Origin of the sequence: Curtobacterium sp. APC 4022 (assembly GCF_030407555.1) — a bacterium.
Classification (GTDB): Bacteria; Actinomycetota; Actinomycetes; order Actinomycetales; family Microbacteriaceae; genus Curtobacterium.
The window spans coordinates 1-55,567 of record NZ_JASDDD010000011.1; the positions used below are offsets into that span (position 1 = coordinate 1).

The 55,567-nt window shown below is 71.8% G+C and carries 60 protein-coding genes and 1 tRNA gene (1 of these 61 cut by a window edge); 28 read left to right on the top strand and 33 right to left on the bottom strand.

Features of this window, described 5'->3' with window-relative positions; translation table 11 throughout:
• Positions 1–296: 296 nt before the first annotated feature.
• The 6 genes from QL987_RS05325 to aceE form a co-directional block, all read right to left on the bottom strand.
• Positions 297–1,541, bottom strand: a complete 1,245-nt coding sequence (locus tag QL987_RS05325; RefSeq protein WP_221850832.1) for a beta-ketoacyl-[acyl-carrier-protein] synthase family protein — start codon at positions 1,539–1,541, stop codon at positions 297–299.
• A gap of 88 nt (positions 1,542–1,629) precedes the next feature.
• A complete protein-coding gene (locus QL987_RS05330; RefSeq protein WP_058741348.1) occupies positions 1,630–1,878 on the bottom strand; it encodes an acyl carrier protein in 249 nt (82 codons plus the stop codon).
• An 83-nt stretch (positions 1,879–1,961) separates the two neighbouring features.
• Positions 1,962–3,080 (bottom strand): beta-ketoacyl-ACP synthase III, encoded by a 1,119-nt coding sequence (locus tag QL987_RS05335; protein ID WP_290156642.1) that lies wholly within the window; start codon positions 3,078–3,080, stop codon positions 1,962–1,964.
• Positions 3,077–4,021, bottom strand: a complete 945-nt coding sequence (locus QL987_RS05340) for an ACP S-malonyltransferase (RefSeq protein ID WP_290156644.1) — start codon at positions 4,019–4,021, stop codon at positions 3,077–3,079. Before QL987_RS05340 ends, QL987_RS05335 begins: the two co-directional genes overlap by 4 nt.
• 79 nt (positions 4,022–4,100) lie before the next feature.
• Positions 4,101–5,327, bottom strand: a complete 1,227-nt coding sequence (locus tag QL987_RS05345) for a helix-turn-helix domain-containing protein (protein WP_181439373.1) — start codon at positions 5,325–5,327, stop codon at positions 4,101–4,103.
• Positions 5,328–5,334: 7 nt separating this feature from the next.
• A complete protein-coding gene (gene aceE, locus QL987_RS05350; RefSeq protein WP_290156646.1) occupies positions 5,335–8,079 on the bottom strand; it encodes a pyruvate dehydrogenase (acetyl-transferring), homodimeric type in 2,745 nt (914 codons plus the stop codon).
• A gap of 243 nt (positions 8,080–8,322) precedes the next feature.
• On the opposite strand from aceE, the gene QL987_RS05355 reads away from it, so the two are divergent.
• A complete protein-coding gene (locus QL987_RS05355; protein ID WP_111076396.1) occupies positions 8,323–8,811 on the top strand; it encodes a peroxiredoxin in 489 nt (162 codons plus the stop codon).
• Positions 8,812–8,901: 90 nt separating this feature from the next.
• Entirely contained in the window at positions 8,902–9,831 is a 930-nt protein-coding gene (locus QL987_RS05360) for an alpha/beta hydrolase (protein ID WP_290156648.1), read from the top strand.
• Here QL987_RS05360 and QL987_RS05365 read toward each other — a convergent pair.
• Positions 9,824–10,369, bottom strand: a complete 546-nt coding sequence (locus QL987_RS05365; RefSeq protein ID WP_290156650.1) for a L,D-transpeptidase — start codon at positions 10,367–10,369, stop codon at positions 9,824–9,826. The genes QL987_RS05360 and QL987_RS05365 overlap by 8 nt on opposite strands.
• Positions 10,370–10,677: 308 nt before the next feature.
• Between QL987_RS05365 and QL987_RS05370 the strand changes: the two genes are divergently transcribed.
• Positions 10,678–11,730 carry a hypothetical protein gene (locus QL987_RS05370; protein WP_290156651.1) on the top strand — a complete coding sequence of 351 codons (1,053 nt, stop codon included), beginning with the start codon at positions 10,678–10,680 and terminating at the stop codon, positions 11,728–11,730.
• A complete protein-coding gene (locus QL987_RS05375) occupies positions 11,727–13,301 on the top strand; it encodes a CoF synthetase (protein ID WP_290156652.1) in 1,575 nt (524 codons plus the stop codon). Before QL987_RS05370 ends, QL987_RS05375 begins: the two co-directional genes overlap by 4 nt.
• Positions 13,302–13,335: 34 nt before the next feature.
• Here the strand turns inward: QL987_RS05375 and QL987_RS05380 are convergent, their stop codons facing one another.
• Complete coding sequence (locus QL987_RS05380) at positions 13,336–13,890, bottom strand: hypothetical protein (RefSeq protein ID WP_290156653.1); 555 nt, start codon at positions 13,888–13,890, stop codon at positions 13,336–13,338.
• A 78-nt stretch (positions 13,891–13,968) separates the two neighbouring features.
• On the opposite strand from QL987_RS05380, the gene QL987_RS05385 reads away from it, so the two are divergent.
• The 3 genes from QL987_RS05385 to QL987_RS05395 all read left to right on the top strand — a co-directional run bounded on the left by QL987_RS05385 (position 13,969) and on the right by QL987_RS05395 (position 15,413).
• Positions 13,969–14,041: transfer RNA gene (locus QL987_RS05385), tRNA-Val, on the top strand.
• Positions 14,042–14,458: 417 nt separating this feature from the next.
• The gene (locus QL987_RS05390; protein ID WP_221850811.1) at positions 14,459–15,046 is read left to right on the top strand and encodes a helix-turn-helix domain-containing protein; all 588 of its coding nucleotides are present in this window, start codon (positions 14,459–14,461) and stop codon (positions 15,044–15,046) included.
• Positions 15,047–15,161: 115 nt separating this feature from the next.
• On the top strand, positions 15,162–15,413 hold the full coding sequence (locus tag QL987_RS05395) for a cell surface protein (protein ID WP_111073219.1): 252 nt from the start codon (positions 15,162–15,164) through the stop codon (positions 15,411–15,413).
• Positions 15,414–16,063: 650 nt separating this feature from the next.
• Here QL987_RS05395 and QL987_RS05400 read toward each other — a convergent pair.
• From QL987_RS05400 to QL987_RS05425, 6 genes are all read right to left on the bottom strand, one after another.
• Positions 16,064–16,267, bottom strand: a complete 204-nt coding sequence (locus QL987_RS05400) for a hypothetical protein (RefSeq protein ID WP_290156654.1) — start codon at positions 16,265–16,267, stop codon at positions 16,064–16,066.
• A gap of 482 nt (positions 16,268–16,749) precedes the next feature.
• Entirely contained in the window at positions 16,750–16,968 is a 219-nt protein-coding gene (locus QL987_RS05405; RefSeq protein WP_290156656.1) for a hypothetical protein, read from the bottom strand.
• A gap of 150 nt (positions 16,969–17,118) precedes the next feature.
• On the bottom strand, positions 17,119–17,937 hold the full coding sequence (locus QL987_RS05410) for a metal ABC transporter permease (RefSeq protein ID WP_290156657.1): 819 nt from the start codon (positions 17,935–17,937) through the stop codon (positions 17,119–17,121).
• Positions 17,937–18,866, bottom strand: a complete 930-nt coding sequence (locus QL987_RS05415) for a metal ABC transporter permease (protein ID WP_290156658.1) — start codon at positions 18,864–18,866, stop codon at positions 17,937–17,939. The genes QL987_RS05410 and QL987_RS05415 overlap by 1 nt, the downstream gene beginning before the upstream one ends.
• Positions 18,863–19,681, bottom strand: coding sequence for a metal ABC transporter ATP-binding protein (locus QL987_RS05420; protein ID WP_290156659.1), 819 nt, complete (start codon positions 19,679–19,681; stop codon positions 18,863–18,865). Before QL987_RS05420 ends, QL987_RS05415 begins: the two co-directional genes overlap by 4 nt.
• Positions 19,678–20,601: a zinc ABC transporter substrate-binding protein gene (locus QL987_RS05425; protein WP_290156660.1), complete on the bottom strand. Its 924-nt coding sequence runs from the start codon at positions 20,599–20,601 to the stop codon at positions 19,678–19,680. Before QL987_RS05425 ends, QL987_RS05420 begins: the two co-directional genes overlap by 4 nt.
• 132 nt (positions 20,602–20,733) lie before the next feature.
• Between QL987_RS05425 and QL987_RS05430 the strand changes: the two genes are divergently transcribed.
• The 4 genes from QL987_RS05430 to QL987_RS05445 all read left to right on the top strand — a co-directional run bounded on the left by QL987_RS05430 (position 20,734) and on the right by QL987_RS05445 (position 24,240).
• Positions 20,734–21,108 (top strand): transcriptional repressor, encoded by a 375-nt coding sequence (locus QL987_RS05430; protein ID WP_111073225.1) that lies wholly within the window; start codon positions 20,734–20,736, stop codon positions 21,106–21,108.
• A gap of 29 nt (positions 21,109–21,137) precedes the next feature.
• A complete protein-coding gene (locus QL987_RS05435; RefSeq protein ID WP_290156661.1) occupies positions 21,138–21,473 on the top strand; it encodes an ASCH domain-containing protein in 336 nt (111 codons plus the stop codon).
• 271 nt (positions 21,474–21,744) lie between these two features.
• Complete coding sequence (locus QL987_RS05440) at positions 21,745–22,686, top strand: GNAT family N-acetyltransferase (RefSeq protein WP_290156662.1); 942 nt, start codon at positions 21,745–21,747, stop codon at positions 22,684–22,686.
• 279 nt (positions 22,687–22,965) lie between these two features.
• On the top strand, positions 22,966–24,240 hold the full coding sequence (locus QL987_RS05445; RefSeq protein ID WP_290156664.1) for an SGNH/GDSL hydrolase family protein: 1,275 nt from the start codon (positions 22,966–22,968) through the stop codon (positions 24,238–24,240).
• A 153-nt stretch (positions 24,241–24,393) separates the two neighbouring features.
• Here QL987_RS05445 and QL987_RS05450 read toward each other — a convergent pair whose 3' ends face one another.
• On the bottom strand, positions 24,394–25,635 hold the full coding sequence (locus QL987_RS05450; protein WP_290156665.1) for a hypothetical protein: 1,242 nt from the start codon (positions 25,633–25,635) through the stop codon (positions 24,394–24,396).
• A 95-nt stretch (positions 25,636–25,730) separates the two neighbouring features.
• Here QL987_RS05450 and QL987_RS05455 point away from each other — a divergent pair, with 95 nt between their 5' ends.
• On the top strand, positions 25,731–26,486 hold the full coding sequence (locus QL987_RS05455; protein ID WP_290156666.1) for an NUDIX domain-containing protein: 756 nt from the start codon (positions 25,731–25,733) through the stop codon (positions 26,484–26,486).
• On the opposite strand, the gene QL987_RS05460 is transcribed toward QL987_RS05455, so the two are convergent.
• The 6 genes from QL987_RS05460 to QL987_RS05485 all read right to left on the bottom strand — a co-directional run bounded on the left by QL987_RS05460 (position 26,428) and on the right by QL987_RS05485 (position 30,984).
• Complete coding sequence (locus tag QL987_RS05460; RefSeq protein WP_290156667.1) at positions 26,428–27,303, bottom strand: hypothetical protein; 876 nt, start codon at positions 27,301–27,303, stop codon at positions 26,428–26,430. The two genes, QL987_RS05455 and QL987_RS05460, sit on opposite strands and share 59 nt — an antisense overlap.
• Positions 27,304–27,539: 236 nt before the next feature.
• The gene (locus QL987_RS05465) at positions 27,540–27,821 is read right to left on the bottom strand and encodes a hypothetical protein (RefSeq protein ID WP_290156668.1); all 282 of its coding nucleotides are present in this window, start codon (positions 27,819–27,821) and stop codon (positions 27,540–27,542) included.
• Between the two features lie 49 nt (positions 27,822–27,870).
• Entirely contained in the window at positions 27,871–28,392 is a 522-nt protein-coding gene (locus tag QL987_RS05470) for a GNAT family protein (protein WP_290156669.1), read from the bottom strand.
• 71 nt (positions 28,393–28,463) lie between these two features.
• A complete protein-coding gene (locus QL987_RS05475; RefSeq protein ID WP_290156670.1) occupies positions 28,464–29,141 on the bottom strand; it encodes a DUF402 domain-containing protein in 678 nt (225 codons plus the stop codon).
• A gap of 51 nt (positions 29,142–29,192) precedes the next feature.
• Positions 29,193–30,218, bottom strand: a complete 1,026-nt coding sequence (locus QL987_RS05480) for an LLM class flavin-dependent oxidoreductase (protein ID WP_290156671.1) — start codon at positions 30,216–30,218, stop codon at positions 29,193–29,195.
• A 49-nt stretch (positions 30,219–30,267) separates the two neighbouring features.
• Positions 30,268–30,984, bottom strand: a complete 717-nt coding sequence (locus tag QL987_RS05485) for an alpha/beta hydrolase family protein (RefSeq protein ID WP_290156672.1) — start codon at positions 30,982–30,984, stop codon at positions 30,268–30,270.
• A 163-nt stretch (positions 30,985–31,147) separates the two neighbouring features.
• Here QL987_RS05485 and QL987_RS05490 point away from each other — a divergent pair, with 163 nt between their 5' ends.
• Genes QL987_RS05490 through QL987_RS05500 form a run of 3 tightly spaced genes read left to right on the top strand, consistent with a single transcriptional unit; the run spans position 31,148 to position 32,970 of the window.
• Positions 31,148–32,254, top strand: a complete 1,107-nt coding sequence (locus QL987_RS05490) for an acyl-CoA desaturase (protein ID WP_290156673.1) — start codon at positions 31,148–31,150, stop codon at positions 32,252–32,254.
• A 43-nt stretch (positions 32,255–32,297) separates the two neighbouring features.
• Complete coding sequence (locus tag QL987_RS05495; protein WP_290156674.1) at positions 32,298–32,780, top strand: GNAT family N-acetyltransferase; 483 nt, start codon at positions 32,298–32,300, stop codon at positions 32,778–32,780.
• Between the two features lie 34 nt (positions 32,781–32,814).
• Positions 32,815–32,970, top strand: coding sequence for a hypothetical protein (locus tag QL987_RS05500; RefSeq protein WP_290156675.1), 156 nt, complete (start codon positions 32,815–32,817; stop codon positions 32,968–32,970).
• A 30-nt stretch (positions 32,971–33,000) separates the two neighbouring features.
• Here QL987_RS05500 and QL987_RS05505 read toward each other — a convergent pair whose 3' ends face one another.
• Complete coding sequence (locus tag QL987_RS05505; protein WP_290156676.1) at positions 33,001–34,110, bottom strand: hypothetical protein; 1,110 nt, start codon at positions 34,108–34,110, stop codon at positions 33,001–33,003.
• Between the two features lie 115 nt (positions 34,111–34,225).
• Here QL987_RS05505 and QL987_RS05510 point away from each other — a divergent pair, with 115 nt between their 5' ends.
• Complete coding sequence (locus tag QL987_RS05510; protein WP_290156677.1) at positions 34,226–34,987, top strand: SDR family NAD(P)-dependent oxidoreductase; 762 nt, start codon at positions 34,226–34,228, stop codon at positions 34,985–34,987.
• A complete protein-coding gene (locus QL987_RS05515; protein WP_290156678.1) occupies positions 34,984–36,150 on the top strand; it encodes a low temperature requirement protein A in 1,167 nt (388 codons plus the stop codon). Before QL987_RS05510 ends, QL987_RS05515 begins: the two co-directional genes overlap by 4 nt.
• Before the next feature lie 44 nt (positions 36,151–36,194).
• Here the strand turns inward: QL987_RS05515 and QL987_RS05520 are convergent, their stop codons facing one another.
• The 3 genes from QL987_RS05520 to QL987_RS05530 all read right to left on the bottom strand — a co-directional run bounded on the left by QL987_RS05520 (position 36,195) and on the right by QL987_RS05530 (position 39,251).
• Positions 36,195–37,460 (bottom strand): APC family permease, encoded by a 1,266-nt coding sequence (locus tag QL987_RS05520; RefSeq protein ID WP_290156679.1) that lies wholly within the window; start codon positions 37,458–37,460, stop codon positions 36,195–36,197.
• A gap of 49 nt (positions 37,461–37,509) precedes the next feature.
• Positions 37,510–37,971 (bottom strand): BLUF domain-containing protein, encoded by a 462-nt coding sequence (locus QL987_RS05525; RefSeq protein ID WP_253462817.1) that lies wholly within the window; start codon positions 37,969–37,971, stop codon positions 37,510–37,512.
• Positions 37,972–38,105: 134 nt separating this feature from the next.
• Positions 38,106–39,251: an AI-2E family transporter gene (locus tag QL987_RS05530; protein ID WP_290156680.1), complete on the bottom strand. Its 1,146-nt coding sequence runs from the start codon at positions 39,249–39,251 to the stop codon at positions 38,106–38,108.
• A 155-nt stretch (positions 39,252–39,406) separates the two neighbouring features.
• On the opposite strand from QL987_RS05530, the gene QL987_RS05535 reads away from it, so the two are divergent.
• From QL987_RS05535 to QL987_RS05545, 3 genes are all read left to right on the top strand, one after another.
• The gene (locus tag QL987_RS05535) at positions 39,407–41,464 is read left to right on the top strand and encodes an acyltransferase family protein (protein ID WP_290156681.1); all 2,058 of its coding nucleotides are present in this window, start codon (positions 39,407–39,409) and stop codon (positions 41,462–41,464) included.
• Positions 41,465–41,525: 61 nt separating this feature from the next.
• Positions 41,526–42,485, top strand: a complete 960-nt coding sequence (locus tag QL987_RS05540) for an SDR family NAD(P)-dependent oxidoreductase (protein WP_290156682.1) — start codon at positions 41,526–41,528, stop codon at positions 42,483–42,485.
• 56 nt (positions 42,486–42,541) lie between these two features.
• On the top strand, positions 42,542–43,543 hold the full coding sequence (locus QL987_RS05545; RefSeq protein ID WP_290156683.1) for a DUF1963 domain-containing protein: 1,002 nt from the start codon (positions 42,542–42,544) through the stop codon (positions 43,541–43,543).
• Here the strand turns inward: QL987_RS05545 and QL987_RS05550 are convergent.
• Positions 43,540–44,163 carry a hypothetical protein gene (locus QL987_RS05550; RefSeq protein ID WP_290156684.1) on the bottom strand — a complete coding sequence of 208 codons (624 nt, stop codon included), beginning with the start codon at positions 44,161–44,163 and terminating at the stop codon, positions 43,540–43,542. The genes QL987_RS05545 and QL987_RS05550 overlap by 4 nt on opposite strands.
• 56 nt (positions 44,164–44,219) lie before the next feature.
• Between QL987_RS05550 and QL987_RS05555 the strand changes: the two genes are divergently transcribed.
• A complete protein-coding gene (locus tag QL987_RS05555) occupies positions 44,220–44,879 on the top strand; it encodes a copper resistance protein CopC (RefSeq protein WP_290156685.1) in 660 nt (219 codons plus the stop codon).
• A 4-nt stretch (positions 44,880–44,883) separates the two neighbouring features.
• Here QL987_RS05555 and QL987_RS05560 read toward each other — a convergent pair whose 3' ends face one another.
• From QL987_RS05560 to QL987_RS05575, 4 genes are all read right to left on the bottom strand, one after another.
• A complete protein-coding gene (locus QL987_RS05560) occupies positions 44,884–45,540 on the bottom strand; it encodes a hypothetical protein (protein ID WP_290156686.1) in 657 nt (218 codons plus the stop codon).
• A gap of 98 nt (positions 45,541–45,638) precedes the next feature.
• Positions 45,639–46,064 carry a Rid family hydrolase gene (locus tag QL987_RS05565; RefSeq protein WP_290156687.1) on the bottom strand — a complete coding sequence of 142 codons (426 nt, stop codon included), beginning with the start codon at positions 46,062–46,064 and terminating at the stop codon, positions 45,639–45,641.
• On the bottom strand, positions 46,061–46,498 hold the full coding sequence (locus tag QL987_RS05570) for an HIT domain-containing protein (RefSeq protein ID WP_290156688.1): 438 nt from the start codon (positions 46,496–46,498) through the stop codon (positions 46,061–46,063). Before QL987_RS05570 ends, QL987_RS05565 begins: the two co-directional genes overlap by 4 nt.
• Positions 46,495–47,007, bottom strand: coding sequence for a heme-degrading domain-containing protein (locus QL987_RS05575; protein ID WP_290156689.1), 513 nt, complete (start codon positions 47,005–47,007; stop codon positions 46,495–46,497). Before QL987_RS05575 ends, QL987_RS05570 begins: the two co-directional genes overlap by 4 nt.
• A gap of 64 nt (positions 47,008–47,071) precedes the next feature.
• Between QL987_RS05575 and QL987_RS05580 the strand changes: the two genes are divergently transcribed.
• Entirely contained in the window at positions 47,072–48,556 is a 1,485-nt protein-coding gene (locus QL987_RS05580) for a reverse transcriptase family protein (RefSeq protein WP_290156690.1), read from the top strand.
• 12 nt (positions 48,557–48,568) lie between these two features.
• Here the strand turns inward: QL987_RS05580 and QL987_RS05585 are convergent, their stop codons facing one another.
• A complete protein-coding gene (locus QL987_RS05585; RefSeq protein WP_290156691.1) occupies positions 48,569–49,537 on the bottom strand; it encodes an acetylxylan esterase in 969 nt (322 codons plus the stop codon).
• 169 nt (positions 49,538–49,706) lie between these two features.
• Between QL987_RS05585 and QL987_RS05590 the strand changes: the two genes are divergently transcribed.
• From QL987_RS05590 to QL987_RS05605, 4 genes are all read left to right on the top strand, one after another.
• Positions 49,707–49,892 carry a zinc transporter permease gene (locus tag QL987_RS05590; RefSeq protein ID WP_111073251.1) on the top strand — a complete coding sequence of 62 codons (186 nt, stop codon included), beginning with the start codon at positions 49,707–49,709 and terminating at the stop codon, positions 49,890–49,892.
• Positions 49,893–50,064: 172 nt separating this feature from the next.
• Positions 50,065–50,616, top strand: a complete 552-nt coding sequence (locus QL987_RS05595; protein WP_221850736.1) for a hypothetical protein — start codon at positions 50,065–50,067, stop codon at positions 50,614–50,616.
• A complete protein-coding gene (locus QL987_RS05600; protein ID WP_290156692.1) occupies positions 50,603–51,283 on the top strand; it encodes an RES family NAD+ phosphorylase in 681 nt (226 codons plus the stop codon). Before QL987_RS05595 ends, QL987_RS05600 begins: the two co-directional genes overlap by 14 nt.
• A 48-nt stretch (positions 51,284–51,331) precedes the next feature.
• On the top strand, positions 51,332–52,312 hold the full coding sequence (locus tag QL987_RS05605; protein WP_290156693.1) for a hypothetical protein: 981 nt from the start codon (positions 51,332–51,334) through the stop codon (positions 52,310–52,312).
• A 167-nt stretch (positions 52,313–52,479) separates the two neighbouring features.
• Here QL987_RS05605 and QL987_RS05610 read toward each other — a convergent pair whose 3' ends face one another.
• Entirely contained in the window at positions 52,480–53,055 is a 576-nt protein-coding gene (locus QL987_RS05610) for a GIY-YIG nuclease family protein (protein WP_290156694.1), read from the bottom strand.
• A 56-nt stretch (positions 53,056–53,111) separates the two neighbouring features.
• On the bottom strand, positions 53,112–53,957 hold the full coding sequence (locus QL987_RS05615) for a siderophore-interacting protein (RefSeq protein ID WP_290156695.1): 846 nt from the start codon (positions 53,955–53,957) through the stop codon (positions 53,112–53,114).
• 76 nt (positions 53,958–54,033) lie between these two features.
• Here QL987_RS05615 and QL987_RS05620 point away from each other — a divergent pair, with 76 nt between their 5' ends.
• Positions 54,034–54,702 carry a biliverdin-producing heme oxygenase gene (locus QL987_RS05620; protein WP_290156696.1) on the top strand — a complete coding sequence of 223 codons (669 nt, stop codon included), beginning with the start codon at positions 54,034–54,036 and terminating at the stop codon, positions 54,700–54,702.
• Positions 54,703–54,857: 155 nt separating this feature from the next.
• On the top strand, positions 54,858–55,567 hold the beginning of the coding sequence (locus QL987_RS05625; protein ID WP_290156697.1) for a phosphoenolpyruvate carboxylase. Its footprint extends 1,948 nt past the window's final position; the window shows 710 of its 2,658 coding nt (coding positions 1–710); its start codon is at positions 54,858–54,860; the stop codon falls past the right edge of the window.

The following is a 55,567-nucleotide window of genomic DNA, read 5'->3' on the forward strand; positions in this document are numbered from 1 at the left end:
TTCGTGACCGGTCGGCGGGAGGTGAGCGGGTTGTCGTGACCAGTCGACGGCTGAGCCCGGCTGGCGGAGCCTCCCGCTCGTCGGCGCGTGCCGGGTGGGCGCGCCCGTCCCGTGTCGCCGAGCGGTCACGTCCTGTCGGTTGCGGGCCTCCAGAGCGACGGTTCGTGACCGGTCGGCGGGAGGTGAGCGGGGTGTCGTGACCGCTCGGCAGGGGCCCGACCGACCGCGCAAACGCCCCCGGACGGACAGGAGGCCCGCCCCGCGACGCGGGACGGGCCTCCTGACCGGCAGGTGGATCAGACGGAACGGAACGCCACCACGGCGTTGTGCCCACCGAAGCCGAACGAGTTGCTCACCGCGAGCAGGTCACCCTGCGGCAGGTCGCGCGGCGCGGTGGCGACGTCCATCACGATCTCCGGGTCCTGCTCGGTGAGGTTGATCGTCGGCGGCGCGACGCGGTTCTCGAGCGCCAGGACGGTGAAGACGGCCTCGATCGCACCGGCACCACCGAGCAGGTGCCCGGTCGAGGCCTTCGTGGCGGAGACGACGACGGAGTCGAGGTGCTCGCCGAAGACCCGACGCATGGCGTGGTACTCGGCGACGTCGCCCACCGGAGTGGAGGTCGCGTGCGCGTTGACGTGCGCGACGTCCTCACGGCTGGCGTCGGCGTGCTCGAGTGCCATCAGGACGGCACGGGCGGCCGCGGAGCCCTCGGGGTCCGGCGCGGTGATGTGGAACGCGTCCGAGGTGATGCCGGAGCCGGCGACCTCGGCGTAGATGTGCGCACCGCGGGCCTCGGCGTGTTCCTTGGTCTCGAGGATCAGCGCGGCGGCACCGTCGGCGAGCACGAAGCCGTCACGGGTCACGTCGTACGGACGCGACGCGGTCTCGGGGGAGTCGTTGCGACGGGACAGCGCCTGCATCGCGGCGAACGAGGCGAGGGGCAGCGGGTGCAGCGCTGCCTCGGCACCACCGGCGATGACGATGTCGGCGTCACCGAAGGCGACGTGGCGGTAGGCCTCGGCCAGGGACTCCGTCGAGGAGGCGCAGGCCGAGAGGTAGGTGCGGGCGCCACCACGGGCGCCGAACTCCATCTCGATGGCGGCGGCGGGGCCGTTCGCCATGAGCATCGGGACCGTCATCGGCATGACGCGACGCGGGCCCTTCTCGCGGAGGGTGTCCCACGCGTCGAGGAGCGTGTTCACGCCACCGATGCCGGTCGCCCAGTCGACGATGAGCCGTTCGGGGACGACGGACTCCGCGTCGATGCCGGCGTCGGCCCAGGCTTCGCGCGCCGCGATGAGCGACAGCTGCGAGGACGGGTCGAGCCGCTTCGACTCGGGACGGGTGAGCTGGTCGGTGACGAAGCGACGCGCCTGGCCGGCGAACTCGACGGGGAGCTCGAGCTCGGCGTAGCGGGGGTCTTCGATGCGGCTGATGCCGGACTCACCGGCGAGCAGAGCCGCCCAGGATTCCTTGGCGGTCGCAGCGAGGGGACTGATCGCACCGATCCCGGTGACGACGACGGTTCTCTTGGTCATGAACGACGGTTCTTTCTGCGAGGGACAAGACGAGCGCCGCGGGCCATGACTCGAGGGTCAGCGGCCCGCGGCGCTCAGGAAGCTCGTTTCAGGCCTGGGCCTTGACGATGAAGTCGACGGCGTCGCCGACGGTCTTGAGGTTCTTGACCTCTTCGTCGGGGATCTTGACGTCGAACTTCTCTTCGGCGTTCACGACGATGGTCATCATCGAGATGGAGTCGATGTCGAGGTCGTCGGTGAACGACTTGTCTGCGGCGACGGTGTCGGTAGCGATACCGGTCTCGTCGTTGATCAGCTCGGCCAGGCCGGCGAGGACTTCTTCGTTGGACAGGGCCATGAGTGTTCTCCTTGAGGGGGGTGTCGTTTGACCGTGGGACAGCCTAGGGCACGGGCAGTGCCCGCGCCCGGAGGCGCGTGGGACTAGGGGAGGACGACCACCTGCGCGCCGAACACGAGTCCGGCGCCGAACCCGATCTGCAGGGCGAGTCCGCCCGACAGTTCCGGGTGCTCGGAGAGCAGGCGGTGCGTGGCGAGCGGGATGCTCGCGGCGGAGGTGTTGCCGGTGGTGGTGATGTCGCGGGCGATGGCCACCGTGTCCGGGATGCCGAGCTGCTTCGCGAACTCGTCGATGATCCGGATGTTCGCCTGGTGTGGCACGAACGCGGCGAGCTGGTCGGCGCGGACGCCGGCCGCCTCGAGTGCCTGACGAGCGACCTTCACCATCTCCCACACGGCCCAGCGGAAGACCGTCTGACCGGCCTGGCGCATGGTCGGGCGCGGTGCGCCGGCCTCCCACTCGTTGTAGGTCGCGGTCATGCCGATCGCGTCCCACTTCGAGCCGTCGGAGCCCCAGATGCTCGGGCCGATGCCGGCGGTGTCGCTCGGACCGACGACCGCGGCACCGGCGCCGTCGCCGAGGAGGAACGAAATCGAGCGGTCGGTCGGGTCGACGACGTCGCTGAGCTTCTCGGCACCGATGACCAGCACGTGGTCGGCGATGCCGGACTTGACGAACGAGTCGGCCTGGGCGATGCCGTACGCGTAGCCGGCACACGCTGCGCTGATGTCGTACGCGGCCGCCGGGGTGGCGCCGAGGCGCTCGGCGAGCAGCGAGGCCAACGACGGCGTGGCGACCGAGTGCGTGACGGTCGCGACGAGCACGACACCGATCTGGTCGGGCGTCAGACCGGCCTTCTCGATCGCTTCGCGCGCAGCCGTCTCGGCGAGGTCCACCGCCTCGACGTCGCGGCCGGCACGCATGCGGGTCACGATGCCGGTGCGCTGGCGGATCCACTCGTCGGACGAGTCGATCGGGCCGATCAGGTCCTCGTTCGGGACCGCGTTCTCGCCGCGTGCGGCGCCGAAGGCCAGGATGCGGGTGAACTCGTGGCCGCGTCGCTGGGACAGGACCGGTCGGGTGCCGGACTGGAGGCCCGTGGCCGCGTCGGCCCCGCCGGTGGCGGTCGCACCGCTGGTGTCGCTGGTGCTGCTGGCGTCGGCGGTGCTGCTCGTGTCGGCGGTGCTGCTCGTGTCGGTCATCGGGTGCCCTCGGTGGTGTCGGCGGCGGCGCTCTGGAGCAGCTCGACCGCGGCGGGCAGGTCCTCGGGGGTCTTGATCGCGGCGGTCGGGGTCCCGCGGAGCCCACGCTTGGCGAGACCGACGAGCGCCCCGGCCGGAGCGAGCTCGATGATCCCGGTGACGCCGGCCTGCTGGAACGAGGACATCACGGCGTCCCAGTGCACCGGGCTGGCGATCTGACGGACCATGAGGTCGACGAAGTGCCGGCCGTCCTCGACCCGGGAGCCGTCGGCGTTGGTCCAGAGCGGCAGGGTGGGGTCCTGCACGGTGGCGGCTGCGGCGACGGGGGCGACCCGGTCGACGGCGGGGGCCATGAAGCGGGTGTGGAAGGCTCCGGCGACCGCGAGCGGGATGACCCGGGCCTTCGCGGGCGGCTCGGCGGCGAGGCGGGCGATCGCGTCGGCGGGCCCGGCGACGACGGTCTGGCCACCGCCGTTGTGGTTCGCGGCGGTGAGCCCGAGCGACTCGAGGGCAGCGGCGAGCTCGTCGGCGTCGCCACCGAGGACGGCCGCCATCGACGTCGGCTCGAGGGCAGCGGCGGCCGCCATCGCCCGGCCGCGCTCGGCGACCAGGGACACCGCGTCGGTCGGCGTGAGGACACCGGCGACGGCAGCGGCGGTGAACTCACCGACGGAGTGTCCGGCGACGCCGCCGACCAGGTCACGTCGACCGTCGGCGAGCAGGGCGTCGGCGGTCACGAGTCCGGCGGCCACGATGAGCGGCTGCGCCAGGGCGGTGTCCTTGATGGTGTCCGCGTCGGAGTTCGTGCCGTGTTCGGCCAGGTCGACGCCGATCGCCTCGGACCACTGCCCGACTCGGTCACGGACGGCGGAGTCCTCGAGCCAGGGGGCGAGGAAGCCGGGGGTCTGGGAGCCCTGTCCGGGCGCGACGACGACGATCACCGGTCAATCCTGTCTGCCTGTCCCCGCAGGACCCGTGTGGACTCCCCACACGGATTCCGCCGGTCCGTTGTAGGAACCCCTACCGCCGGGTCGGGCGACGACGCGTGGACGCCGATTCGGACATCGCGCCGAGGATGAGCGCCGACTGCACGATCAGTGCGTCGCGGGCGTGAGTCGCGTCCCAGCCGATGATGTCGGCGACACGGCGCAACCGGTAGCGCACCGTGTTCGGGTGCACGAAGAGCTCTCGCGCGGTCGCTTCGAGGGAGCGCCCGGTGTCCAGGTAGCACCAGAGCGTCTGCAGGAGCTCGGTCGACTGGTCCTTCAGCGGGATGTAGATCCGCTGCACCAATGCCGACCGGGCGAGCGGGTCGCCGGCCAGTGCGCGCTCGGGCAGCAGGTCGTCTGCGAGGGCCGGCCGGGGTGCCCCGCGCCAGGCTCGTGCGACCGCGAAGCCGGCGAGGGCGGCCTTGGCGCTGGTCGAGGCGTCGACCACGCCGGGGACCTCGTTGCCGAGCACCAGGTGGCCCTCACCGAACAGCGGTTCGAGCTCCTGCGCGATGGACATGAACGACACCGGCTCTTCACCCTCGGGGACGTCGTCCCGCGGGGTGGCCCGGCCGATGACGACGACGAGTCGGGAGCCCTGCACGCCGATGAGCACGTCCGCGTCCTGGTGCCGGGCCGTCCGGCGGACCTGGTCGACCTCGAGCTGCCGCGGTGCGGTGCCGACGAGCACGGCGACCTCACCGTGTCCGTGCCAGCCGAGGGCGGCGATGCGCGACGGCAGTTCGTCGTCGTACTCGCCCGACAGGATCGAGTCGACCACCAGGGCTTCGAGACGGGCGTCCCAGAGCCCCCGGGCCTCGGCCGCGCGGGCGTAGACGTCGGCGGCGGCGAACGCGATGTCGCGCGAGTACTTGAGGATCGCCTCCTGCAGCATCTCGTCGTCGGCGGCACGTTCCTCGACGACGGTCACCACGACGCGGATGAGCTGCAGGGTCTGCTGCAGGCTCACCGAGCGCAGGAGTTCCCGCGGCGCCGAACCGAACACGTCGGCCGCGGCGATCCACGGGGTCGACGCACTGCCCTCGAGCCACGAGATGAACGACGTGATGCCGGCCTGCGCCACCATGCCGACCGCCGAGCGTCGGCCCGGCGGCATCTCGCTGTACCAGGGGAGCGTGTCCTCGAGTCGCTTGATCGTCGCGGTCGAGAGCTCGCCCGACACCTGCCGGAGCCAGGAGAGCGCCCGTGCCCGGTCGTCCTCCCGCGCTCCGGCGGTGTCGGTGCGTGGTGTCGTCACCAACGGGTCAGCTCTCGCCGCCCGCGCTGCCGGTCGTGCCGGCGGTCACGTCGTGCAGACGGTACTTGTCGATCGCCTGCTGCAGGACGGAGGCGTCGAGCTTGCCCTGGCGGACCAGCTGCTGCAGCATCCGCACGACGACCGAGGGGCCGTCGATGTGGAAGAAGCGGCGTGCTGCCGGACGGGTGTCCGAGAAGCCGAAGCCGTCGGCGCCGAGCGTGGCGTAGTCGGTCGGGACGAACGGGCGGATCTGCTCCTGCACGGCGTGCATGAAGTCGCTGACCGCCACGACCGGGCCCTCGGTCCCGAGCAGGCGCTCGGTGACGTACGGGGTGCGGGGCTGCTCGTTCGGGTTGAGGAACGCGTGCTGCTCGGCGTCCACACCGTCACGGTAGAGCTCGCCCCAGCTGGTGACGCTCCAGACGTCGGCCGACACGCCCCAGTCCTCGGCGAGGAGCTGCTGCGCCTCGAGGATCCACGGCACGGCGACACCGGAGGCGAGCAGCTGGGCCTTCGGGCCGTCGTGCTCGCTGGCCTTGAGCAGGTACATGCCCTTGACGATGCCCTCGACGTCGACGCCCTCGGGCTCGGCCGGCTGCACGAGCGGCTCGTTGTAGACCGTCAGGTAGTACATGACGTTCGGGTCGTCGTGCGACGGCGTGCCGTCCTCGTTCGTGCCGTACATGCGGTCGAGGCCGGTCCGGACGATGTGTCCGATCTCGTACCCGTACGCGGGGTCGTACGACACGACCGCCGGGTTCGACGCGGCGAGGAGCGGCGAGTGGCCGTCGGCGTGCTGCAGGCCTTCACCGGTCAGGGTGGTGCGGCCCGCGGTGGCGCCGATCATGAAGCCACGGGTCATCTGGTCGCCCGCGGCCCAGATCGCGTCACCGGTGCGCTGGAAGCCGAACATCGAGTAGAAGACGTAGACCGGGATCAGCGGCTCGCCCTGGGTCGAGTACGACGTGCCGACGGCGGTGAAGGCCGCCATCGCGCCGGCCTCGTTGATGCCGACGTGGATGATCTGGCCCTGCGGGCTCTCCTTGTACGCCAGGAGGAGTTCGCGGTCGACCGAGGTGTAGTGCTGGCCGTTCGGGTTGTAGATCTTGGCGGTCGGGAAGTACGCGTCCATGCCGAACGTGCGCGCTTCGTCCGGGATGATCGGGACCACGCGGTTGCCGAAGTCCGGCGAGCGGAGCAGGTCCTTCAGCAGTCGGGCGAACGCCATCGTCGTGGCGACCTCCTGCTTGCCGGAGCCCTTCTTCACGACCTGGTACTTCGACTCGTCCGGCAGGTTGACCTGCGTGTACTTCGTGCGACGCTCCGGCACGTAGCCACCGAGTTCACGGCGACGCTCGTGCATGTACTGGATCGCCTCGTCGTCGTTGCCCGGGTGGTAGTAGGGCGGCGTGTAGGGGTTCTCCTCGAGCTGCGCGTCCGTGATCGGGATGCGCATCTCGTCGCGGAACTGCTTGAGGTTGTCGAGCGTCAGCTTCTTCATCTGGTGGGTCGCGTTGCGGCCCTCGAAGCTCGGGCCCAGGCCGTAGCCCTTGACCGTCTTCGCCAGGATGACCGTCGGCTGGCCCTTGTGCTCGCTGGCGGCCTTGAACGCCGCGTAGACCTTGCGGTAGTCGTGGCCACCGCGCTTGAGGTTCCAGATCTGGTCGTCCGAGTAGTCCTTGACCAGCTCGAGCGCCTTCGGGTCGCGCCCGAAGAAGTTCTCACGGACGTAGGCACCGTTCTCGGCCTTGTACGTCTGGTAGTCGCCGTCCGGCGTCGCGTTCATCAGGTTGAGCAGCGCGCCGTCGGTGTCACGGGCGAGCAGGTCGTCCCACTCGCGGCCCCAGACGACCTTGATGACGTTCCAGCCCGCACCGCGGAAGAACGCCTCGAGCTCCTGGATGATCTTGCCGTTGCCGCGGACGGGTCCGTCGAGGCGCTGGAGGTTGCAGTTGATCACGAAGTTCAGGTTGTCGAGACCGTCGTTCGCGGCGACCTGGAGCTGGCCGCGGGACTCGACCTCGTCCATCTCGCCGTCACCGAGGAAGGCCCAGACCTGCTGGTCCATGGCGTCCTTGATGCCGCGGTTGGACAGGTACTTGGCCTGCTGCGCCTGGTAGATCGCGTTGATCGGGCCGATGCCCATCGACACGGTCGGGAACTGCCAGAAGTGCGGCATGAGACGCGGGTGCGGGTACGACGACAGACCGCCTCCGGCGTGGGACTTCTCCTGGCGGAAGCCGTCGAGCTGGTCCTCGCTCAGGCGGCCTTCCATGTAGGCGCGGGCGTACATGCCGGGCGAGGCGTGGCCCTGGAAGAAGACCTGGTCGCCGCCGGACGCGTGGTCCTGCGCGCGGAAGAAGTGGTTGTAGCCGACCTCGTACATGGCGGCACTCGACGCGTAGGTCGAGATGTGGCCACCCACCGAGATGCCGGGACGCTGGGCGCGGTGCACCGTGATGGCCGCGTTCCAGCGGATCCACCGTCGGTAGCGACGCTCGAGCTCTTCGTCGCCGGGGAACTCGGGCTCGTCCTCCGGCGCGATCGTGTTGACGTAGTCGGTCGTCGGGACCATCGGCACACCGAGGTGCAGCTCGTTCGAGCGCTTCAGCAGGCTCTGCATGATCTCGCGAGCCCGCTGGTGTCCGTGGGTAGCGACGAGGCCGTCGAGGGACTCACGCCATTCGGCGGTCTCCTCCGGGTCCTGGTCCGTTCCTGCGGTGCTGCGCGGGTCCTGGTCGTTCACCGTCACCGTTGACCTCGTTCGTTCTCGTGGTGGTGGACATGTCGGGCCGTCGGTGGTCGGATCACGACCGGGGACGGGCCGCGTCCACTCTAGGCCCCCGCACCGACGCTCCTGCTGACGGCGACGCGCACCGGACGCCACTTGCGTTCGGACGGCGTCGGCGTAGCATGGCCGACCGTGCGTCCGCGACCGGTGGACGTGTGGAACCGTAGGGCACACCCAACGCCCTGGGAGAGAAGCACCCCAACGATGGCTCTGGAGATCGGCTCACTCGCGCCGGACTTCGAGCTCCCGAACCAGTTCGGTGAGCACGTCCGACTCAGCGACCACCGCGGACACCGCCCGGTCGCCCTCGTCTTCTTCCCCCTCGCGTTCTCGTCCACCTGCACGGACGAGCTCTGCACCCTGCAGGACAACATCGCGATGTTCCAGGACCAGCGCATCGAGCTGATCGGCATCTCGGTCGACTCGAAGGCGACGCTCCGCTCCTTCGCGCAGGTCAACGGCTACGACTTCGAGCTGCTGGCGGACTTCTGGCCGCACGGCGCCGTCTCGAAGGAGTACGGCGTCTTCCTCGAGAAGAAGGGCTTCGCCACCCGCGCGACCTTCGTCATCGACGTGAACGGTCGCATCAAGGCCTCGATCATCACCGAGCCGGGTGTCGCGCGCGACGTGACGGAGTACCGGGCTGCCCTCGACCGGCTCGCGGCCTGCGCCGCACCGGTCCCCGTCGCCTGAGCCGCCCCCGTCGCCTCAGCCTCGACCCCTCCACGACGGTGTCGGTTCCGAACTCCGGGTGACGTCACGAGACGTCGGACTGGAGGCACGGTGCGCGTCACCGACACCGGTGCGGCCCCGCAGGTCGGGACCGGCCAGACGGACCGGTACGCGCCGTACCCCGTCGTCGCCGACCCGACACGGTGGGCCCTCACCACGACGACCGTGACGACGAGTGCCGGCCCGACGGTCGTCCAGCACCGGCCCGGACCCCGCCCGCTGCTGTTCCTGCACGGTGTCGCGGGATCGTGGACCACGTGGACACCGCTCCTGACCGCAGCGGACGGCGTCGACGGGCGGGGCCTGGTGCTCGTCGACCTGCCCGGCTGGGGCTCCTCGCGGGCACCGGCCGTGCCGCTCGACGTCGACGAGTCTTCGCAGGTCCTGGTCGACGTCCTCGACGCCCTCGGTCTCGACCGGGTCGACGTGGTCGGCCACTCGATGGGGGCCTTCGTCGGCCTCCACCTCGCGGTCACCCGGCCGGACCGGGTGCGGACCCTCGGCCTCGTCTCCGGCACCACCTTCGCCACCGCGGCGGCCGCACGCCACCCGGTCCGGGCCCTGCGCACGCTGCCGGCGTTCACGCTCCTGCGTGCCGGGCTGGCCGTGACCCGTGGAGCCGCCCGGGGCCTCCTGCGCGGACTCGCCCGGATCGGACTGCTGCCGCTGCTGGCCGGACCGGTGTTCGCCGCCGTTCGACAGCTGCCCCCGAGCGTGCTGCAGGCGTTCGTCGACGAGTTCCGTCCGGCCGGCTTCCTCGGCGCGGCCCGCTCGGCCGCGCGCTACGACACTCGGCGCTGGGCCGAGGTGCGGTGCTCGGTCGTGGCGGTCGCGGGCCGGCAGGACGTGTTCGCGCGGGTCGACGACCTGGCGCGTCTCCGTGGTGTCCTGCCGGAGGTCCGCACGGTCCTCCTGGAGGATTGCGGGCACTTCGCACACGTGGAACGCCCCGACGCGGTGGTCCGCGAACTGCTCAGCTGAACTCGATCGGCGTCCCGATCGGCAGCTTCGCGAGCGCATCGGTCATCGCGGCCGTGATCCGGACGCAGCCGTGCGAGGAACCGGTCAGGTCCGGGTAGAAGTGCAGCGCCGTGAGGGCCGCGTTGCCGCCGTACCCGGAGAGCTTCGACGAGTGCGCACCGGTCAGCGAGATCGGGTGCCCCTGCGTGTACCCGACCTGCGGGTCGACGTAGTTCGCCTCCATGTACGTCTTCGTGTCCGCCGGTGTCGGGTCGTCGGGCGTGCCGAGCCGGGCGGTCTCGCTCGTCTCGACGGTGCCGTCGCGGTGCACGATGGCGATGGTGGAGGTCGCGTTGTCGATCCGGACCTCCCGGTCGATGCCCGCGAGCGTGAAGTCGGCGGCACGGGCCCAGGCGAACGTCGAACTCGGGGCCTCGGCGACCCCGCCGTCGCCCGGTGTCCGGTTCCGGGACGGCGTCGAGACGAGGAGCATGCCGCCGTCCGCGCCGGCCGATCGGCCCCAGACGGCGGTCGCGGTCGGCGTGTTGATCGTCGACACCGACGAGGACAGCGTCGCGACGGGAGCGGCGTCGGCGCCGGGGCGCTCGCCGTCGTGCGGTGCCCTGCTGTGGTGCTGACGGTTCCGTCATCGAAGTCCCCGTTCCCCTGTGTCCATGGTGCTCTCGGCTGGGTCCATGGTGCTCTCGCCTGGGCCCATGGCGCTCTCGCCTGGGCTGCGTCCTGGCACGCTGCCCTTCCTCCACAGCATCCCAGACGGTGCTGCGTCGTCCACAGGCATGCCAGCACGGGCATGGGCGTGGACGGGTGGTGCGTATGCTCGCGGCAACGACCACCGAGGGGGAACCGATGGCCACACCCTGGACCGGCATCATCGAGGATGCACGGCACTACCCGTCACCGCACAACTCGCAGCCCATCGTGGTGCGGGTGGAGGACGACCGGACCGCGACCGTCTTCTACGACCTGCGGCGCGGGCTGCCGGCGGAGTCCTTCGGGATCCCGTTCGGGCACGTCTGCTGCGGCGTGTTCCTCGCCGGGCTCGACCTGGTGGCCCGGGCGCACGGCTTCGCGGTGACCGAGTCGCTCGACCATGCCGAGATGGACTTCGGCCGGCTCGACCGCGACCCGGCGGACCACCTGCACCGGCTCGGCAGCGTGACGCTCACGCCGCGCCCGGCGACGGCTGCCGACCGGGAGGCCCTGCACGGCTTCCTCGCGCGGCGCACCTCGCGCAGGCCCTACGACGCCACCCTTGTCGACGACGACGCGATCCGGGCCTCGGAGTCGATCGCGGCGCAGGCCGGACACCGGTTCCGGACGACGGCGGACCGGGCCACGGTGGACGAGATCGTGCGGGTCAACCAGGCGACGCTGTTCGACGACCTGCGGAACGACGCGGTGCACACCGAGATCCTGCACTGGCTGCGGTTCTCGAAGCGCCATGCGGCGGACACCGGCGACGGGCTGTCCGCCGAGACGATGCTCATGCCGGGGCCGGTGCTGAAGTTCGCGATGGAGCACCGTGGGCTGTGGGAAGCACCCGGCATCGGTGCCACCTTCAAGAAGGTCTACCTGTCGACGATGCGGGGCGTCCGACAGCTCGGGTGGCTCGAGGGGCCGTTCGGGTCGCCGGCGGAGTACGTCGAGGCGGGTCGGACGTTCATGCGGATCTGGTTGGACCTCGACGCGCGGGGGATCGCCCTGCACCCGTTCGGGACGGTCATCACGAACCCGCGGTCGCACGCGGCGTTCGTCGAGCGTGCCGGCGTCGACGAGTCCGACGGGCGCATGGCGTGGATGCTGTTCCGGTTCGGCCGGAGTGCGCCGCCGCCCCTGGCGCACCGACGACCGGCGTCGGCGATGACGCTCACCGCGACTGCGGACGGCGGTGCCTCGTGAAGCGCGCGGCGGTGTTCACGGTGGTGTGGGTCGTCGAGGCGGTCGTCGGACTGTTCATGCCGCGGGTCGGGACGCACAAGTTCCTGCTCGCGCCGGGCATCGAGCCGCTCCGGTGGACCCTCGGGCGGTGGCGTGCGTGGCGGACGGCGGAGCTCGCGGCGAAGCGGGTGCCCGCGTACCGGGCGTTCCTGGCGGGCGCGGGGCGTTCCTCCCGGCTGGACACGCGCAGCGGGATCGCCTCGGCGTTCTCGGCGCTGCCGGAGATGGACAAGGAGTCCTACGTCAAGCGGTGGACGATCCCGGAGCGGTGTCTCGACGGACGGCTGCCGCGACGCGGTGTCGTCGTGGACGAGTCGTCCGGGTCCTCCGGCGTGCCGACGAGCTGGGTGCGCGGCCCGGACGAGCGTCAGGCGACCCGGCAGCTGCTGCAGCTCGGGTTCGCCCGCACCTCGAAGGAACTGGCGAAGCAGCCGTTCGTGCTCAACGCGTTCTCGCTCGGCGCGTGGGCGACCGGTATGAACGTCACGGCGTCGCTCACCGAGTCCACGATGATCAAGTCGATCGGGCCGGACCGCGACAAGATCGTGCAGACGATGCAGGAGTTCGGCACCGGGTTCACGTACGTCATCCTCAGCTACCCGCCGTTCCTCAAGGCGCTGTTCGAGGACGACCGGATCGACTGGCGTGAGTACACGATCGTCGCGGCGTTCGGCGGCGAGGGCATCAGCGAGAACATGCGCGCCCACATCGAGCAGTACGCGCACACCGTCCTCGGCTCCTACGGGGCGAGCGACCTCGAGATCAACCTGGGGATCGAGACCGGTTTCTCGGTGGCGGTGCGGAAGGCGATCGCGGCCGACCCGGCACTGTCGAGCGCGCTGACGAAGCAGTCCGAGTACGGCGTCCTGCCGATGGTCTTCCAGTTCAACCCGTTCGGGTACCTCATCGAGACGAACGACCGCGGCGAGCTCGTCGTCACGATCACCCGCTCCGAGAACATCAGCCCCCGCATCCGGTACAACATCCACGACCGCGGACACGTGGTGCGGATGCGTGACCTCAAGCCCGTGCTGCGGGCGACCGGGCACGAGGACCTGCTCGCAGAGGCGGAACTCGACCTGCCGCTGCTGTTCCACTACGGCCGCTCGGACCTGTCGGTCGACTTCAACGGTGCCGTCGTCGCGCCCGATGCCGTGCGGGACGTCGTCTATGGCGATCCCGTCCTGCTCGAAGCCGTCGAGAACCACCGGCTGATCAGCTACGAGGACGACCACGGCGACCGGCAGTTGCACATCGCCTTCCAGCTCGCCGCGTCCGCCGAGTCGTTCGATGCGGACCCCGCCCGCCCGGCCGTCGTCGCCGAACTCCGGCGGCTGAACCGTGACTTCTCGAACGCGATCCGCACCGCGCCGGACGGCACCCTGCCGACCGTGGCCTTCTACCCGTACCGGACGGGGCCGTTCCGTGAGGACGGTCGGAAGCTCAAGAACGAGTACGTGTGGCAGCTCGGACCCGGGTCGGTCGACGAGTGGGACCTGGACCTCGGGTGGGTGGCGTCGAAGGACGTCTGAGAGGGTCCCTCCGGGTCGGTGGTGCCGCCGCGCGTCAGTGGTACTGGGGCGGCCAGTCGAACGTTGCCGGCGGGTGGGGGACCTCGCCGATCGTCGTCACGTCGAGTCCGATCTGCCGCAGGTTCGTCAGCTCGATGGACCGCGGGTTGCCGAAGTACCGCTTGCCGTCCACCCACACCGTCAGCTCGCCACGCAACCCGCCGACGTGTGCGGGGCCGAGGGAGACACCCCACTCGTCGAAGAACTGCCCCAGCGTGAACGTCCGGCGGGTCGGGGACTCGACGTGCAGGATGCCCGACGTGTCGTGCGTGTGTAGCTGAGCGGCGAACCGCTGCGACTTCGAGTGCCCGACGTTGCCCGGCACGACGACCGGTGTGTCGCCGTCCGTGATCGTCAGGTGGGTGTGGACGTGCTCGGCCAGGCGTTCGCCCCAGACGTTCTCGAGCCCGGCCTCCTGGGCCCGGTGCGCCAGGTCGGTCGGACGCGGCCACGGGGGTGCGACCGACGTCGTGTCGGCACCGGGGGTCGAGCAGCCGGTGAGCAGGGCGACGAGGACGGCGGCGACGACGACGGCGGGGGAGCGGCGCATGCGGACGAGCGTAGTCAGGGGACCGGCGTCGCTCTCGGCGCACCCGTAGGATGTGGGGTGCGCCGCGAGCGGTGCGAGGGGCCTTTAGCTCAGCTGGTAGAGCGCCACGTTTACACCGTGGATGTCGTCGGTTCGATCCCGGCAGGGCCCACGGAGCAACAGCACTCGATCGGCTCGTCAGTCCGTCTGGCGGGGATCCCGAGTCGCGACAGGCTTGCCGGATTCGTGCTCCGAGCGGCGCGAACGGGTCTCGTCCGTCGACCTCCTGTCCACGGCGCTCGCGAACGACGGTTCATGCGGCCCGAACCTGTGCTCGCAGACGTTCGTCTGTCGTCCCGTCAGTGTGCCGAGCAGTGGACCGCCCACCTGGGACAGCGGCTGTCCGACCCGCTGTCGGAGTCGGATCGAGGAGAAGGTCCGGAGCGCCGTCCCTTCCCCCGACAGACTCCAGTCCCCTCGACGAGGGCCTCCGGAAAGATGGAAGCTGTGCTGACTGGCGGGTGACTGGCGGGTGACTGGCGGGATCGTGGCGTGGTGATCGCGGGTTGCGGCTTCATAGGCTCACCCCATGAACGAATCACGGATTCCCGAACTGCGTCGCCGGCGCGGCTGGACGCAGGAACGCCTCGCGTCCGAGAGCACAGTGGCCGTGCGGACAGTTCAGCGGTTGGAGTCCGGCAGGGACGCCAGTCTCGACTCGCTGTCGCTCATCGCCGCGGCGCTGAGCGTGTCCGTCGGCGAGCTCTTCGATGAAGTCGAGGGGGCCGACTTCGGGGATGCGGTCCAGGGGCTGCAGGACCGCGAGGAGCAGCAAGCTCGACGTGATGCGTTGACCGGAGCATGGAAACGCGTCTACACCGGCTGCGGTGTGCTCGTCAGCATCGCGGTGATCGCGCTGATCAGTGTGCACCGTGCGCCCGGGGTCGGGATCTTGGTCATCGCTGCGTACTGGGTCGCCGGGAAGGCCCTCTTCGAGGTGCTGGTGCGGCTCGTGTTGGACCCACGGCTGGACGTCCGATTCCCGTTGAGCGTTCCGTCGGCGACGTCGAGGTGGCAGCAGGTGCGGGGCGGTCTGATGCGTCACCGCGTCGGCCGTTCCGTCCCGGCGAGCACGACTGCAGCACGCGGTCCGAAGGACACGCTGGAGTCCGAGTAGACGACGACTGCGGGACGCCCTCACGTTCGTGGACGATCGGAAGCGAGCGCGTCTGGCTTGTGCGAGAGGTCCTTCCGCATCAGACCGACGAGATGCTCCGAGTGCCCTCGTTGTGATGGTCTGGGTTCTCGCCGTCGTCTTCAACGCGGTGTTCGTGGCCTTCTTCGCCTTGTACTCGGTAGCCAGTGACTGGGCCGCAGAACGATCGGAAGCGATTCGGGCGTTCGATCTGTCCCAATTGCTCCCGCACGACGCGGCGCTGTGGCTGAGTGCTCACGCTGCGATCCTTCTGCTCGTCATGCTCGACGCGGTGGGTATCGCGCTGTTGCTGCGCGCGCGACGGATCCGCATCACCGAGTCTCCGTAGCGGATCGACCATCGGCCGCCCAAGAGAGCATCAAACGGCGGTTGCGAGTCGTGCTCCAGAGCGAGTTGCACGCGTCGCGCGGTCGCATCGTCGTACACCTCAGCGGCAACGGTGAGCTCGAAGTCCGGCCCGCTGGTGACGCCGCCGCCCGTGACCAGGTTGTGCGAGGGCGGTGACGGAGGATCGGAACCTCCGCCGAGCACACCGACGGAGAAACCGAGCCGAGCCTCGCGGTGCGATCATCGGGGCATGGGATGGCTGGGGCGACACCTCCTGCGCGGTGGCCGGTACGACGTGCGTGATCGACGTGCTCAGCTCCGGGAGTACGTGGCCTGAGGCGACCGGCTCGTCGCGTTCCTCACTGCTCAGGATGATCCCTCCACCGCGCAGTTGCGGGAGCGGATCGACGAGGCGCACAGGCTGCTCGAGCGACGATGGACCCGCGACGACCTGCGCGCTCTCGCGGTGCCGGTCTCGGCTCCGTGGCCGAGCAGCAGGGGGCGTGACGCTGGAGCATCGGCTCCGGCGTACGCCGACGAGGGGGACCGACTCATCGCGGACCTGAACGACATCGCGTCCGCGCTGCGCGCCGTCGCCGAGGTGTGACGAAGGCTCCTCGCGAGCGTCAGCGGCGGCGAGCAGGCCGGAAGTCAGCCCTCGCCGTGCCGCAGCATGTCCTCGTAGTCCCCGTCAGCGCACCGGGACACCCCGTGCACGGTGTAGCCGTCGGAGCGGGTGAGGAACTCGACCGACCACGTCGGTCCACCGTGGCCGACGACACCCCGCAGTGGGTCCGCCCCGCCGATCTCGTAGTCCGAGGCGGTGATCCCGGAGGAGCCCCAGAGCTCCTGCACAGCCGCCCGGTCCGCCGTCTGGTCGCCGACCTGGTCACGGTCGAGGATGTAGGTCCAGGTGACGCCGCCCGTCCCCGCGGACGCCGGGCACTTGCCGAGTGCCGGTCCTCGTCGGACCGTCCACTTCCCGCCCAGCGTCTCCGTCGTTCGGTCGACGACGTCGACGACCTCCTTCTTCGCTCCGTCGCTGGCAGCCCGTGAGGAGGAACGGGACGGCGACGAGCAGTGCCAAGGCCGCAGCCACCCGGCTGGTGGGTGTTCTCATCGGTCCTCCGACGCTTGCGTGACGGAGTGTCCGTCCGGATCGCTCAGCGACACTGCTGCGTCTCCCCGTCGCTCGGTACCGCACGATCCTCGTCGTCCTGTAGGGATCCTGGCCACCCGCAAGCGCCGCACCTGACGCGTTCTCCTGGGAGCCAGGCCTCCGTCGCCAGGCCGGACCGGGCCTCCCGAGTGGCCAGTCGCCATCTGACGGCGGTGGGCTACCGCGCCGAACGAGCGCTGAGCGCTCGCCGGCGGAGGCGGATCCAGATCGTGACGAACACGATCGCGCACGCCGCGAGAGCGATGAGGGGCCAGACTGCCCACGTCTCTCCGAGCACGACCGCGATGAGCGCACCGACACTCATGACGGGCGCGATGATCGCGCCGCCGCCGACGAAGCCGCGCTGCATCTGTTCGAACTCGTGCTCCGTGATCATCGGCACACCTCCGGGGTGCAGCTTGCCACCCGCCGGGCTCGTCGTCCATGTGCCGCGACCCCGCCGCAGGGTCCCGCACCGGTGGACGGGAGGATCGTGGCAAGCCCGGAACGCGAGGATCCGCCCGGCGCTCGGCACGATCTGCTCCGGTCAGCGCGCGGTCGCCGCGACGATCCGCAGCGACGCAGCCCGACGGATCCGCGGGGCGTGTGCACCCAGGTAGAGCAGCGCGCTGAGCGCCGTGACGAAGAAGCCGACCGGCCAGTCCGTCGCGTACGCGAGCGCGATCGACGCCCACACCACGATCAGCGTGAACGCGGTCGACAGTGCGATCGCCGTGGACGGTCGTCGTGCGAGGGTCCGCGCAGTCGCCGGCGGCCCGACCAGCAGGGCGAACATCAGCAGCGCCCCCACGACGGGGACGCTCGTCGTCGTGGCACAGGCGACGATCAGCCCGAACACCACCGTCATGGCGTGTGGCCGGACACCCCGAGCGGGTGCGGTCGCGGGCAGCAGGGAGGCGAGGAGCAGCGGCCGGTACAGCGTGGCGACGGCGGCGAGACAGACGATGCCGAGGACGAGCATCGGCACGATCTCCACGGTGGAGACGCCGAGGACCTGACCGAAGAGCAACGAGAACACCTCGGCGGAGTACTCACTCGAGCGGCTGAGGAAGAACGCTCCGAGACCGAGCATCGTCGCGAGCGTCAGAGCAGTGGCGACGTCCCCCCGCCCACGGCGTCCGAGGACCGAGACGAGCAGGGAGCCGACGGCGGCGAACACCCCGATGCCGAGCAACGAGTCGATGCCGACGAGGACGGCACCGGCGGCTCCGGCGAAGGCACCGTGGGGGAGCGCGTGCGCCAGGAAGGTGTCGCCGCGGATGACGACGAACACCCCGACGACTCCTGCGACGACGCCGACGATCGTGGCGGCGATCCACGTGTTCAGCATGAAGTCGGAGAACATCAGGCGACCTTCCCGGCCTCGGCGGAGATCCGCAGGGCCTGCGCCGCCGGTAGTCGCGACGCCGTTCTCCGCGCGACGGACCAGGAGGCGAGGCGAGCGCCGACGTAGACGACGAGGACGAGTGCCACCACGCAGAAGCTGACCGGCCAGTTGCCGTCCTTCCCCGCCCAGTAGTAGCTCTCGTACGCGATGAAGCAACCGACCCACGTCTCGATGACGCCGATGCCGGCGGACAGCAGCACGGCGACCCCGAACCGACGCGTCACCAGCAGGGCCGTGGCGGCCGGGCCGATGAGCAGCGCGGTCGAGAGGATCGCGCCGATGGTCAGCGACGACAGCTCCACGGCGAGTGCGAGTGCCACGAGGAACACCAGGCCCGCGAGCCGGACCGGGACGCCGCGGGCGACGGCCAGGTCCCGGTCGATGGACGAGAGCAACAGCCATCGGTAGACGGCGACGACGAGCAGCAGCGCGATCACGCTCAGGAGCACCACCGGGGGCACGACCGAGGGGTCGATGACGAACAGGGAGCCGAACAGCACCGAGACGGCCGCGTTGCTCGATCCGCCGATCGTGGTGTCCCAGTAGAGGAACAGCGCGGTCAGGCCGAGTCCGAACGCGAAGACGACCCCGGTGGCGACGTCGCGCCCCTTCAGCCGGTGCGTACCGATGGCCTCCATCAGCAACGCGGCGAGGACGCCCGCACCGACGAAGCCCCACAGCTGGCTGATGCCGACGAGGAACGCACCGGCTCCGCCGACGGCCCCGAGGTCCGCGAGCGCGTGTCCCGCGAACGACTGCCCGCGGACCACCGTGAAGACCCCGACGACACCGGTGACCGCCGCGACGAAGCCGCCCACCACGAGGGCGGAGTGGACCGTCGGGCTGCTGACGAAGCCCGACAGGGCGACGGCGACGGAGGCGCTCATCGCCGGACACCCGCCGGGGCCGTGACGGGACGGTCGTCGGCGAGGACGACGAGACGTCCGTCGGCATCGATGACGCGGATCGGGCGCCCGTAGAGGGCGGAGAGCACGTCTTCGCGGATGACCTCGGCCGGGACACCGGTCACGGCTCGACCATCGGCGAGGTACACCACGCGGTCGAGGACCGGCAGGAGCAGGTTGATGTCGTGCGCGGTGAGGACGATGCCGACTCCGTGGTCACGGCGGATCGTGTGCAGGAGCGCGACGATGTCGGCGGCGCTGGCGGGGTCGAGGCTCGCCAGGGGTTCGTCGAGGAGCAGCAACGACGGTCGGCTGATCAGCGCGTGTGCGAGGAGGACCCGCTGCTGCTGGCCACCGGAGAGTTCACCGATCCGTCGATCGGCGAACGCCGTCGCGCCGACACACTCCAGCGTCTCGTCGACGAGGGCGTGTGTCCGTCGCCGTCGGAGCGGGAGGCCGAGCCGACCGCCGTCGAGACCGAGCGCGACGACGTCCCGGGCCCGCAACGGCGCATCCGGGTCGAGCACCGTCTTCTGGGGGAGGTAGCCGATGCCGTGGACGTCCGCGGCCCGCTCCGGTCGGCGGACGGTGCCGCTGGTGATCGCGACGACGCCGAGGAGCGTGCGGAGGAGCGTGGTCTTGCCGGCACCGTTCGCTCCGATGAGGCCGACGAAGTCACCCGCCGCGACGTCGAGGTCGACGCCGTCGAGGACCGTCCGTCCGGCGAGGGTGACGTGGAGGTCGCGGACGGTGACGATGCGACCGTCGTCGGCTGCTCCGGTGGTGGTGGTGGTCACAGCTTCTCCGTCGAGGTGCCGTCGGTGACGGCCTTCGCGAGCGCCGTGATTTCAGCCTCCATCCACCGCTGGTAGGTGTAGCCGGTCGGCATCGTCTCGTACACGCCGACCACCGGGACGCCGTTCGCGTGTGCCAGCGACAGGTAGTGGGCCGTGATCGAGTCCGTCACCTGCTGGTTGTAGAGGAAGACCTTCACCTGCTTGCTCGTGAACAGCGAGTCCTGCGCCGCCGACTGCTGCGGTGACGGGTCGGTGTCGTTCATGATCGCTGCCTGCAGGGACCACGGCGTCTTGATGTCGACGCCCGCGGCTTCGAGGGCGTAGTCCGCGACCGGTTCGGTCACGGCGACGGGGGTCCCGCCGTGTGCGCTCTTGAACGAGGCCAGCGCGGACGTCCACGTGTGCAACGAGTCGTCGAACGTCGTGAGGTTCTGCGCGAACGTCGTCTTGTGCGCCGGGTCGAGCTTCTCCAGGTCGGTGGCGATCTCCGCTGCCACGGCGGGCATCGTCTTCGGGTCGTACCAGAGGTGCGGGTTCCTGGTGCTGTCGGGGAGGCCGAGCAGGGTCTGCGCGGTGATGACCTTCCGGTCGGAGTTCGGCGATGCCTTCTCGAGCTTGGCCATGAAGTCGTCGTACCCGACGCCGTTCTGGATCACCAACTGCGCTGAGGAGAGTTCCCTCGCCACGCTCGCACTGGCTTCGAACGTGTGCGGATCGGTGTTCGGGTCGCTCATGACCGCCGACGCGCTGACGTACTTCCCGCCGATCTGCGCGGCGACGTCCGAGTACTCGTTCTCGGCGCCGACGACGGTGATCTTCCCGTTCCCGTTGCCGTTGCCTCCGCCGGAGGAGCACCCCGTGAGGGCTGCTGCGGCCACTGCCGCGACGACACCGGAGGCGATGAATCTGTTGATGCGCACGGCATCCGTCCTGTCCAGGGCACATGGCCCGATCGTTGTGAGAACCGTTCTCGATCGGAACCGTAGGGTACGAGGGACCCCCTTTGCGAACCCAAATGATAGTGATCGTCGTTCTCGCGAGAGGATGAGGGCATGGCAACCGACGGCTCGGTCGTGCACCGCGAACAGCGCCGGCACACGGACTGCGTCCTCGCAGCACTCCGGGAGGTCCGTCGCGCGACCGTGCAGGAGTTGTACCGATCCCTGCGGGGTGCAGGCGATCCGATCAGCCTGTCCACGGTCTACCGGGAGGTGCACCGCCTCGTCGCGGTCGGCCGGGTCCGTGAGGTGGTCCTTCCGGGCGAAGCCGTCTACCTTCTGCCCGGCGACGACCTGTTCGTCTGCGACCAGTGCGGACGGATCGAGGAAGTGCCGCTCCGTCGCCTCGCGGTGATCCAGGACGCGGACTTCTTCGCGCAGGCCGAGGCCCTCACCGTCCACGGCCGGTGTGCCGACTGTGATCGCTGACGGTCGGCTCGGTCGGGCAGGGTGGGTGCATGGTCGAAACAGCTCCGCGCACCGTGCACTTCCACCAGAAGCACCACCGAGCGGTCGTCAGCGGCGAGAAGGTGACCACCGTCCGGTGGAACGAGTCGGTGCAGGTCGGCGCTGCGACGTTCGTCTTCGACGACCACCCCACTGCTGGACCACTGGCCGGGACGATCACGGCCGTCAACCGGCACCGGCTCGACACACTCACCGCAGAACAAGCACATCAGCCACCGGGCACCGACATGCGTCGCTTCGGGCGACAGCTCCGGGAGAACTACTACCCCGACATGCCGGATGACGCCGTCGTCGAAGTCGCCGAACTCGTCCTCGGGCCGTCGTGACGGCCGATCTGCCACCGGCGGCCGCGAGCACCACCGGCGGTCGCGTGCTACCTCATCGAGGAACCGTGGACACTCGACTCCGGTGCGGCGCACGTCCAGCGTCGACTCGCTCGTACCGGCCTGGACGAACCGAGCGGCGCGCTCGCGCTGGCGATCGAACACCTGGTCTCCGCGGTGCTGCGCAGTGAGCTGCGCGCAGCCTAGGGTCGTCGGACGAGGACCCGGCCGTGTCGATCGACTCGGCGACGGACACGACGGGGAGATGCAGCAGATGAACGCCACCGCAACCCTCCACGTTCGACGCGCGGGCCGCGACGGCGTCCCAGAGCTCACCGACTGGACGAGCGACGACCCCGTGGCCCGGATCGGTGCGGATCGCCTGACCGCTGAACTCGCCACCGGGAACTACCGTCCGGAGTGGTCCTGGGTCGCCGAGCAGGCAGGCCGGCCCGTCGGTCGTGCGCTCTGGTGGGGGCGGTCCGGCGCAGACCGCCCCGCGACCCTGGACTGCCTGACCGCCAGCGCTCGCGGAAGTGAGGCAGTTGCGATCGGCGCTGCTCTGGTCCGCGCCGGGCTGGACGCCTTCGGCGACGGCGCACCCCTGGAGTTCAACGTCGACGTCTCCCCGGACTGGAGGAGTGATCCGGCAGCGGTCGCGGCTGCTCGCTGGCGGCACGAAGCCGCCCACCTGGGCGGGTTCTCCCGCACCACCGAGCGGATCAGCTTCGCGCGCACCCCGTCGGATCCGCAGCCTCCACGGTCGACCCGTCTGCGCTTCGTCCCCGCCGAGGACACGACCTTCCGGGGGCTGATCGCCGCCGTCGCATCCGGCTCCCTCGACGACCACACCAACGACCTGGTCGCCCGCGAGGGCGTCGATGCCCTCGCCGACGACGATCTCGACTTCTACCGATCCCTTCCTGGCGAGCGCGGGGCATGGCGGACCGCGCATCTCCCGGACGGCACGACGGTGGGGTTGGTCATCCCCACCAGGACCGCCTACGACGCGAGCATCAGCTACCTCGGCGTGCTTCCCGAACACCGAGGACACGGGTACGTCCACGACCTGCTCGCCGAGATGACCCACGTCCACCACGACGACGGGCAAGCCCGGATCGTCGGGACCACCGACGCCGCCAACACCCCGATGCGAGCGGCGTTCGAACGAGGCGGCTTCACCGTCACACGCGTCCGCATCGTGCACACCCAGTGAGGGAAGTCCCGACGGTCGGCCACCGACGTCCGCCGGCGGGTCCGCGACCATCGTCGGCATCACCGTCCGCGAGTACGGACGCCGACGCCCGGGGCGGTCGGCAGGTGATCGCTGTGGTCCGACCCCCACGCGCGGGGGAGTGGACCGGTCTGTCGCTCAGGCACGGACTCGCCTAGGCTCGGCGTGGGACGGGGGGGCTCCGCTGTCGGCCGACGTCGAGTCGGGCGCAGGGAGCGTGCCCGTGCCGTGACCATCGCATCGACGTTCCTGGGGGGAACCATGACGGATCACAGTTCGAAGAGCGGCCGAGGGATCTCGCGCCGAGGTCTGCTGCAGGGAGCCGCCGTCACGCTCGGTGGAGCAGCACTGACCGGGGCGGCATCGTCGCCGGCATCGGCGGCGGGCACCAAGCCGTTCATCCCGTCGGGGCTGACGTACGCGGCGAACGATCCGCTGGCGGGCTTCTTCCGCAAGGTCGCCGCCGGCACCGCGACCATCGTCACGGCGGGTGACTCGATCACCGAGGCGTTCGGCGCGGCGAACCCGCAGAAGGGCTACCCGGCACGGGTGCGGGCACGACTCCGCAACGGTGCGGGACAGGCGCCCGGCGGGCTGGACTACGTCCCCGCTCGCTCGCAGTACACCACCGTCAAGACGCCGCCGGCCACGGCGACCTACGTCTCGTACGCGGGGCCGGACGGTGCCGCGATCGACCTGCGCTCCGCGACGTACGCGGGGGACCGGAGCACGCGGTCCGGTCTCGGCCGGCGTGCCGTCGCCCTGACCAGCAGCCGGGTCCGGTCGCTCTCGTTCACGCAGCGCTTCACGTCGCTCGTGCTCGCCTGGCGCGCGACCTCGAGCACGCGTGACGCGGTGTCGATCACCATCGACGGCACCACGGTCCCGCTGCCGGCCGTGTCCAGTGGTGAGCAGACCTGGACCAGCCCGCGCCGGGCCTCCGCGACGCGCACCGTGACGGTCACCTGGGGCAGCGGCGAACCCTTCGTCGAGGGGTGGCAGCTCTTCGACGGCGACGAGGACGGTGGGTTCCACGTCCTCGAAGCGTCGCAGTCGGAGTCACGGACCGAGGGGTTCGCGCTCGCGTCGTCGGCGGCCAACGGCAACGACAGCTGGGCCGACGCACTCCGTCGGTTCTCCCCGGACCTGATCACGTCGATGTGGGGGACGAACGACTACGGCAAGGTCACCCCGGCGGTCCTGACGGAGCAGACGCGCAACTACCTCGACCTGGTGCACGACCGGAGTCCGGCCTCCGCGTTGCTCGTGGTCATGCCGTACCAGCTGGGCGCGGCCTCGGCGACGGAGTGGGCGAAGTACCGGGCCGCGCAGCAGCAGGCCGTGAACACGTTCCGTTCCGCGAACCCGGGCGTCTCGATCGGGTTCTTCGACCTCGGTGCGTACGTACCGCCCTACTTCGGCCAGACCGGCGCGAAGGACAACCCGTACATGTCCGACGGCATCCACCCGAGCGACACCGGCTACGACGTCATCGCGGCGATCCTGTACGCGTACTTCACGTCGACGCCGGCCTGACACCCGTCGAACGACGCCGTTGCGAGCAAGGCGGCGGAGTCACGTGACGTGCGGGCCTCCCTCGACGGTGTGACCGGCCCGGTGCCGGAAGATCCCCAGCCTTCACCGTCCACGACCGATGCACCGATCGTCATCGGTGACGATCGACTCGGTCTACGCCTGCAGCGTCCGAGGAAGCTTCGCGGCAGGTTCCGCGATCGGGTAGGTCGTCGGATCCGTCCGTGAAGTGATCGCGAGGTACTCGACCGGAAGCCACGGGATGGGCTCCGGCGCGGACCGCTGTCGTGGCCCGCGGAGCCCGAACCAGCGCCGCTGGCCGAGGGGTGTCGGCGGAGTCAGCAGTCGCGCGAGGTCGGCCTGGTCGGTCGGTTCGACCGCAGCCCGGTGGAACAGGCTGCGGTCGTGGCGTCGTACCGAGCCGAACGACAGATGTTGGCCGATCTCGTCGGCGTAGTCGGTGCCGAACCACGAGAGCCACTTCGGCGTCGGCGGCAGCCCCTTCCAGACACCGCGACCGCCGAGGCCGGGCTCGTACTCCGCGGAGACCGGGTACCAGAGCTGCCGGCCGGACCACTCGGCGCCGTGCAGGACCGAGGCGGATGCGTACACGGCGTCGACCCGGCTGGCGACGGCGGTGAAGAACCGCACGACCGCTTCGCGGTACCGGACGTCGGCGAGGGCGTCGGCGAGGATCGTCAGGTGGTGGGACGCCACGACGGCTCCCTCCCAGACAGATGAGCTGATGCTCCCGTACGCCACCGGGCCGCTCCCTGTCCACGAGGTACCGGCGTCACCTGGTTCATCCTCATCGAGGTGGACCATGAACGCCTCCGCGCGGCCGGGCTCCCACCGGTGCTGCAGCGGCTCCGTCCTGCCGTACCGGCGGGGAAGCGCGTCCGGGAGGTGCCGGCGAGCGAGTTCGAGGAAGGTCTCCGCGGTGGACTTGAGGTCGAGTCCCTCGGTCCGCACCCACCACTTGATGTCGAGGGTCGTGACGATCGCGCCGCGAGCGGGTGTTGCCCGCCTCGTCGAGCCACGGCGGTGGACTTCGTCGGTCTGCACGTCGTGCACGGCTCCCCGCATGGCCAGGGCGATGCGTCGAGCAGCCCGGATCGCGTGGGGTACTTCCGACGCCTCCGACCCTTCAATGCGGACGACGACCTGGGACGTCGCGCCGAGCAGGACCGCGGTGATCTCGTCGGGGACGTCCTCGGGTTCGACTCGCTCGGGCGGTTCCACCGTGAACGAGTAGCGGCGGCGAGCGCCACGGACCACCACGAACGGCGACGATCCGGCCGTGCCGTCGTCCTCGACTGCCAGACCGGTGACGAGCGCCGCAGCTCGCAACGCCTCGGGTCCCGCCTCGTCTCCGTAGACGTACAAGTCGTACGACATCACTCACCTCTTCGTCGGTGACCACGACTGTAGGGGAGTCGGTCCGCTCGGATGCAGACGGCGTGCGCGGCCGGGACGTCCGCTAGCGTCGAAGCGTGACGACGACGCGAGGAACCACACAGCCGGACAGCAGGGGACGCACCGGTCTCGACCAGGTCGGTCGTGGCCTCGACCGCAACCCCGACGTGGTCGTCCGGGACGTCGAGGTGACGTCGGACGGCTGGCACGTGCTGCGTCGGACCACGTTCGACGTCCGGGGCCGCGACGGCTCGTGGACGACCCAGCAGCGTGAGACCTACGACCGGGGCAACGGCGCCGCTGTCCTGCCGTACGACCCGGTGCGCGGCACGGTCCTGCTCACCCGACAGTTCCGCTGGCCGGCGTACGTCAACGACCACCCGGACGGGATGCTGGTCGAGGTGGCGGCGGGTCTGCTCGACGCCGACGACCCGGAGACCGCCGTCCGGCGGGAGGCGCGTGAGGAGCTCGGCGTCCGGCTCGGCCAGCTCACCCACGTGGTCGACGCGTTCATGAGCCCCGGCTCGGTCACGGAGCGGGTGCACTGTTACGCCGCCCCCTACGGACCGGAGGACCTCGTCGATGCCGGCGGCGGGGTCGCCGAGGAGGGCGAGGAGATCGAGGTGCTCGAGGTGCCGGTCGACGAGGCGATGGCGATGCTCGGCGACGGCAGGATCGTCGACGGCAAGACCATCCTGCTGCTCCAGTGGGCCGCGTTGCACGGCGTCGTGACCAGTGACGGTTGGGTCCCTGCCGCAGTCGGTGAGCCCAGTGTCAGGCCCGGAGCGCCTGCAGGGCCGGATGTCCGGCCAGGGCGTCGTGCCCGTGCGTGAGCATCACGGCCATCGTCGCCAACGCCGGCGCCATCGCGCCGGTGAGTGACAGCGGCGACGTCTGACCACCGAACTCGAGGACCACGTTGTACTGCTCGGGGTCCGGGTAGATCGCCGTCACCGCCGACCAGTCGAAGCTCAGCCAGCCGCGGCCCCCGACGTTGCAGACCAGCCGCTGGTTGCTCACCACGACGTCGACCTGCTGCTGTTCCCGCCATTGTGTGGCCGCCATCGCCTGTGCTCGGGAGCGTGCGATCGAGTTGCCGATGGCGTTGCCGATCACCGCTCCCGCGACCCAGGCCGGCCGTCCGAAGGCGACGACCCCGGTCTGCCCGTAGGTGACGTCCGTGCCGTAGTACCGGGCGTACCCGAGGAAGCCGCTGAGGAAGAACCGTTCACCGTGGTGAGGGACGACGTTCCAGACCTGGATCTCCGGCGGCAGCTCCTTCCGCATCAGCGACGCACGGAGTGACACCGCGTGGCGCCATCCGTACGCGTAGGCGTCCTGGTGACTCTGCACCGACTGCTCGCGCTTGGTCAGGTGACCGAGAGACCGCTGCCACGCCCGGTAGGCGTCGTGGCCGCGTCGGATCGCGATGATGCCGAACACGATGGGTGCGGCGAACGCGGCGAGCAGGAACAGCAGGCCGAGCAGCGACAGCCCGATGGACTCCTGTCCGTTGCCGGCAGAGGTCAGCTGCCCGCCGACCAGGGCGAACGCCACGTAGCCGATGGGTGCGAGCGCGGCCGGTACGACCCACCGCCGGTGCCGCGCCCACCAGGACCCTCGCTTGTCGTTCCCGCTCGTCGTCGTCATCGTCGGACCCCCGCGCCCCGTGCCACCCGTCCCCACGACGGGTGGTCGGGTTCCAGTCTGGTGCGCTCCGGGCCCGTCGCGCCACCGCCACGACGGAGGCCGAGCACGCGGGGCCGAGCACGCGGGGCCGGCGCGGAGACCGGGGCCGGGGCCCGGGCCAGGAAATGCCGGGAGGCGCGCCCGAGGATCCCGCTCGGCCGCAGGTCACGGTCGACGGGAATCAGGGCCGCGCGCGGTCAGCCGTGGTGAGCCAGGCGCGCAGCGTGCTCGCGGTCTTTCTGGTGCTCGCGGACGACCGCACTCACGGCCAACCACGTGACCAGCGTGCTGAACGCGCCGACGAGCAGGGTCCCCGAGATGCTCGACATCCAGACGATCGTCTGCGTGTTCGCGGCGATCGTCTCGAGGTCGCCGTCAGCCTTCGTGAACACGACGAGCACCCCGACCGCCGTCCCGATCGCTCCGGCGAACAAGATGATCGTGATCGCTGCGAGGGCTCCGCGCCAGCCGTTGTCCATGCCCCGACCGTACCGGCCGTCCGGGCGGAATCACGAGCGGCACTCGAATTCAGCCTGACTCATCACCCGGAACGCGCGACCACACCGCCAGGTCCACCCGGCCGTCGTCCGTGAACCCGGCGTTCCTCGCGACACCTTCGTGGACGAACCCGGCGCGGGACGCGACCCGCGCCGACGCCGCGTTCCCGGTCGCGACGCGGAGTTCGACTCGTTCGAAGGAGTGGACGTCGAGCAGCCACGACGACAGGGTGCGCACCGCAGCGGTCGCCAGGCCCCGCCCGCGGAACCCGGGCGCGAGCCAGTAGCCGAGCTCCGCCGTGCGGGCTCGCCAGTCGACGCGCTTCACGTCGATACAGCCGCCCAGAGCCCCGTCGACCCGGATGCAACGGACCAGCCCGGCTCCACTGACCCGGATCGACTCACCACCCACGGTCACCCACTGCTCGGCGAGCTCCACCGGGTACGGGCGCGGCAGCGGCAACCACCGGCGGATGTCCGCGTCCGCGACCGCCGCGACGAGCGCCGGAGCGTCCGCCGCGTCGAACGCGGTCAACGCCGTCGTCGCGTCCACGGGGATGACGGCGTCCGGGAGGCACGACACCGCAGGCCGCGCCGGTTGCGCTGGGCGGGCCTCCCGTCCGCTCACCGGACCACGCTCCAGTCCGTGGGCAGTCCGGGAGCCGACCACGCAGGATCCGGGACCCAGCCGGACCAGTCGGCGTCGAACGGGAAGCGTCGCTCGCGCGCAACGGTGGTCGCGTCCTCGCCAGCCTGTTCGATCACGGCACGCATGCTCGCCGGCCAGTGGCCGGTCGAGGCGTAGAAGGCGAGTTCGTCTTCGTCCTTGTACCGGACGGACCAGGTGCCATCGGGGGCGGTGGTGGCGACGACGTCGAGCGTCCAGTCCTGGCTGTCGAACCCGATCGGTGTCCGGATCCAGGGCAGCTCGAGGTTGACGTACCAGTCGGGCAGCCAGTCGGAACCGTCGTGCCAGCGCCACACGGACCATTGCGAGCCGGTCGGGTGCACGCGGACGACCGCCGCGCCGGTCCACCGGTCCTCGACGTAGGAGCCGTCCCAGTCCTCGGGCAGGACCAGACGTCCGTTCGGACCGCTGCCGACACCGGCGCGGCGACGGACCGCCGAGCCGACCGGACTCGCGACGACGGCCAGGTCGTCGTCATCGACCAGGACCCGGCCGGCAACCGCGAAGGCAACGGCGTCCCCGCGGGTACCGAAGTCGTGCACGCTGCGGATGACGACGGAGTCGCCCGGGGCGAACGGCTCACTGCGGCGGTCGGAACGGGCGCTCGTGTCCATGGCATCGACCGTACCGGCCGTCCCAGCGGGGGAGGCGGGCCTCCCGTCCGCTCACCCCGCCTCCGCCGGGCGCCACCCGAGTTCCGGGCCGAGCCGCTCCGCGATGTCCGTGATGATCTGGGCGTAGTCGTCGGGCTCGAGGTCGAACGGCAGCGCGAACGCGACCTCGGTGACCGCCTGGTAGCCGGCGTCGGCGCGCAGACGGTCGGCGATCTCCGCCGAGGTCCCCACGAGGTCCGCCGCGAAGAGCAGCCCGCCGGGCCCGAACGGCACCCCGACCCGGCCGGAACGCGAGTCGACGTAGTGGCGGTAGCGCGCCTCCTGTTCGGGCGTCGCGCTGTCCGTCGGGATGACCACGAGCCCCTGGGAGATGCGGGCGGTCGCAGGGGTCGGGTGCGCGGCGAGGTAGGCGTCGATCTGGGCCCGCTGGTTCGTGGCGAAGTCGGTGCCGACCTCGCTGCGGGTGACGCTCGAGGTGAGCAGGTGGAACCCGTTCTCGGCAGCCCAGACGGCCGACCGTGTACTGCCCGTCCCGTACCAGAGTCGGTCGACCAGGCCGGCGCTGAGGGGCTGGACCGTGCGCGAGAACTCCTCGATGCCGCGTCGCTCGGCGGTGTCGCTGACCGGAGCTCCGCCGACCAGGTCGCGGAAGCGCAGCAGGCGGTCGTTCCCGAGGTCCTCCTGGTCGGCGGTGTCGGGGTAGATCGCATCGCGGTAGAGGTCGTAGTTCATCGGGGGACCGGCGGAGAACCCGGGGTTCAGCCGGCCGCCGAGCAGCACGTCCACCGTGCCGAGGTCCTCGGCGAGCCGGAACGGGTTCTCCGCTCCGATCGGGGTGACGGCCGTGCCCAGCTCGATCCGGGAGGTCCGCTGCGACGCGGCAGCCATCACCGCGACCGGGGACGAGATGCCGTGCTGCAGGTGTCGGTGGCGGAGCCAGGCGCTGTCCAGGCCCAGGGCCTCGCCGCGCTCGATCACCCGGAGGGTGTCCTCGATCCCCACCGACGGATCAGCGGGGTCGAACGAACCGATGGTGAGGAAGCCGACACGTTCCGGGGGAGTTCCGTCGAGGGGCATGCGCCGATCGTGCCAGACATCGGGGCCCGTGCCCATGCCACGATCGGCGTCAGCGGTCGAAGACCTCCGGCAGCGCCGCCACGAACGGGTCGAAGTGGCTGTACCAGACGGAGTGCGCCGCCCCGGGGATGCTCCGGACGTCCACACCCGACGCGGTCAGCGCCGCAGCGGTCGCGTCGTCGACGTAGTGGCTCGGGTCCGCGCGGACGACGATCGACCCCGGCCGCGGCAGCCACGTCCCACCCGGTCCCGCCGCGATGGCCGCCGCGGTCGCCGGGTCGAACCGGGAGGCTGCGCGTGCCTCCACCTGACAGTCGCGCTCGCCGTAGTGCGGCTTCTCGGCTCGGAGGCGATCCACGGTCCGGCTCGCTCGGTCCGCCTGGTACTCGGCCTGCACCGCGACCCGGTCGTGCCCGCCGCGGCTCGCGAACGGGGCATCGACGAACACCGCGACGCCCGGGTCGAGCCGCCCGGTCGCGACGGCCGCGGCGAGCAGCAGGCCGCCGAATGAGTGTCCGACGGTCACCGTCGGCCGGATGTCCATCGCATCGAGGGTCTCCGCGACCGACGCAGCGGCGCCGGGGAGGGTCATCGCCTGGCTGCGCGGCGAGTGTCCGTGCCCCGGCAGGTCGATTGCGACGACCCGGACTCCGCGGTCGGCCAGGAGGCCCGTGACGCGCCACCAGCTCTCCGCTGAGCCCGTCATCCCGTGCAGGAGCACCACCGTCTCGGAGCCCTCCCCGGTGGTCTCGGCGTGCAGCAGCATCCCCACATCGAAGCACGGCCGATGCGTTCAACGGTGATTCACCGTGAGTTCCGCATGGTGCAGGTGGTTTCGCATGTTGGGCCCATATCTTCATCGCAAGCGCGATTGCGTGAACTCCTCTGCGCTGGTCGAAGGACCACGATGACGGAAGGTCGGTCCTTCGTTGACCACCACTCCTGTCCAGTCGGGCTACACCCGGACCCGTCCCGCGACGAGCGGACGGGGTTCGAGCACATCGACGTACTCGGCTGTCCTGGCACAGGTGAAGGAGCACGACCTGCTCCGCCGCCGCACCGGTTTCTACTGGTCCCTCTTCGGTTCCCTGATCGGCACGCTCGCCCTGGCCTGGGTGGCGTTCTCGTTCCTCGGTGACTCCTGGTTCCAGCTCATCGTCGCCGGTGTGCTCGGTGTCCTGTTCACCCAGTTCGCGTTCCTGTCGCACGAGGCCGCGCACCGGCAGGTGTTCGCGTCGCAGCGGTGGAACGACCGGGCCGGCCGCTACGTCGGCACGTTCCTCGTCGGCCTCAGCTACTCGTGGTGGATGAACAAGCACACCCGTCACCACGGCAACCCGAACACCGTCGGCAAGGACCCGGACATCGCGCCCGGCGTCATCGCCTTCATCCCCGAGGACGTGCCCGCGTCCGGCCTGAAGCGTGTCTTCACCCGCTTCCAGGGCTGGCTGTTCTTCCCGCTCCTCACCCTCGAGGGCATCAACCTGCACTGGTCCGCCGTCCGCGCGGTCATCAGCGGCACCGGCACCACGGCCGACCGCCGACACCGGATCATCGAGGGCTCCTTGCTCGTCGCCCGCTTCGGCATCTACCTGACGGCCGTGTTCTGGTTCCTGCCGTTCGGGATGGCGTGCGCGTTCCTCGGGGTGCAGCTGGCCGTGTTCGGCGTGATGATGGGCGCCTCGTTCGCCCCGAACCACAAGGGCATGCCGACCATCGCCCACGACGCCAAGGTCGACTTCTTCTCCCGCCAGGTCCGCACCTCGCGCAACATCCGCGGCGGCTGGTGGGTGTCGTTCCTGATGGGTGGCCTGAACTACCAGGTCGAGCACCACCTGTTCCCCTCGATGCCCCGCCCGGCGCTGAAGCAGGCACGCCTGCTGGTCCGCGACCACTGCGACACCCTCGACGTGCCGTACACCGAGACCACCCTGCTGCGCTCGTACGGCATCGTCGTCGCCTACCTGAACCGCGTCGGACTCGCAGCACGCGACCCCTTCACCTGCCCGATGGTGTCGCAGCTCCGCATCAACTGACCGCAGCCGGACAGGAGCCGGACGGCCGAGGGAAGATCACTGCATGGTCCTCTCCCCGGTCTCCGGCACCGACATCGAGCAGCTGCGATCATTCCTCCGCGACAGCGACCTGACCCTCGCCGGACTCGACGACGAGTCGGTCCGGCTGTGGGTGGAACGCGACCCCGACGGCACGGTCGTCGGCAGCACCGGGTACGAGTGCAGCGCCGACGGCCGGGACGTCCTCGTCCGCAGCGTCGCGGTCGCAGCAGGACGGCGTTCGGCCGGTGCCGGGACACGCCTGGCACGGTTCGCGCTGGACCGGGCGGCAGACGACGGCGCGGAGCGTGCCTGGTTGTTCTCCCGGCGGTCCGGCCCGTTCTGGCAGGGCCTCGGATTCGTGTCGGCAGACCGGCAGAGGCTCGTCGCGGCCCTGCCGGAGACGCAGCAGGTGCGCCTGTTCCTGACGACGGGCCAGCTGGACCGGGAGGTCGCGTGGACACGTCCGCTCGACCGGGGACTTCCGGGCGCATCGGTGCAGCACTAGCGTGATCCCGAGACGTGGGGGAGGGACCGTGTTGATGATGCTGTTGTTCCCGATCGGGGTGGTCGGGACGATCGTGCTGCTCGCGCTGGCGGTGCGCGGGTCGACGCAGAAGAGCCCGACCCAGGAACGCCAGGACCGGGAGTGGCGCGCTCGTCGCGCGGACCGCAAGCGGGCTCGTTCCCGTTCCTGAGCAGGCCCCGAGCAGCCGGTCGCCGCCGCATCAGGTGCGGACCCACCTCGGCTCGTCGTCCTCGTCCTCGTCCTCGGCGGAGCGCAGCTGCCACCGCTCCGCATCCGGCTCGATCACGATGTCGTCGGTCAGCCAGAACGTCTCGTCCGGTGCCCACCCGGCGAGCACCGTCGCACCGCCGTCGACGTCGATCGCCCGACCGGCTGCGGCGAGGTAGCCCTGCACGGACACGTGCACGGCGTCGTGGTCCGCCGCGACGGCCGCGTAGTCGGGGAGGAACCAGTGCTCGTCGCGCCCGGTCGACTCCCACCACTCCCGCCGTCGTGCCCACCGCACCGACATCGGGTAGCGCTCGACCAGGCGCGCCCAGTCCGCGGCGCCGTGCACCTCGAACACCCGGGCGCCGGCTGGCGGCTGCAGGGATCGGAGCAGGACCTCGTCGTCGCCGAAGGAGTCCTCGACCAGGGTCGACCCGGACGAGCCGAGGCCGTCGATGCGCCGCGTCGACGACGGCAGGATCGCTGCTCCGCCGGGCTCGTCACCGAACTCGTGGGGCGTCGACCACCAAACGCCACCAGTGGCGTCCGCCACGGGCCCGTCGACGCGGGATCGTCCTTCACCGGCGACGACGTAGCGCCGCCACCGGTCGAGCACCTCGGCCACCGACCGCGCGGACGCGACGACCTCCGGCACACCGTTCCGCACCGGCTGCGTCACCCACTGCGCCGTCCGGTCGACGTCCGTGCCCCACCACGCGGCGGACGGGGAGGCGACGACTGCCTCAGCCACAGTCCGGAGTGCGTTCCGCACGGCCGGGAGGCCCGTGATCGCGTCCTCGACGAACGGTGGCTGCCACGGCATCGCCGACTCGACCGTGTGCTCCAGTACGGGGAGGAACCGCAGCGGATGCGTCCAGGCGGCCAGCTGTCTCGTGTCCACGCTCGACAGGACGGCGGCGAGGGCGTCGGCGGCGTCCTGCTCCGGACGGAGGTCGGCGAGCAACCCGTAGCTCGTGGTGAGCGGTTCGAGGAGCGCACCGACGGCCCGGTCCACGCCCGCGTCGAGCCTGGCGGCCACGGCGAGGCAGAGGGTTCGGAACCGGGGACCATCGAGGAGTTCGTCGGGCGTCGTCTGCTGCACCACCGGATCCTTCCACGCCCGGGCCGTCTGCAGGAGGATGGCAGCGGCGACGACGCTGGTCGCGCCTCCCGTCCGTGCCGACGACGACCGCCGGCCGACCCGCGAAGGACACCCCATGCAGCCCTCCACCCTGACCGGATCCGTCGCCCTGGTGACCGCGGCGTCCCGCGGCATCGGCCGTGCCGTCGCGCTCGACCTGGCGGCCCACGGTGCCGACGTGGCGCTCGGGGTCCGCGACCCCGAGGCAGCGGCAGGCCTGGCCGACGAGATCCGCGGGGCGGGCCGACGCGTGGTGGTCGTGCCGATGGACGTCACGGACCTGCCCTCCTGCCGGACCGCGGTGGACGCCGTCGTCGCGGAGCTCGGGAGGATCGACGTGCTCGTCAACAACGCCGGCGGCGGCATCGTCGAGGACGCCCTCGACGTGACCGAGGAGCACTTCGACACGGTGTGGGCGCTCACCACGAAGTCGACGTTCTTCATCTCGCAGTACGTGGCCGAGCACATGCGGACCGCGGGCGGCGGGTCGATCGTGAACATCGCCTCGCAGGCGGGGCTCGTGGCGCTGCCCGGGGAGTCCGTCTACTGCCTGAGCAAGGCCGCGGTGATCCACCTGACCAAGTGCCTGGCCGTGGAGTGGGGGCAGTACGGCATCCGCGTGAACGCCGTCGCGCCGACCTTCATCGAGACCGACGGCACCGCTCCGGCGTTGTCCGACGACGCGTTCCGGGCCGACACGGTGGAGCGGATCGCGGCGCTGCACCGGATCGGCCGGCCCGAGGAGGTCGCTGCCGCCGTGACGTTCCTGGCAGGCCCGGGCGCATCGCTCGTCACCGGGACGGCGCTGCCGATCGACGGGGGCTGGACCGCTCGATGACGATCGGACTGCGCCGGATGGCACCGCGCGACCCTGCGCAACGACATCGCGCCGCGACCCCGCTGGAACTGCTGTTCGACCTGGTGTTCGTCGTCGCGGTCGGTCTGGCGGCGACGAACCTGCACGAGATCGAGGCCGGGGGACACCTGGCGTCCGCCGTGTTCTCGTACTGCCTGGTGTTCTTCTCGATCTGGTGGGCCTGGGTGAACTTCACCTGGTTCGCGACCTCGTTCGACACCGACGACTGGCTCTACCGCGTGATGACGGTCGTGCAGATGGCCGGGGTGCTGGTGCTCGCCGCGGGGGTGCACGACGCGATGGTCGACGATGACTTCACCATCGGCATCATCGGGTACGTCCTGATGCGCCTGGCGCTCGTCGGACAGTGGATCCGCGCCGCGGTCTCGTCGCCGCGGTACCGGCGGACCGCGTTGCGCTACGCGGTCGGGGTCGTCCTCGTGCAGGTCCTGTGGGTGGCCTCCCTCGCGCTGCCGCTCGAGTTCCGCCCGGTCGCGACGCCGTTCCTCATCCTCGCCGAGGTCCTGGTGCCGGTGTGGGCGGAGACCGGCGCCGAGACCACCCAGTGGCACACGCACCACCTGGCGGAGCGGTACTCGTTGTTCACGCTGATCGTCCTCGGTGAGGGGCTGGTCGCCTCGGCGAACGCGGTGATCGACGCCCTGGCGCACACCGAGCACCTCGGCTCCCTGCTGACCCTCGCCGCCTGCGGGCTCGTGATCACGGTCGGCATGTGGTGGATCTACTTCTCGCGGGAGCAGCACGACCACATCCGCTCGCTGCCGACGGCACTGCTGTTCGGGTACGGCCACTACGTCGTCTTCGCCGCCGCCGGTGCCCTGCCGGCTGGCATCGAGGTCGCCGTGCAGGCCGATGCGGGACACGGCGGGCTGACCGACGCGGCGGTCGCCGCGACCGTCGCCGTCCCGGTCGCCCTGTTCGTGCTGTCGATCTGGTGGTTGGCGATCCGCCCGTCCCTGCCACTGCGCGTGAACGTGCTGGTGGTCGCCCTCACCCTGGCCGTCGTCGCGTCGATCGCGCTGCCGGCGGTGTCGCTCCCGCTGACCGCGGTGCTCGTCGTCGCGGTGGTCGTGACGCTCGAGGTCGCGTCGTCCAGCGGCCATCGCGACCGCCCGGAGGCCTGACCCTCGACGTCGTCAGCCCGTCAGCCCGTCAGCCCGTCAGCCCGTCAGGTACGGGTGTCGGACGCCAGGGCGATCCGGACGCCCCGGTACGCCAACCCGATCACGGTCACCACGACCCCACCGACGATCGAGGGCACCGGCAACGCCGCCACGAGGACGACACACCCGACCGCTCCACCGACGGCCAGGAGGCGCGGGTACCGCCGGTCACGTCGCTCCTGCGTCAGGGCGGCCGTGTTCGCGACGAAGTAGTACAGCAGCACCCCGAAGGACGAGAACCCGATCGCCCCGCGCAGGTCGGTCACGGCGACGACGAAACACACGACCAGGCCGAGGACGACCTCGGCACGAGCGGGGACGGACGTCCGCGGGTCCACGACGGCGAACCACCCCGGCAGGTCGCGGTTCCGCGCCATCGCCAGGCTCGTCCGTCCGATGCCGGCGATCATCGCCAGCAGTGCGCCGAGCGCTGCGGCAGCCGCTCCGATCTGCACGACCACTCCGGCCCACGGCTGCCCGGCCGTGGCGACGACGGACCGGAGCGGCGCACCGGACGCGGCCGTGCCTCCCGGCCCGAGTGCGTGCAGCGTGGCGACCGCGACCAGTGCGTAGACGACGAGGGTGATGCCGAGGGCGGTGGTGATCGCGCGGGGGATGGTCCGGACAGGGTCGATGACCTCTTCGCCGAGGGTCGCGATGCGGGCGTACCCGGCGAAGGCGAAGAACAGGAACCCGGCGGCTTGCAGGACCCCGACGGGCGTCGGCGCCGGGGCGGGGTCGTCCACGGTCGGTCCGGTGTGGGTGAGCCCGATGACGACCACGACCGTCAGGGCGACGAGCGCGACCGCGACCGCGACGAGGATGCGGGTGAGGAACGCCGTCCGGGTGATGCCCGACGTGTTGACGACCGTGAGGGCGAGGACCGCGACGATCGCGACGGGCCTCTGCCACGGCTCGGGGACCAGGTACGCGGCGACGGTCATCGCCATCGCCGCAGAACTGGCGGTCTTGCCGATGACGAACCCCCACCCGGCGGTGAAACCGGCCCAGGGACCGAGGCGTTCGCGTCCGGAGACGTACGCCCCACCGGATGTCGGGTACCGCGCCGCGAGCTGCGCAGAGGACGTGGCGTTGCAGAAGGCGATGACGCCCGCGAGCAGCAGCGCGACGAGCATCGCACGGCCGGCGACGGCTGCCGCGGGCGCGAACGCCGCGAACACGCCGGCACCGATCATCGAGCCGAGCCCGATGAGGACGGCGTCGTGCAGGCGCAGACGTCGGGCGAGGGCACCGGTCGCGGAAGAGCTCACCCCGGCATCCTGACCGGATCAGGTGAACAGCGCGGAGCCGCCGGTCGGCTCAGGCCGCGTGCCGGCCGAGCGACACCGACTCGAGCGGCGTGTCCAGCAGCTGCCGGCCGCGGAACCAACGCAGCAGCCAGTCCGCCGGTGACCCGGACAGCCCCGCCGGCAGACCACCGCGTCGCTGCAGGAAGTCACTGGACCCGGGCTCGTCACGCAGCTCGGCATCGGACGGGTTGCCGAACGCCATCGACCAGCCGTCGAACCGACGGGTGTCGATGTCCTCGCGGCTCAGCGAGCGGACGTCCCGGTGCCGGGGGTCGTGCTGGATCGCGGCGAACCGGTCCTCGACGCTCCACGCCGGACCCTCGAGGACCTGCATGAAGCGGCCGTCCTTGGCCACGAGCAGTCCGGAGACACCGAGGGCGTCGTTCTTCAGGCGGGCGTCCCGCAGCAGGTCGACGAGCTGGGCGTCGGTGAGGTCGTCGACGGCGACGGACATGTAGACGAGGGAGAGCACGATCCACGATCCCTCGCGTCCGGTGCAACGGTCAACCGTGGCCGCCACACGGATCCGGATACCGCACTCCTGGCGGTCCCGACCAGCAGCCGGACGGGAGGCGCGGGTCGGCGCCGCCCCGCGCCTCCCGTCCGTCAGTCGGTCCCGACCGCCACCGTCTCCCGACGCTTCTGCCGCCACGGCTCCGCCGGACGGTCCTCACCGTCCCACACCTGCACCACGCCCCACACCGCTGCGACGAGCGGCACGGCGACGATCGCCCCCGTCACACCCGCGACCACGGTGCCGGCCGTCAGCGCGACCAGGACCACGAGTCCGTGCAACTGCAGCGACCTGCCCATGAGCACCGGCTGCAGGAAGTTGCCTTCGACCTGGTTCACCACCACGACGATGACGACGACCGCCAGGGCCTGCCACGGCCCCAGGGTGACGAGCGTCACCAGCGCTGCCAGGAGCCCGATGATCGGCGCACCGATCATCGGGATGAACGACGTCACGAACGCCACCACCGCGAGCGGGACGGCCAGCGGCACCCCGAGCAGGAGCAACGCGGACCCGATCGCGATCCCGTCGAACGTGGCGATCGCCGCCTTCCCCCGCACGTAGCCACCCAGGGTCGACACCACCCGGTCCCCGATGCGCCGCGCCCGCTCGTACGACGCCCCCGTGAACGGGCGGAGCAGGAACTCCCACAGCGCCGGACCGTCCTTGACGAAGAAGAACAGGATGACCGCGGTCAACACCGAGCCGGTCACGAAGGTCGTCAGCGCGGACAGGCCCGCCAACGCCCCCGCACCGAAGCGGGAACTCGTCACGAAGCCGACGGCCGTGTCCACGAACTGGTCGATCTGCCGGTCCGTGATCGTCACCGGCAGGTGCTGCACCCGGTCGTGCAGCTGCTGCAACCCGTCCACCGCCGACTCGCGCAACGCCGGCATCTGCTGCGACACCGCCGCCACGAGCAACCACCCGATCGCGGTCAGGACCGCCAGGACCGCCACGAAGCACACCAGGGTCGCGACCAACGACGGCACCCCGTGCCGACGCAACCACCCCGCCATCGGGTACATGGCGGACGCGATGATCAGCGCCAACAGCACCGGGATCGTCACCACACCGACCTGCGACAGCGCGGTCACCAGGACGCCCAGGACGATCAGCACCCCGATGAGCTGGAAACACCGGACCGCCAGACGGCCGAAGCCGTCCGACCAGGGTGACCGACGTCCGGGGACAGCGTCCGGGGAGGTCGACGACGGGGCGTGGCGGAGGAAGGGCATGGCGCTCCGGACGATCAGCGCGGCACGACGACGGAGCCGTGCCGCTGCAGGTGGACGGGCGACGGCAGCGACGACCCGCCCCGACCGTACCGGACCCGGACGGTGCCGCGACCACGTCCCCTTCCGTTCACCCGGCCTGCCTACCGTCACCCCTGATGCCGCCGCAGCACGCCCCCTTCCGCACCGACGTCCACGCCGTCCGCGCCGTGGCCGTCGTGCTCGTGCTCGGGTACCACCTCGACCTCGGTTGGCTGCGCGGCGGTTTCGTCGGGGTCGACGCGTTCTTCGTCGTCTCCGGGTTCCTCATCACCGGGCAACTCGTCCGCCAGCTCCGCGACACCGGACACATCGACCTCCCCGCCTTCTGGGCCCGCCGAGCACGCCGACTCGCCCCCGCCGCACTGCTCGTCCTCGCCGCCACCGCGACCGCCGCCGTGCTGCTCACCCCACGGGAGGACTGGCCCACCCTCGGCGCCCAGCTCGCCGCCAGCGACCTCGCCGTCGAGAACTGGGCACTCGCCGTGTCCAGCACCGACTACCTGGCGGCCGGGGACCCGTCCACCCCGTTCGAACACTTCTGGTCCCTCGGGGTCGAGGAGCAGTTCTACCTCCTGTGGCCCCTGCTGCTCCTCACCGTGTGGTGGGCCGCCCGACGACGTCGCGGCATGACCCGAGGGGTCCGCGAACGCGCCGTCCTCGTCACCGTCCTGGTCGTCATCGCCGCCTCACTCACCTGCTCGGTCGTGCTCACCGCCACCGACCCCGCACCCGCCTACTTCTGGCCGCACACCCGGGCGTGGGAGTTCGGCGTCGGTGCGCTCCTCGCCCTCGCCCCGGGCGTCCTGCCCGGATCGCCCCGGGTCCGGGCCGCGCTCGCCACCACCGGCTGGCTCGGGCTCGTCGCCTGCGGACTCCTGCTCACCCCCGCCGTCCCGTACCCGGGGACCGCCGCTGTCCTGCCCGTCGCAGCCACCGCCCTCGTCATCGCGGGACGGACCGAGACCGGCGTCCTCGGCCGCGCCACGGGCCTCCCGCCCGTCCGCTGGCTCGGCCGTGTCTCCTACCCGCTCTACCTCTGGCACTGGCCGGTCGTCCTCCTGCTCCCAGGGGTCCTCGACCTGCCCACCCCGGCGCGCGTCGCCGTCACGGTCGCCCTCGCCGCCGCACTCGCGCACCTCACCACCGTCCTCGTCGAACGTCCCGTCACGACCGGGAGGCTCGCCCACCTCCGCCCGCGCGTCACCCTGGCCGTCGTGGCCGCGGCCACCGCCCTCGTCCTCGTCGTCCCCGCCGTCGGGTGGGGTGCCGTCACCGCACAGCTCCGGACGGACCGCGCCCTCGCCGCCGAACTCAGCACCGACGGGGACCGGTGCTGGGGAGCCGCCGCCATCGCCCCCGGCAGCGGGTGTGCCGTCGCCGGGGACCCCCGGCACGGCACGACCCCGTCGACGATGACCGCCGCCTACGACGTCGACCCCACGTGGGACGACTGCCAGGCCGAGGCGACCGATGCCCGCAGCTGCGTCGTCGGCGTCCGCGGCGGCACCCGCGTCGCGCTCATCGGGGACTCGCACGCCCACCAGTGGTCCTCCGCCCTCATCACCCTCGCCGAGCAGCGGGGGTGGGAGCTGCACTTGATGGTGAAGGGCGGGTGCGAGTTCTCCCACGTCCGCTGGAGCGACGTCTCCGCCGCCGACGACCGACGCTGCGGCGCCTGGAACCGGGCCGTCGACCGGTCCCTCGCCGCCTCCGCGCCCTACTCGCTGGTGTTCACGTCCTCCCGCTCCGACCTCCGGGGTGCACCCGTGGGGACGGACCCGGTGCGGAGCGCGCTCGACGGGTACCGGGCCTCCTGGCAGCCGCTCATCGACCGCGGGGCGAGGATCGTCGCCATCCCGGACACCCCCGCTGCCGGCAGCGGCGTGCAGCACTGCGTCGACACGCACCCGGGCGACCCCGGGGCCTGCCGGATCAGCACCGACCGGGCCTTCGCCGCGGGGGACCGGCTGGTCGCGGCAGCACGGGCGACCCCGGGCGCGGTCGTGGCGGACCTGACGCCGTCGTTCTGCACCGACGGGACCTGCCCGGCGGTGATCGGCAACGTGCTGGTCTACCGGGACTCGCAGCACCTCACCCGCACCTACGTGACCACGCTCGTCGGGGCGCTCGGTCGGCGGACGGACGCGGCGCTCCGCGACCCGCCCGGGCCCTGACGCGCTGCGGCCTGGGGACGGGGCTGTGCCCGCGGACAGAGCGGCCGGGTAGTCAGGACGCATGGGTCATCGTTTCCGCGGCAAGGTCGTCGTCATCACCGGAGCATCGAGCGGCATCGGCCGAGCCGCTGCGCGCGAGTTCGCCAAGCAGGGCGCCACGCTCGTCCTCGCCGCACGCGGGAAGGAGAGCCTGGAGGCCGCCGCCGCCGAGTGCCGTGCGCTCGGCGCCGAAGCCGTCGCGATCCCCACCGACGTCGCCGAGGAGCGGCAGGTCAACGACCTCGTCGCGACCGTCACCGCCCGCTTCGGCCGCATCGACGTGTTCGTCGGCAACGCGGCGCTCTTCGTGTACGGCCTGTTCGAGCAGACGCCGACCGAGGCGTTCAAGCGGGTCGTCGACACGAACCTGCACGGCCACGTCCACGCCGTGAAGGCGCTGCTGCCGCACTGGAAGCAGCGTGGCAAGGGCACCTACGTCCTGGTCGGGTCGATCCAGTCGCTGCTCTCGGCGCCGTACCAGTCGGCGTACGTCACGAGCAAGCACGCCGCCCTCGGGCTGATCGACGTCCTGGCCGACGAGCACCAGGGCACCGGCATCCGGTTCGGCGCCGTCCTGCCGTCGACGATCGACACCCCGATCTACCAGAACGGCGCGAACTACACCGACAAGGCCTCGCACCCGCTGCCGCCCACCGTCTCGGTGCAGCGTGCCGCGAAGGCCGTCGTCGCGCAGGCCGTGCACCCGAAGCGGAACCGGTACGTGGGTCGTCTGCAGGCCACGTTCGTGATCGCCGAGTTCGTCGTGCCGTGGCTGTTCCACCGGATCACGACGCCCGCGGTGGAGGTCTTCGCGCTCCGCGGACACCAGGCACCGACGGACGGCAACCTCTACGCCCCGAACGATGCCGGCAACGCCACCGACGGCGGCTGGGTCGCGAAGCGCCGTCGGGTCACCCGGCCGCTCGTGTGGCTCGGTCTGGCCGGCCTCGTGACGCTCGTCGTGCGGCGCGGCCGGCGCTGACGTCGCTGTCCCTCCCGATCCCGGTACTCTGCTGAGGTCGGGCGGGAGGGGCACTGATGGACGGTCACGAGGCGCAGGCGGGCGAGTTCCACGGACGCGATCCGGGCGGGTCGGACTGGACGGCGGTCCTGGTCCTCGCATGGACGGTGTTCGGGCTGGGCTTCCTGGCGCTCGCGATCTGGTGGAACGCCTTCGAGCTCGTGGACGTCGGACCGTCGTTCGGCCGTGCCGCGCTCGTCGCGCTGCCGCCCCTCGTCGTTCTGCACCTGGTGCACTGGGCCGTCCGGCGTCGGGCCGCCCGTCGAGCGGCCGACGTGGTCCACGCTGCCGTCCCGACCGTCGCGGGTCCGCCGACGTCGCGGCCCGCAGCAGCGTCGGGCTCGTCGACGACGCCGATCCCCACTGACCGCCCACCTGCTGCCGGCGACGCTCGTGCGACGGCCGCGGCCCTCGAGGCCGGCGCGATCGCGGTCCTCGGCGCCTACCGCTCCACCGTCCCCGCGCCGATCGCAGCGACCCGGATCGGCGGCCTGCCCGCGGTGCCCGAGGACTTCGAGTGGCCCGAGTGCCGGCACCACGGCGAACCGATGCAGTTCACCGCGCAGATCGAACACGAGGGCACCCTCGTCAGCGTCTTCGTCTGCCAGTTCGACCCCGGTACGTGTGCCTCGTGGGAGGCGGACTCCGGGGCCAACGCGGCCTTCGTGTTCTCCGGTCGGGACCTCCGGCTCGCCGAGTACCCGGCGTCGCCGCACGGGGACCCCGACGACCCGGAGCCGGCCTGGCCGCCGGTCACGGACGACGAGTACCTGCTCGGCCTCGCCGCGGCGACGACCCCGTCGGACGAGGACGAGCAGCTCGGCGTCCCCGACGACGTCTGGTTCGCCGGGCAGTACGGCGGCGACCCCGACTGGATCCAGGACGACGAGACCCCCGACGGCCTGCGCTTCGTCGCCTCGATCGAGTCGGGTCCGCTGGAGTTCGACTTCGGTGACGGCGGGTCCGCCTACGTGTTCTCGGACGGGCAGCGGGCCGCGGTCCTCTGGCAGTGCTCCTAGGCCTTCCGCCGGCCTTCCTCGTCCAGGGCCCGGGCCTCGTCCCCGGCCCGCTCCAGCGCAGCGTCGGCGTCCACCGTCAGGACGGATGCGGCCGGCAGCAGCGGCGGACGGCTGCGGGGCGCGGGGGAGCCACCGAAGCTCCACTCGCCACCGAGCAGGAACGACCGGTCCGGTTCCGCGAGGGCCAGTGCCTGTGCCAGGTCCGTGAGCGGCGAGACCGGTGCCCCCTCGGACGGCTCGTCCCAGTTCGATGCCTCGCGGCGGACCTCGTCGCCGTACTGTTCGACGTCCTCGGCATCACCCCAGGACATGGTGACGAGCTGGTCCAGTGCCAGGTGCACGACGGCGTGCTCGGTCCGCTCGGCGACCGAGGCCACGTCTGCCAGGAAGGCACGGGCGGGCTCGTCGACCTCGGGCCAGGCTGCGGCGACGGCCGGCAGCCGCGCCAGGTGCGCGTCCCACGCTGCCGTGGGGACGAGTCCGACCCAGAGGAACGGCAGGACGTTCTGCACGTCCCACGTGCCGGTGGTCGCCGTCAGATCCTCCGTCGCGGCCGCGGTCACCGCCCGTGCCTCGTCGGCCGAGCCCGGACGGATGAGCAGTGTCAGCTGGTTCCCCACCCGTCGGACACTACCGGCGGCCCGGGCGCTCATCCGCCCACCCGTAGGGTCGAGTCGTGTCATCGACCGCCAGCAGCAGCCGTACCCGGACCACGCCGACCCTTCGCCGCGCGCTCGGCTCACTGGTCGGTCTCGCCACCGTCCTCGCCGGCCTCGCGACCGCGGCACCGGCATCGGCTCACTCCGGCCTCACCGGCAGCACGCCGGCCGAGGGTGCCGTCGTGACGAGCGACCTGCGCCAGGTGGACCTGACGTTCACCGAGGCGCCCCTCGCCGGACTCGACGCGGGCCTCCGCATCGAGGTCCGCGACCAGGCCGGCCAGGACGAGTCGACCGGGGACGTCACCGTCGCCGGCACGACCATGTCGAAGTCGGTGGACCTGTCCGCCGGGCCGCACACGGTGCTCTGGCGGTACGTCTCGCCGGACGGTCACCCGATCGACGGGCAGGTCGCGTTCACGGTGCAGGCGATGGAGACCCCGGTCGCCGACCCGACGGCCTCACCCACCGCGACTCCGAGCCGGGAGGCCCGTGGATCGTCCGACACGTCGGTCACGGCGACGCCCACCCCGCTCGCGGACGTCCCCGACGGGACCGCCGCCGCCGCGTCGCCGAGCGCACTGCCGTGGGTGGTCGGCGGGTTGGCCCTCGTCGTCGTCCTCGGCGTCGTCGCGGTCGTGGCGAGCCGCCGCCGCGCTGCGCCGACCGAGGACTGACCGGTCAGTTCGCCAGGTCGTCCAACCAGTTCGACCGCAGCCGGAGTGCCCGCTCGATGCTCCCCGCGACCGTCGCGACCCCGGCCGCGATGTTGACCAGGAGCGGGATCTCGATCGCCAGTTCGAACGCGCCCACGGCCTGTTCCACCGGCGGGATCGCCGTGATGCCCTCGAGCAACTGGGGCACGGCGAGCCCCACACCCGCCAGCACGACCAGGGTCGACGTGGTGCCGATCGTCCGACTCAGTCCGGGGCGCTCGGCCGCCAGGCGGGCTCGGCGGCCCTCGGCGCTTCCGGGCAGCGGCGTCAGTTGGCGCGCCTCGCCCGTGGCGGCGACGAAGTGGCACCGACGCAGCCCGAAGGTGCCGACGGCGACCTCGATGTGACCGCCGGGTACCGAGAAGCGGGTCGGGAGCGACGAGACGAACAGCAGTCGGCCGTCGCGGTACAGCCGGGCGCGGACGGCGCCGTCGTCACGGTCGCCCAGGTGGTTCACGTCGACCGTGTAGCTCGCCGTCATCGTGGTGCCGGGGTCGGTCAGGTCGATCTGGAACAGCGACCGGGTCGCCACCTGCCACCAGCGCAGCGGTGGCAGCGGCTCCCCGTTGCCCTTGCGCACACGCCGTTCCCGTCGGCGATCGCGCCACCCGTCGTTCCCCATCGGCCCCCGCCTCCGCCCGTGGCGCTCTCGGCGCCGCCGTCACCGGTGTCGACCACGCGACTGCGGACCGACTGGTGCGACCAGTGTCGCAGGCCGTGTCAGTGTGCGTCGAGGACCGCGGCCACCGCCTCCACCTCGACCAGCTGGTCGTCGTAGCCCAGCACGGTGACGCCGAGCAGCGTGCTCGGGACGTCGTGCTCGCCGAACGCGTCACGCACGACCCGCCAGGCGGTGACCAGGTCGGCCTGCCGCGACGACGCCACGAGCACGCGGGTGCTGATCACGTCCGTCAGGCGCGCGCCGGCGTCCGCCAGCGCCTGACGGAGGTTCGCGACGCACTGCGCGGCCTGCGCCGCGTGGTCGCCCGGGGCGACGGTCCTGCCGTCCTCGTCGAGCGGGCACGATCCGGCCAGGAAGACGAGTCGGGCGTCGGCCGGCGTCGTCGCAGCGTACGCGTACTCCGCCGGGCTGAGCACGTTGGAGCGGATCAGCTCGACGGCGCCGGGCCGTCCGCCGTCCGTCACTCGAACATCTCCGCGAGCATCGCCGTCGCGTCCCCGTCCACCACGTGGGCGGACCGCGCCTCCGGCCAGCGCAGGACCCCGTCGTCCGGCCAGCACGGCACCACGTGGAGGTGCAGGTGCGGCACGCTCTGCCCCGCGTCCGCCCCGGTCGCGCTGAGCAGGACGACCCCGGTCGCCCCGAGCGCCGCACGCATCGCCCGCCCGACCCGTTGCGCGAGCAGGTTCGTCGCCCGCAGCGCGTCCGGGGAGACGTCCAGCAGGCCCGTGGCGTGCTCGCGCGGCAACACCAGCGTGTGTCCCGGGGCGAGCTCCGACTCGGGCAGCGGCCGGAAGGCGACGGCGTCCGGCTCGCGCTCGACCCAGGCCGTGCCCTGGTCGTCGTGCTTGATGAGGTGGCAGAAGACGCAGTCGTCCGGGAGGCCCACCCCCGTCATGCGCGCTCGTCCCGTCGAGCGCGGTGTGCGCGCAGGGCCTCGACCACGAGCGCGTGGTCGTCGTGCATCTCGAGGCCGCTGACACCGACCGCTCCGACGAGGGCGCCGCGGACGAGCAGCGGGAACCCGCCGCCGGCCGCCTGGTACTGCCGGGGGTCGAGCGCCGCGGCCTCGTCGAACGAGGACCCGCCGAGCTCGTACTGCGTCCGCACGGCCAGGGTGCTGTGCGCGAAGTGACGGACGACGCGGAACTTCCGGTCGAGCCAGGCGTCGTTGACCGCCGCGGACCCGGGCGTCGCGGCGTGGAAGACCCGCTGTTCACCGAAGGACACCGCGAAGCCCACGCCGAGACCGCGTTCGAGGGCGGTCGACCGCAACCACGAACCCACCGTCCAGGCGTCGTCGAGGTCGAACGCGTCGTGGTCGAGTTCGCGCTCCTCGTAGAGCAGCACGGCGAGCTTCTCGTCGGTCGGCAGGTCGCGGTAGCGGGCTCCGGTGGTGTCGGGCATGGTGCTCCTCACAGGGACGGCGGTGTCGCTCGTCACGGTAGCGGCTTCCTCCTATGGTGGGCACGTGGAGTTCCCGGGGGAGGCGGACGGCGCGCGTGACGCGTCGACCTCTCCGGGGTCACCCCGGGGCACGCAGTACCAGCAGGACCACACGCCCCGAGAGGCTCGGCGCGCTCCGCGCGCTCGCCCTCACGGAGGCACCGACAGGTCCCCCGGGAACCCCACGCCCCTCGACGTCGTCGCCACCGCGCTGGCCGACGCGTTCCTCGCCTCGGGCGGGTGGGACGCCGACCACCTGACCGCCGCCGGGTACGACGTCCTCGGCATGGAGCGTGCGTACGTGGAACTGGCGGTCCGGGCGGCGCTCGAGACGTACCCACGGCCTCCCGTCGGTGCGCCGCGTCAGCTGGCCGCGGTGCTGGCCGGGTCCCCGCCGCTGGTGCGGCTGCACGACGCGCGGCGCGACCGCCGACCGGTGCGGGTGCTGCTCCGCCGCGCGGTCGCGGTGCAGGCGGTCCCGACCGTGTCGAGCCGCCTGCTCGTCGACACGCTGCCCGAGCTCGCGCGGGAACTCGACGTGACCGTCGGGCGGCTGCTCTGGCTCGCCGACACCCGCGGCTGGAACCGGCGACCGGGCCCGTCGAGCCCGCTGCACCACCACCGTCACGAGTGGGTGCGACGGCCCGGACGGACCCCGCGGCTGCTCGAGAAGCCGATGGACCTGCTCCGTCGGACGCAGCGCACCGTGCTCGACGAGTTGCTCGCGGTCCTGCCCGTGCACGACGCGGCGCACGGGTTCGTCCCCGGTCGCAGCGTCGTCACGGGCGCCGCAGTGCACGTCGGTCAGCCGGTCGTGGTGTCGGCGGACCTCACCACGTTCTTCGCGAGCGTCCGGGCGCAGTCGGTGTACGGGGTGTTCCGGAGCGCCGGATTCGCCGAACCGCTCGCACACGTCCTCACCGGCCTCTGCACGCACCGGGTGCCGGTGCACGTCCTCACCGCGATGCCGCCCGGTGGTGACGCGGACGAGCGGGGTGCGCTCCGGCGGGTGCTCGCCGACTCGCACCTGCCGCAGGGGGCACCGACCTCGCCGGCGTTGGCGAACACCGTGCTGCGACACCTCGACGCGCGGCTGGCGGGCTGGGCGGCATCGGTCGGTGCCGCGTACACGCGGTACGCCGACGACCTGACGTTCAGCGGCGGTGGCGACCTGGCACGACGACCGGACGCGTTCCTCCGTGGTGTCGAGCGGATCGTCTCCGACCAGGGGTACCGGCTCAACGCCCGGAAGACCCGGGTCCGCCGTGCCGCTGTCCGGCAGTCGGTGACCGGCGTCGTCGTCAACGAGCGGACCGCTCCCGGCCGCCGCGAGGTCGACCGGCTGCACGCGGTCCTGCACAACTGCGTCGTGCACGGTCCGGCGTCGCAGGACCGCGGCGGGCACGCGGACTTCCGGGCGCACCTGCTCGGCCGGATCGGCTGGGTCGCCCAGGTGCACCCGGCGCGGGCGGTCCGACTCCGCGAGGAGTTCGACCGCATCGCCTGGTGACGAGGGGACGCGTCAGCCGAACAGCTCGCGCAGCCGGGGGAGCGTGTCGGCGTCCTCGTGCGGACCGCCGCCCTCGTGGCCGTTGTACTCCCAGACGGTGATCTCCTTCGGCCCCGCCCACGCGTTGTACGCGGCGTACACCGTCGACGCCGGGCAGATCGGGTCCATCAGCGCGACCGAGAACCACGCCGGGGCGGTCGCGCGGGCGGCGTGCAGCACCCCGTCGAAGTAGGCGAGCGTGCTGAAGACCCGGTCCGTCGCGGTGCGGTGGGTCGCCAGGTAGTCGACCAGCTCGTGGTACGGGTAGGCGTCGGTGATCTGCGTCGCGTGCCGGTGGTCGCAGAGGAACGGCACACGGGGGAAGACCCCGGCCAGCCCCTCGACCAGCCCGGCGACGGCGATCGCGAGTCCACCGCCCTGGCTGCCGCCGAGGACCGCGATCCGGTCGCTGTCGATCAGGTCGAGGTCCCGCGCGGCATCGACGGCACGGACGGCGTCGGTGGTCAAGCGCCGGTAGTAGTAGGTCTCGGGCGACTCGATGCCGCGCGTCATGACCCCGGGGATCGCGGGCCCGGAGCCGTCAGGGTCGGGGGTGTCGCCGGTGGCCCAGCCCGAGCCCTGCCCGCGGGTGTCCATGAGCAGGTGCGCGACGCCGGCGGAGGCCCAGAGCAGCCGCTCGGTGGGCAGGCCACGACCGCCGCCGTAGCCGATGTACTCGACGACGGCGGGGAGCGGTGCGTCGGCACTGCTGCCGGCGGGGACGGTGAGCCACGCGGCGATGCGCTGCCCGTCCCACCCGGCGAACGAGACGTCGTAGGTGTCGACGGTGGTCAGGCCCGTGTCGACCCGGTCGGCCTGGACGGCGATCGGGTGTTCGCGCGCCGCGGTCATGGTGCGTCGCCAGAAGTCGTCGAAGTCGTCCGGTTCGGCGACGCTGCCGCGGTACGAGGTGAGGTCGGGTCCGGTGATGTCGGTGTACACGTTCCGACCCTGGCACGGCGTCCCGCTCGGCGGAAGGTGACCGCTGTGGATCGGATGGGATGGGATCAGACCGCGAGCGTCGGCTGAGCGTCCACTCGGGCCACTGCCGGATCCGCCCGACGTCCCCTACGCTGCATCTGAGAACCGGTCTCACGAAAGGACGGCAACCATGACCGACACCACTCCCGAGACGCCGCAGGCCGACGAGCACCGCGTCGCCGAACACGGCGTCGCCGAGCACGACCACGAGCAGGACGGCGGCGAGCACGCGCAGGTCGAGCACGGCGACCACGTCGACTTCGTGCACGACGGCCACCGTCACGCGCGTCACGAGGACCACTACGACGAGCACTGATCCTCGCTGGTGACGCCCGGCGCTGATCGTGGCGCGGGCGCCTGCCGGACGGGAGGCGCGGTACCGGACCGGTGTCGCGCCTCCCGTCCGCTGTGGGTGCCGTCCGGCGTGGTTGACGCGGTTGTCGATGGGCGAGTATCGTTGGGTTGACACGGTTGACGAGAGGGGCCTGATGGAATCGACACTGCACCGCACGCGATCCGCGGCCGAGGAGCTGAGCCCGGCCGAGTCCGCGCTGCTGCAGGCACTGACCGAGCGGATCCGCCTGGGCGAGGCGGACGCCGCCCTCACCGACACCGCGGACGTCGATGCGTTGGCCGAGCGGATGCTCGCCGCGCTGCCGACCGTCAAGCACGAGACCGACGCGCTGATCGGGCCGTTCTACGACACCGCCTCGTTGGCGAACTGGCGGGGGGTCACCCGGCAGGCGATCCACAAGGCGACCCAGAAGCGCGACCTGATCGGGCTGAAGATCGGCGACGGCACCAGGGTGTTCCCCGCGTTCCAGTTCGGTCGGACCGGGACGCCGCTGCCGCACCTGCGCGACGTGCTCGACCTGATCGACCGCGATGCCATCGACCCCTGGGGCAGTGCGCTGTGGCTCAACACGGTCGCCGACGAGTTCGGCGGGACGACCGCCGCGCAGGCGCTCCGCGACGGACGGGTCGAACCGGTCCTGACCGCCGCTCGCCGAGCCGCCCACGCCTGGCATGCCGACGCCTGAGCGGGAACCGGCGCGGACCGACGTCGCGCAGCAGCCACCGGGCGACGACCTCGACCTGACCGGCTTCCCGGCTGCCGAGTCGCGCGGGACGACGTTCTACCGGGCCAAGCGGCACGACCGCGGGGCGTGGTGGTTCGCGTCGACACCCGCCGACGCCGACGGCGTGGACGGCGGCCGCTTCGACCTCGCCGACCCGCGGGGCACCTGCTACTGGGCGGACTCGGTCGAGGTCGCCGTGCGGGAACGGCTCGCCCACCACACGCTCCACACGAACACCGTGTTCGCCGCCCGGGCGCGCGAGATGGTCGTCGTGGCGGCACGGGCTTCCCGGGGTCGACGCTTCGCCGACGTCACCGACCCGGCCGCCGTGCGGTCGGGGGTCGGCGCGGAACTGCAGACGATGGGGGACTACCGCGTCCCCCAGGCCTGGGCCCGGGCGTTCGACGCGTCGGGGTTCGCCGGCGTCCGCTACAGCACCCGGTTCACCAGCGCCGCCGCGGCGAACGCGTGGGCGGTGTTCGGCGACGCCGGCATCCCGCGCAAGCCCCGGCCGGAGCGGGTCCACCGGGACGGCATCGCCGCGTGTCGGGAGTCCGGCATCCGGGTGCTCGAGGACGGCTCACAGGCCGGACCGGAGCGGTTCACGTTCGTAACGCCGCCGCGCTGAGGGACACCGCTCCCGCTGCTGTCGGTGGCTCGTCCTACCGTGCGGGTCGTGGCCGAACCAGTGGATGCGTGGTGGCGCCGCCGACAGTGGTCGCGCGGTGTCCCGGTGCCGTACGCCGTCGGCGAGTTCCGTGCCGAGTGGGCGTCGTGGCCCGTCCTGGTGCGGCAGTACCACCCGGACTGGAACGCGGGCGTCGTCCTGACCCAGATCCCGCCGGCCGCCGACGTGCTGCTGACGTGGGAGTGCGACGTCGGCCACGTCTTCGTCGCCACCCCCAGCGAGCAGCGGTCCCGTCCTGGTCGTGAGCGCCGTCGGTCCGTCTGGTGCCCGGAGTGCGCCGTCCTCGCCCAGCCGCAGCGGTGGCCGGTGCTGCCCGAGGACTGGCCGTCTGCCGTCCCGGTCCCGCAGCGCGCTGTGCGGTCGAGCGGGCGACAGACCCTGCCCGCCGCGCCCGCTCGGGGACTGCCGGGAGGCGCGGTCCCCTCGTCGCGCCGGAGGCCCGCCCGCACGCGCACCGGCAGCACGGCCGGCCGCGGGCGCAGTACCCGGACGGCCGCGCCCCGGTCGATCTGCCCGAACACCCCGCGGCTGCCGTCGGGGGAGTCGTTCGTCAGCCAGTGCGCGCCGGCGCCGGCCTCCGCGGTCGAAGCCGAGCTGCGCGCCGGACTGCGCGCCCGCCTGGACCTGACGTTCGAGCACACCGCGATCCGCCTGGACCGGCCGTTCCACGAGCACGTCGAGGTCTGGCCGGACATCATCCTGCCGGAGCTGCGCGTCGCGATCGAGTACGACTCCACCGGCAGGCACGGGCTCGAGCACGTCGGCTCGCGCGAGGAGTCCGACCGCCGGAAGGACCGCGCCACCCGGGCCGTCGGGTGGGAGGTCGTCCGGATCCGCACGGGTCGTCTGCCCGTCCTCGGGCCGTGGGACCTGCAGGAGTCCGGGGTGTCGGGCCGCACGATCGACCGGCTCGTCGACGTCCTGCGCGAGATCCGCGGCCCGCTGTTCGTCGACGCCTACGCGCGCTGACGGGCGTCCGTCCGGGGCCGGCTGAGCCGGCTGGGTCGCCGCACAACGAGAACCGGTCCGCGCCAGGGTCCCCCGCGGTGCGAACCGGTTCCGGTGGTGCGTGTCCACGCCGAACCGACGCAGCGCGAGCCGGGCCGGCGCGAGCCGGGCCGGCCCGGGCCGCCGGCTCAGCCCCGGAGCGCCAGCGCCTCGCTCATCCACCGCGTGTGCAGCGCCCACGGGTCCGGCACACCGGCGGCCACGACGTCGACGTGCGCCAGCAGCTCCGGCGTCACCCGGAACCACTCGGTGCCCGGGTACCGCGAGGTGGCGAACTCCTCGTGCCGCTGCCGCTCGAGGGAACGGTCACCGCGCTCGAACCCGAGCAGGTCCTGGTGGGCGATCCGACCGAGGCGCTGCCGCGGGTTCGCGGTCGTGCCGATCTTGACCCGGTCGCCGGTGTCGTCGCGCATCCGCAGGTAGTACACGACGTCGACCCGCGGTGCCCCGAGCTCACCGTCCGGCACGTCGCCGAAGCGCCACTCGCAGACGGCGCAGACCGAGCCGGACGGGAACCGCACCCCGATCCGGCCGCCGCAGACCAGGCAGGGCCCGGGCAAGAGGTCCTCGACCCCGACGTGCTCGGCCGCGAACTCGGCGACCAGCGTGACGTGTCCGGTGCACAGCGGCACCGGGGCCTCGGGGGAGACCACTGCCGTGCAGCCGGGGACGCAGCAGCGCGCGGGACTCTCCGACCGGACCATGCGCGGCACGCTACCGACGGCCACCGACGCCGCCGGGTCGGTGGGGGCTGCCGGGCTCAGTCCTCGAAGACCACGCCGATCGGTTCGCGCTTCTCCTCCTGGAACCGGTCCTCGGCGCGTCCGAGCGCCCAGTACGCCGACAGCGACAGGTAGGCCTTCTCGAGCCCCCAGTCGTCCTGCAACACCCGACGGATCGCCTTCACCGCGGCCCGCTCGCCGTGCGCGAAGACGCTCACCGGACGGGAGGCGCGGGGCAGCTCCCGGGTCGCCGCCAGCAGCAGCGTGCCCGGCTCGGCACCCGCCGCGTCGCGGTGCAGCCAGCGCAGCTCGACGCCGGTCGGGTGCACGAGCGGCTGTTCGTCGGCGGGGCCGGTCACCTCGACCAGGGCGACACCCGTGGCGGACGGGAGCATGGCCTCCAGGGCGGCGCCGATCGCGGGCAGGGCGCTGTCGTCACCGAGCAGCACGTGGGTGACGTCGGGGTCCGTGGAGGGTGCCCAGCCGCCGCCCGGACCGGACAGCGCGATGCGGTCGCCGGGGCGGGCCGCCGCGGCCCAGGGGCCGGCGAGGCCGTCGGTGCCGTGCACGACGAAGTCGATCGCGATGGTCCGGGTGACGGGGTCGACGGCGCGGACGGTGTAGGTGCGGCGAGCGGGCAGGTCCGACTTCGGCATCGTGGCGCGGAGGGCGTCGAGGTCGTACGGCGGCTGCAGGCCGGTACCCGGCTTCGGCAGCATGAGCTTGACGTACTTGTCGGTGGTCGCCAGGCGTTCGGGGTCGGCGTGCTCGATGAACGCGTCGTACCCGGCGCCGCCGAGGTGGACGCGGACCATGTGCGGGCTGAGGCGCTCGGTGCGGTCGACGACCAGGACGTGCTGTGGGCGGTTCGGCTTCGGGCTCATCGTCGGACGAGCCTCCTTTCCTGGGTCTTCCCGCCGGAGGGTGACGACGGACACCTTGTGAGGTTAGCCTCACCTCATGAGCACGAACGTCGTCCCGTTCTCCGAGGCCCTGCGGGTCCGGACACGGCGCTCGCACGGGGTCACGGCCGGCCACGGCTTCATGCACGACCTGGCGGAGGGCCGGTGTGACGTCGCCGACTACGCGACGCTCCTCGGGCAGTACGCCTTCGTCTACGACGCGCTCGAGTGCGCAGCCGACCGGATGGCCGACCACCCGGTCGCCGCCCCGTTCATGACCAGCCGACTCACGCGCATGCCGGGCATCCGCGCGGACCTGGAGTTCCTGGTCGGCCCGGACTGGGACGAGCTGCTCACTCCGCTGCCGGCGACGACGGCGTACGTCCGGCGACTCAACGAGGTCGCGGCGACGTGGCCCGGCGGGTTCGTCGCCCACCACTACACGCGTTACCTCGGCGACCTGACCGGCGGTCACGCCATCGGACGCCTGCTCGCCGACCAGTTCGGCTTCGAGACCAACGGCGTCCTGCTCTGGATCTTCGACCAGGTCGCCGACCCCGCTGCGTTCTCCGACACGTACCGCGCCGAACTCGACGCGGCGCCGTGGAGCGACGACGAGCGGGAGCGCGTGATCGCGGAGGTGGAGCTGGCCTACCGGCTCGACGCCGGGCTGCTCGCCGCGGTGGACGGGATGCGTCTGCCGTCCGCCCTCGCCGACCCGGCCTGAGCCGGGCTGATCCGGCCTGACCCGGGCGGATCCGGGTCGCGCCGCGGTCCGAGCCAGCCGCACCAGGCCGTCCGGACGGTCGTCGTCACGTGACGTCGGCGCCCGGTACGCTGCTGCCACGCCGGGACAGCCCGGACCGACCCGGGAAGGACGAGATGACGGCGATCGACGGTTCGACGCGCTTCGGACGCGCGCGTGACGACGTCAGCGGAGCGGTCGACAGCGACCTGCGTGCTGACGTGCGGTACCTCGGCAACCTGCTCGGACGGGTGCTCCGCGAGACCGGCGGTGACGACCTGCTGCGCGACGTCGAGTCGCTGCGCCAGGCGGTCATCGACGCGTACGAGGGCACCGACGAAGACGGCGCCACCCGCGCCGAAGCGGTGGTGGCCACCTTCTCCGCCGAGCGTGCCGAAGAGGTCGCCCGGGCGTTCACCTCGTACTTCCACCTGGTCAACCTGGCCGAGGAGCACCACCGCGTCCGGGTCCTCCGTGCCCGCGGGGACGACGGCGGCCAGCCGGGGGACTCGTTCCCCGCCACGTTCGTCGAGCTCGTCGAGCAGGTCGGCGCCGACGAGGCCGCGGCCCGGCTCGAGGGCCTGCGGTTCCACCCCGTCCTCACCGCGCACCCGACCGAGGCCCGCCGCCGTGCGGTGACCACGGGCGTCCGCCGCATCACCGACCTCATCGACGAGCGCGACCGCACGAAGAACGCGACCGCCCGCGCCGAGAACGAGCGCCGACTGCTCGAGGAGATCGCGACGCTCCTGCGCACCTCGCCGCTCCGCACCACCCGGCCGACCCCGCTCGACGAGGTCCGTACCGCGATGAGCGTGTTCGACCAGACCCTGTTCGAGATCGTGCC

Bases quoted from the DNA above. Each gene is read 5' to 3' on its own strand.
- QL987_RS05355 (WP_111076396.1), top strand. From the start codon at position 8,323: ATGGCTCTGGAGATCGGCTCACTCGCGCCGGACTTCGAGCTCCCGAAC.
- QL987_RS05545 (WP_290156683.1), top strand. From the start codon at position 42,542: ATGGACGGTCACGAGGCGCAGGCGGGCGAGTTCCACGGACGCGATCCG.
- QL987_RS05380 (WP_290156653.1), bottom strand. From the start codon at position 13,890: ATGCGCCGCTCCCCCGCCGTCGTCGTCGCCGCCGTCCTCGTCGCCCTG.
- QL987_RS05500 (WP_290156675.1), top strand. From the start codon at position 32,815: ATGATGCTGTTGTTCCCGATCGGGGTGGTCGGGACGATCGTGCTGCTC.
- QL987_RS05540 (WP_290156682.1), top strand. From the start codon at position 41,526: ATGGGTCATCGTTTCCGCGGCAAGGTCGTCGTCATCACCGGAGCATCG.
- QL987_RS05325 (WP_221850832.1), bottom strand. From the start codon at position 1,541: ATGACCAAGAGAACCGTCGTCGTCACCGGGATCGGTGCGATCAGTCCC.
- QL987_RS05405 (WP_290156656.1), bottom strand. From the start codon at position 16,968: ATGATCACGGAGCACGAGTTCGAACAGATGCAGCGCGGCTTCGTCGGC.
- QL987_RS05590 (WP_111073251.1), top strand. From the start codon at position 49,707: ATGACCGACACCACTCCCGAGACGCCGCAGGCCGACGAGCACCGCGTC.
- QL987_RS05445 (WP_290156664.1), top strand. From the start codon at position 22,966: ATGACGGATCACAGTTCGAAGAGCGGCCGAGGGATCTCGCGCCGAGGT.
- QL987_RS05575 (WP_290156689.1), bottom strand. From the start codon at position 47,007: ATGCCCGACACCACCGGAGCCCGCTACCGCGACCTGCCGACCGACGAG.
- QL987_RS05570 (WP_290156688.1), bottom strand. From the start codon at position 46,498: ATGACGGGGGTGGGCCTCCCGGACGACTGCGTCTTCTGCCACCTCATC.
- QL987_RS05495 (WP_290156674.1), top strand. From the start codon at position 32,298: ATGGTCCTCTCCCCGGTCTCCGGCACCGACATCGAGCAGCTGCGATCA.
- QL987_RS05610 (WP_290156694.1), bottom strand. From the start codon at position 53,055: ATGGTCCGGTCGGAGAGTCCCGCGCGCTGCTGCGTCCCCGGCTGCACG.
- QL987_RS05530 (WP_290156680.1), bottom strand. From the start codon at position 39,251: ATGCCCTTCCTCCGCCACGCCCCGTCGTCGACCTCCCCGGACGCTGTC.
- QL987_RS05390 (WP_221850811.1), top strand. From the start codon at position 14,459: ATGAACGAATCACGGATTCCCGAACTGCGTCGCCGGCGCGGCTGGACG.
- QL987_RS05330 (WP_058741348.1), bottom strand. From the start codon at position 1,878: ATGGCCCTGTCCAACGAAGAAGTCCTCGCCGGCCTGGCCGAGCTGATC.
- QL987_RS05335 (WP_290156642.1), bottom strand. From the start codon at position 3,080: ATGACCGACACGAGCAGCACCGCCGACACGAGCAGCACCGCCGACGCC.
- QL987_RS05475 (WP_290156670.1), bottom strand. From the start codon at position 29,141: ATGGACACGAGCGCCCGTTCCGACCGCCGCAGTGAGCCGTTCGCCCCG.
- QL987_RS05595 (WP_221850736.1), top strand. From the start codon at position 50,065: ATGGAATCGACACTGCACCGCACGCGATCCGCGGCCGAGGAGCTGAGC.
- QL987_RS05480 (WP_290156671.1), bottom strand. From the start codon at position 30,218: ATGCCCCTCGACGGAACTCCCCCGGAACGTGTCGGCTTCCTCACCATC.
- QL987_RS05430 (WP_111073225.1), top strand. From the start codon at position 20,734: ATGGCAACCGACGGCTCGGTCGTGCACCGCGAACAGCGCCGGCACACG.
- QL987_RS05440 (WP_290156662.1), top strand. From the start codon at position 21,745: ATGAACGCCACCGCAACCCTCCACGTTCGACGCGCGGGCCGCGACGGC.
- QL987_RS05600 (WP_290156692.1), top strand. From the start codon at position 50,603: ATGCCGACGCCTGAGCGGGAACCGGCGCGGACCGACGTCGCGCAGCAG.
- QL987_RS05450 (WP_290156665.1), bottom strand. From the start codon at position 25,635: ATGTCGTACGACTTGTACGTCTACGGAGACGAGGCGGGACCCGAGGCG.
- QL987_RS05535 (WP_290156681.1), top strand. From the start codon at position 39,407: ATGCCGCCGCAGCACGCCCCCTTCCGCACCGACGTCCACGCCGTCCGC.
- QL987_RS05515 (WP_290156678.1), top strand. From the start codon at position 34,984: ATGACGATCGGACTGCGCCGGATGGCACCGCGCGACCCTGCGCAACGA.
- QL987_RS05510 (WP_290156677.1), top strand. From the start codon at position 34,226: ATGCAGCCCTCCACCCTGACCGGATCCGTCGCCCTGGTGACCGCGGCG.
- QL987_RS05410 (WP_290156657.1), bottom strand. From the start codon at position 17,937: ATGTTCTCCGACTTCATGCTGAACACGTGGATCGCCGCCACGATCGTC.
- QL987_RS05615 (WP_290156695.1), bottom strand. From the start codon at position 53,957: ATGAGCCCGAAGCCGAACCGCCCACAGCACGTCCTGGTCGTCGACCGC.
- QL987_RS05460 (WP_290156667.1), bottom strand. From the start codon at position 27,303: ATGACGACGACGAGCGGGAACGACAAGCGAGGGTCCTGGTGGGCGCGG.
- QL987_RS05485 (WP_290156672.1), bottom strand. From the start codon at position 30,984: ATGCTGCTGCACGCCGAGACCACCGGGGAGGGCTCCGAGACGGTGGTG.
- QL987_RS05560 (WP_290156686.1), bottom strand. From the start codon at position 45,540: ATGGGGAACGACGGGTGGCGCGATCGCCGACGGGAACGGCGTGTGCGC.
- QL987_RS05395 (WP_111073219.1), top strand. From the start codon at position 15,162: ATGGTCTGGGTTCTCGCCGTCGTCTTCAACGCGGTGTTCGTGGCCTTC.
- QL987_RS05465 (WP_290156668.1), bottom strand. From the start codon at position 27,821: ATGGACAACGGCTGGCGCGGAGCCCTCGCAGCGATCACGATCATCTTG.
- QL987_RS05370 (WP_290156651.1), top strand. From the start codon at position 10,678: ATGGCCACACCCTGGACCGGCATCATCGAGGATGCACGGCACTACCCG.
- QL987_RS05415 (WP_290156658.1), bottom strand. From the start codon at position 18,866: ATGAGCGCCTCCGTCGCCGTCGCCCTGTCGGGCTTCGTCAGCAGCCCG.
- QL987_RS05620 (WP_290156696.1), top strand. From the start codon at position 54,034: ATGAGCACGAACGTCGTCCCGTTCTCCGAGGCCCTGCGGGTCCGGACA.
- QL987_RS05435 (WP_290156661.1), top strand. From the start codon at position 21,138: ATGGTCGAAACAGCTCCGCGCACCGTGCACTTCCACCAGAAGCACCAC.